We start from the raw sequence: 55,325 nt of genomic DNA on the forward strand, positions 1-55,325 counted from the left end.
TTCGTACGTGCCGGGGGCTGCGCCGGTGGCGGTGCCGCCGGGCGCGTCCTGGGTGACACCGGTCCAGCCGCGGCCGTAGAAGCCGATGCCGAGCAGCAGCTTGGACGCGGGGACGCCCTGGGCCTTCAGCTTGGCGATGGCGTCGGCGGAGTTGAAGCCGGCGATCGGGATGCCGGAGTACGAGTTCAGCGGGGAGTGCGGGGCGGTCGGGCCCTTCGCGTCCCAGGCGCCGAAGAAGTCGTACGTCATCACGTTGTACCAGTTGAGCGACTGCGCGGCACCGGCGTAGTCCGCGAGGTCGATCTTGCCGCCCTGGGAGCCGTCGGCCGTGATGGCGGCGGTGACCAGGTTGCTGCTGCCGAACTTGGTGCGCAGCGCCGAGGTGAGCTTCTTCAGCGCGTCCGGGCCGCTGGTGTCACAGGTCAGGCCGCAGGCGTTGGGGTACTCCCAGTCGATGTCGATGCCGTCGAAGACATCGGCCCAGCGCGGGTCCTCGACCAGCTTGTAGCAGGAGTCGGCGAACGCGGCCGGGTTCTTCGCGGCCTCACCGAAGCCGCCGGACCAGGTCCAGCCGCCGAAGGACCACAGCACCTTGATATGGGGGTACTTCGCCTTCAGCTTGCGCAGCTGGTTGAAGCTGCCGCGCAGCGGCTGGTCCCAGGTGTCGGCGACACCGTCCACGGACTTGTCCGCGGTGTACGCCATGTCGTAGTCGGCGTACGAGTCGCCGATGGTGCACTTGCCGCCCTGGACGTTGCCGAAGGCGTAGTTGATGTGCGTGATCTTCGCGGCCGAACCGGAGGTGTCCATGTTCTTGACGTGGTAGTTCCGGCCGTAGACGCCCCAGTCGGTGAAGTAGCCGAGGTTGACCTTGTCGCCGGTGCCCGGCTCGCCGGGGTCGGTGCCACCGCCGCCGGTGGTGTGGACCTTGACCGCGCCGCTGACCGGGCCGGTCTGGCCGGCGGTGTCCCGCGCCTGCACGCTGTACGAGTAGTCCGTGCCCGCGGTGAGGCCGGTGTTCGTGTACGTGGTGCCGGTGACCGTGGCGACGACCGCGCCGTCCCGCAGGACGTCGTAGTTCTTGACGCCCTTGTCGTCGGTGGCCGCGGTCCAGCTGAGCTTCACCGAGGTGTCGGTGATGCCGCTCGCGGTGGGGGTGCCCGGCGCCGACGGGGGATTGTCACCCGGGACGGTGGTGCCGCCGTCGCAGGAGGCGCCGTTCAGCGTGCAGTTGGTGGCGGCGCCGCTGCCGGAGCCGGTGCCGTTGAAGCCGAAGGAGACGCTGGCGCCGGGGGCGATGGTGCCGTTCCAGCCGAGGTTCTTGGCGGTCCAGTGGTTGCCCGTGTGGGTGACGGTGGCGTCCCAGGCGGAACCGACGCCGGTGCCGGTGGGGAAGTCCCACTCGATGGTCCAGGAGCTGAGGGACGTGGTGCCGGTGTTCTTCACCGTCCACTGGCCCTCGAATCCGGTGCCCCAGTCGGACTTCTTGAGGTACGTGGCCGTGGCGGAGGTCGCCGCCTCGGCGGGGGAGGCCATGCCGACCATGGCGGCAAGGGGCAGGAGCAGTGCGGTGAGGCCCGCGACGGCTCTGCTTCTGGTGGCTCGACCGGTCCCGAGTCTGAATCGGGTCCGGCGGGGGGTCTCAGTGCTCAACGGTGCTCCTCGGGTGAGGTCCGGACATACGGGGTGGTCCGTGAACTGCAACCCTGCGCCGCCCTGAGCCCGCTTTTGTCATGGCAGGCTCACCGCAGTGTGTTCGGTGAGATTAAGAAGGTCTGGACCAATCGTCAAGAGGTCCAGACCAAAGACCGTGGCCGTCCGCCGAATAAACGTCAGACGCCCAACTCCTGCGCCAGCACGGCCGCCTGGACCCGGCTGCGCAGCTCAAGCTTCCCCAGCAACCGGCTGACGTGCGTCTTCGCCGTCGCCTCGGCCATGGAGAGCCGGTCGGCGATCTCCGCGTTCGACAGCCCCTCGCCGAGGCACCCGAGCACCTCGCGCTCCCGCCGGGTCAGCGCCTCCAGAACCGAGGCGTCCGGAGCGTCCACCGTCCGTACGGAGGTGGCCCCCGCGAACTCCGCGATCAGCCGCCGCGTCACGGCCGGCGCGATCAGCCCCTCGCCGCGCGCCACCGTGCGCACCGCGTCGAGCAGCCCGGCCGCCTCGGTGTCCTTCAGCAGGAACCCGGAGGCCCCCGCCCGCAGCGCCCCGAACACGTACGCGTCCAGGTCGAACGTCGTCAGCACCAGGACGTCCGCCAGCCCCTCGCCGGTCACCTGCCGGGTGGCCGACACCCCGTCCAGGCGCGGCATCTGCACGTCCATCAGCACCACGTCCGGCCGCAGCTCGCGGGCCAGCCGCACCGCCTCCTCGCCGTCCCCCGCCTCCCCGACGACCTCGATGTCCGGCGCACTGCCCAGGATCAGCACAAGGCCCGCCCGTACCGCCGTCTGGTCCTCCGCGACCAGCACCCGGATCGTCATGGCTCCCCGTCTCCTTCCTCCACGGGCAGCTCCGCCCGTACCCGCCACGTCCCGTCCTCCGGGCCGGCCTCGAACTCCCCGCCGAGCAGCGCGACCCGTTCCCGCATCCCCACCAGACCGGCCCCCGACCCCGGCGCGCGCGGCCCCGGCCGCTCCCCGAGCACGCTGCTCACCTCCACCGTCAGCCGCCGCCCCGCCCGCCCCAGCCGCACCGTGACCGGGCCCGGCGCCGCGTGCTTGAGCGCGTTGGTCAGGGACTCCTGCACGATCCTGTACGCGGCCAGTTCGACCGGCGCAGGCAGGGGTACCCCGCCGTCCCTGGCGTCCTCCAGTACGCAGGCCAGCCCGCCCGCCGCCGCTGCGGCCCGGTGCTGCTCGATCAGCGCGTCCAGCGAGCCGAGCGTCGGCGAACTGCTGGGCTCCGGATCGGCCCCGCCGGTGCGCAGCAGCCCGATCAGGCGGCGCATTTCGGCCAGACCCTCGACGCTGTTCTCCCGGATCACCCCGAGGGCGGTGCGGGAGGTCTCGGGGTCGCCGATGGAGAGCGCGGCGGTGGAGTGGATCGCGATCGCTGACAGGTGGTTGGCGACCAGGTCGTGCAGTTCCCGCGCCATCCGGGCCCGCTCGGCGGTCACCGCCTGGGTGCGGTCCATCTCGGCGAGCAGGGCGGTCTGGTCGGCCCGCAGCCGGGCGGCCTCGGCGGCGTCCCGGTGGTTGCGGACGCTGACCCCGGTGAGGGCGGGCACGAAGACGACGAGGGCGCTGACGATGCCGATGAGCAGGGCATCGGGGCTGCGGAACCAGGCGAGCGAGCCGATGGTGACGACGAGGGAGATCAGGAAGGTGACCACCGGGATGCGGCGGGCGGCCGCCGGGGTCCCGTACAGCACCGCCGCGTACATGACGTCGGTGTACATCGCCACGGTGGCCAGATTGCCGTGGGTGCACTGGTCCGCGACGAGCGCGAGGGTGCCGATGGCCAGGGCGGTGCGCGGCGAGGTCCTGCGCAGCAGCTCCGCCGCCGACATCACGACGAGCGGGACCAGGGGGAGGCGGGTGTCCCCGAGGACGTCACCGGCCCGCATGTAGAGGTTGAGCAGCCACAGCACCAGTCCGCCGAGCAGCCCGGAGACCGCGATGAGCACGTCGTCGCGGTGGGGGCGGGGAAGGGCGGGAGTCGGCACTACATCGAAGTATGCAGCCGGCTCTCGTCACCTGGGCGGACGATCCGGGACCGCGCGGCGGTCAGGCTGGAAGGGAGCGAAAAGGAGCGGACCCGTGATCGTCACATTGATCGTCGCCTGCGAGATCGCCTTCTGGGTGCTGCTGGCCGCCGGCCTGGCGCTGCGCTACGGGGCGCGCAAGCCGCGCCTGGGCGCCGCCGTGCTGCTGTGCGAACCGGTGCTGGAGCTCGTCCTGCTCGCGGTGACCGCCGTGGACCTGAGGAACGGCGCCGAGCCGGACTGGAAGCACGGGCTCGCCGCGGTCTACATCGGCTTCACGGTGGGCCTCGGGCACTCCACCATCAAGTGGGCCGATGCCCGGGTCGCGCACCGGTTCGCCGGCGGCCCGCCCCCGGTGAAGCCGCCGAAGTACGGGAAGGCGCGGGCGGTGCACGAGTGGAGGACCGCCGGCCGGTGGTGCGCCGCCGCGGTGACGGCCCTGGTCCTGCTCCAGGCGGCGGCCTGGTACGTCGGGGGGAACGGGGACGTGAGTGCGCTGCGGTCCTGGCAGCGCACGATGCTGCTGGTGATCGGGATCAATCTGGTGATCGCGGCGAGCTACACGGTGTTCCCGAAGCGGGCGCCGGGCCCGGATGCCTAGCGCTCGCCGCCCGGCACCCACAGCACGTCGCCGACCTCCTTGTTCGCCACCCGGGCCAGGATGAACAGCAGGTCCGAGAGGCGGTTGAGGTAGGTCGCCGTCAGCGCGTTCATCACCTCGCCGTGCACCTCCATCGCCGCCCAGGTGGACCGCTCGGCACGCCGGACCACGGTGCACGCTTGGTGCAGCAGCGCGGCGCCCGGCGTACCGCCCGGGAGGATGAAGCTGCGGAGCTTCTCCACCTGCTCCAGGTAGTGGTCGCAGTCGGCCTCCAGCTTGTCGACGTACGACTGCTCCACCCGCAGCGGCGGGTACTTCGGGTTTTCCACCACCGGCGTCGACAGGTCCGCGCCCACGTCGAACAGGTCGTTCTGTACGCGGACGAGGACCTTCACGACGTCCTCGTCCAGCTGCCCGAGGGCGATCGCGGTGCCGATGACCGCGTTGGCCTCGTTGGTGTCGGCGTACGCGGAGATCCGCAGATCGGTCTTGGCGGTGCGGCTCATGTCACCGAGGGCGGTGGTGCCCTTGTCGCCGGTACGGGTGTAGATGCGCGTCAGATTGACCATGCGGTCAGCCTAGTTAGGCCCCGGCCTTCCGGAAGACACCTGTGCCCACTGTCACGGCCGCGGCGGCGAAGCCCAGGGCGACCAGGGCCCCGTACAGCATGTGCCCGGTGGCGTACGAGCCCGTGTACGCGTCCCGCACCGCGTCCACCAGGTAGCGGAACGGCGTGAAGTGCGAGAGGACGTCCAGCCACTTCGGGCCGAGCGTCATCGGCAGCATCAGGCCGGAGAGCAGCATGGCGGGCATGGTGAGCGCGTTGATGACGGGGCCGAACTCCTGAGGCGTGGAGACCCGCATGGCCAGTGCGTACGAGAGCGAGGCCAGCGAGACCGTCAGCAGGCCGACGAAGACGAAGCCGATCAGCACCCCGGGCAGCGGCGCGCGCAGTCCCATCAGTACGGCGACGAGCACCAGCAGGACCGCCTGGAACATGAAGAGCAGCGCGTCCCGCAGCACCCGGCCCAGCAGCAGCGCCGCCCGGCTCACCGGGGTCACCCGCATCCGCTCGACCACCCCGGTCGACTTGTCGATGATGAGGCCGAACCCGGCGAACGAGGCGCCGAACAGGCCGAGCTGGAGCAGCAGTCCGGGCACCAGGATCTGCCAGGAGTCGACGTCGTCCCGGCCGAGCGGCAGCTCGGTGAGCAGCGGCCCGAAGAAGAGCAGGTAGAGCAGGGGCATCAGGATGCCGAAGAGGATCTGGAACTTGGAGCGCAGGGTCTGGCGGGCGTAGCGCCCGAAGATCAGCGCGGTGTCGTGCAGCAGCATGGGTGTCCCGGGAGGTGTCAGACCGCGAGGGGAGCGGTGTCGGCGGCGGGGGCGCGTCCGGTGAGGGCCAGGAAGGCGTCCTGGAGCGTGGCGTCGGGGGAGCCCGCGTACCTGGTCCTGAGCGCGGCCGGGGTGCCCTCCGCCGCCACCAGGCCGCCGTCGACGACGACGAGCCGGTCGGCGAGCGCGTCCGCCTCGTCCAGGTAGTGCGTGGTGAGCACCACGGTGGTGCCGTGTGCGTCGCGGAGCCGGCGCACCAGGTCCCAGAGGTCGGCGCGGCTGCCCGGGTCGAGCCCGGTGGTCGGCTCGTCCAGGAAGAGCACGGCGGGGCGGTGGGTGAGCCCCATGGCGATGTCGAGGCGGCGGAGCTGACCGCCGGAGAGCGTCGCGGTCCGCCGGTCGAGCAGGTCCGACAGGCCGAGTTCCCCGGCGAGTTCAGCGGCCCGGGCGGCCGCCGCCGCCTTGCCGAGCCGGTACATCCGGCCCTGGGTGACCAGCTCCTCCCGCACGGTGGTGTGCGGGTCGACCCCGCCCGACTGGGCGACGTAACCGCACTGTGCGCGTACGCCCGCCGGGTCACCGACGAGGTCGCGGCCGGCGACGGTGGCCGCGCCGCCGGTGGGGGAGAGCAGCGTGGTGAGCATGCGCAGGGTGGTCGTCTTGCCCGCGCCGTTGGGGCCGAGCAGGCCGAGGATCTCGCCGGCCGCGACGGTCAGGTCGAGGCAGCGGACGGCCTCGACGGGGCCGGACTTGCTCATGAAGGTCCGGGCGAGCCCGGAGGTACTGATGACGGTCATGCGCCCACAAAAACAGAGTCACTGTAAAAATGCAATGACTCCAAATTTACAGAGACACCAGACGATCTACGATGGACGCATGGCTGAGGGACTCAGGGAGCGCAAGAAGCGGCAGACCAGGCAGCACCTCTCGGACGTGGCCACCGGCCTCTTCCTGGAGCGCGGCTTCGACGCGGTGACGATCGCCGAGATCGCCCACGCCGCCGACGTCTCGGTCAACACCGTGTACAACTACTTCCCCGCCAAGGAGGACCTGTTCCTCGACCGGAGCATGGGCGTCGTGGAGCGCCTCTCGCGGTACGTCAGGGGCCGCGACGAGGGCGAGTCCGCGGCCGACGCCGTGTTGCGGGAGCTGCGCATCCAGGTCGAGGGCGTGTCGCCGACCGTCGGGCTGATGGAGGGGTACGCGCGCTTCATGCGGGTGATCGAGGAGGCCGACAGCCTCAAGGCCCGCCTCTGGCACATCCAGCAGGAGGCGGCGCAGCACCTGGAGGCCACCCTCGTGGAGGTGAGCGGCGCCGGGGCGGGGGACCGGACGCCGGTTCTGGTGGCCGGTCAGCTCTCCTGGGTCCACGGCACCCTCATGGGGTACATCGGTCAGGAGATGGTGGCCGGCCGCAAGCCCGCCGAGGTGTCCCGGGACGCGCTCGTGCTGCTGGACGACATCGAGGACCTGCTGGGCGAAAAGGTGCTCAACTACGCCCGGCTCGCCGCCGAATGACGGCCCCCGGTGTGATGTCCGTCATTTGAGACGTGACGCGCATCTCTTCGCGGCCCCAGCGCCCGCCCCGGGTACTAACCTCCGCCGAAGGGCATGGACCAGAACCAGCGACACATACAGAGGGGTGCCAACGTGGCCAGGAAGCTCGCCGTCATCGGAGCCGGACTCATGGGGTCCGGCATCGCGCAGGTCTCCGCCCGGGCCGGCTGGGACGTCGTCCTGCGCGACGTCACCGACGAGGCCCTGACCCGCGGCCGTGACGGCATCAAGGGCTCCTTCGACAGGTTCGTCGCCAAGGGTAAGCTGGACGCGGCCGACGCCGAGGCCGCGCTCGGCCGGATCACCACGACCACCGACCTCGACGCCGTCGCCGACGCGGACATCGTGGTCGAGGCCGTCTTCGAGAAGCTGGAGGTGAAGCACGAGATCTTCCGGTCGCTCGACAAGATCGTCCGGGACGACACCGTGCTCGCCTCCAACACCTCCGCCATCCCGATCACCAAGATCGCGGCCGTGACGGAGCGCCCGGAGCGCGTGGTCGGCGTCCACTTCTTCTCGCCGGTTCCGATGATGCAGCTCTGCGAGCTCGTACGCGGCTACAAGACCAGCGACGAAACCCTCGCCACCGCGCGGGAGTTCGCCGAGTCCGTAGGCAAGACCTGCATCGTCGTCAACCGCGACGTGGCCGGCTTCGTCACCACCCGGCTGATCTCGGCGCTCGTGGTCGAGGCCGCCAAGCTGTACGAGTCGGGCGTCGCCACGGCCGAGGACATCGATGTCGCCTGCAAGCTCGGTTTCGGCCACGCGATGGGGCCGCTCGCGACCGCGGACCTCACCGGCGTCGACATCCTGCTGCACGCCACGAGCAACATCTACACCGAGTCGCAGGACGAGAAGTTCGCCGCCCCGGAGCTGATGCGCCGGATGGTCGATGCAGGTGACATCGGGCGCAAGAGCGGGCAGGGCTTCTACACCTACTGATCATTTTCGGTCCGGTCCGGCTGATCCGCTGTCAGCCAGGCCGGGTGCCGTTCGGGGGAACGCCGTCCGGAACCACCGGATCCACCAGCGTTCGCGGCCGTCCCGCATCACTCTGCGGAGTGAATTCGGTATCGGTTCGCTTACAGACGGCAACTACCCTGTCGCTGCCGCAGTCAGTTGGGGCAGAGACAGTTTCGGACAGACGGACCGGGCCACGGAGCATTCCAGGGGAGCGCATATGCACATCAGGGGCGACCACGCCGAGCTGGTCGTCGGGGGCCGCCTCGACGTCCGAAGCGCGGCGGACGCCCGTACGGTCCTGCACTCGGCCCTGGACGACGGCGTCGGCGATCTGGTGCTCGACCTGACCGAGCTGGATTCGTGGGACGCCACCGGTCTCGGCGTCATCATGGGCGCACACCGCAGGGCCGGGCGCGCCGGACGGCGCCTCGTGCTGCGCGGCGTGCCTCCGCAGATGCAACGCCTGCTGGTGGCCACCCGGCTGCACCGCATCCTCGCCATCGAGGGCGGGATCGCGGCGGAGTCCCTGCCCCGCGTCTGAGGATCGTACGGGGACTCCCCGTGCCCCCTCGGTGACCGTACGGCGAGAAGGCACACAATCCTCACGAGACCGTGATCTCGGGGCGGCGCGCCACCCCGGATGGTCGTGGATACTGTGCGAAGGTTTAGGGTTCGGCCGTCTGCCGATTGACGGGACCCGACCCGGCGGACACCGGACCGTGGGCGGCATCTGGACGTGCGAGGCCGGGAGGGACAACCGTGCTCGACGCGTCTTGGGGGCTTTGGCGATGGACCCGATACACCGGGGGCCGGAAGAGTTCGGCGACGGCAGCAAGGACTACGCCGAGGAGGCCGGCCGGCGCCGGCCTTCGCGCGATCCGCTGACCCCGGATTTCGGTCAGCAAACACCGCGGCAGGCCCGGATGGTCACCCTTGTCGCCGGTGACCTGACGCTCACCGTCAACCCGGTCGACGGCAGCGAGGTCGAGCCGTGCCCGCCCGGTGAGCGGCCCGCCGCCCCCGTCCGCCGCACCCCCGCCGAGCGCGCCGCCCGCGCCCGCGCCGCGGCGCCCCCCGTGCCGCCCGGCCCGCCCGTCCCCCAGTTGCCGCTGCTGCGGCGCGACGAGGAACGCGAACGGCTGACCCGCCTCCTGGCCCGCGGCCGCTCCGTCCGGCTCACCGGACCGGCGGGTTCCGGCCGTTCCGCCCTGCTCGACGCCGTCGCCGCCGACTGCGCGGACTTCGCGCCCGACGGGGTCGTCCGCCTCAGCGGTCACAAGCGCACCGCCACCGACCTGCTGTACGCGCTCTTCGACGCCGTCCACGACGCCCCCCTGCACCGGCCGGACCGGGCGCTCCTGCTGGAGACGCTGCGCTCCACCGGCGCCGTCGTTGTCCTGGACGACCTGGAACTCGGCGGCGCCGCCCTGGACGAACTGCTCGACGCCACCCCCGAGTGCGCCTTCCTGCTCGCCGCGACGCCCGAGATCGCCGCGCCGGGCGCCGACTCCGCCGTCGAAGAGGTCTTCCTCACCGGACTCGACCGCGCCACCTCCGTGGACCTGCTGTGCCGGGTGGTCGAACGGCAGCTCACCGAGGAGGAGGCCAACTGGGCCGGAGACCTCTGGTTCGAGTCCGAGGGCCTGCCCCTGCGCTTCGTCCAGGCCGGTGCGCTGCTGCGCCAGCGCGACCTGCTGCGCACCGACGCCACCGCGTACGACGAGTACGGCTATCTGGAGAACCGGCCCGCCGACGCGCCGCCCGCGCCCGGGGTGGCCGGGGAATCCGATGTGCCGCTGCCCAGCCTCGGCGAAGGCGCGGCGCCCGCGGCCCTGCTCGCCTCCCGGATGAGCGACGCCGCCCGCGACACGCTCCGGTTCGCGGTGGCCCTCGGCGGTGAGGTGCCGCACCAGGCCCATCTGCCCGCGCTCGTCGGGGACACCCACGCCGACGCCGCCCTCGGCGAGCTGGCCGGCTGCGGGCTGCTCTCGCCGTCCGGCTCCCGTTACCGGCTGGCCGCCGGGGTCCAGGCCCAGCTGACGGCCGCCGGTTACGAGGACGGCGCCGTCGACCGGGCCCGCACCGCCGCCCAGCACTACGCCTGGTGGACCGGGCACCCCTCGGTGACCCCCGAGCGGGCGACCGCCGAGGCCGACGCGATCATCGCCGCGATGGGCCGGCTCGTGCCGGGGGAGGGGGCCGGAGGGACGAGCGCCGCCGTGCTCCTCGCCCGCAGCGCGGCGCCCGCCTTCGCGGCCGGGCTGCACTGGGGGGCCTGGGAGCGGGCCCTGCGGATCGGCCAGGAGGCCGGCCGGCTCGCCGGTGAGGTCGCGGAAGAGGCGTACTTCCACCACGAGTTGGGCGTCCTCGCGCTCTGTACCGGTCACCCCGACCGGGCCAGGGCCGAGCTGGAGACCGCCATCAGCATGCGCGGGGCGCTCGCCGACAAGAGCGGTGCGGTGGCCGGGCGGCGCGCCCTCGCCCTGGTCGAGGACCGGGCCGGGGACGGGCCGGTGGCGGCGGAGGACGGGGCGTTCGCCGCGTCGCCGCCGCTGGGGGTGCCGGCCGTCGTCCCGGTCTCGATGACGAGCGCGTTCGCCGACACCGCCGTGGTGCCCCGCCAGGAGCCGGTGACGGTGCCGGTGCCCGCGCCTGCGGCGGGCGGCGGCAAGGGTGCGGCGCGGGGCGGGCCGCTGGCCCTCATCGGCGGCGCCCGGCGCAACCTGGTCGCCGCCGGTGCGGGGGTGCTGCTGGCCGGGGTCCTCGGCACGGTGGTGACGCTCGGCCTGACGTCGAGCAGCGACCCGCAGGGCGGGACCGGTACGTCGACCGAGCAGGAGGCGCCGGACGACGACGGCGTCTACGACGCGGATGTGGAGACCGGGGAGCCGGCGGACGGGCCGTCCACGACCGAGGCGCCTTCGGGGTCCGCGTCCTCGTCGGTCTCGGCGACGCCCTCCGCCACGGGGAGCAGGTCGGCGCCGGCCGGTGGGGTGTCGCCCTCGGCGACGTCCTCGTCGCCGGACGCGCCGTCGTCCCCCGGGTCGCCGTCGTCGCCCCGGGCGACGGAGTCGTCGCCGAAGCCGACGTCTTCGTCGCCGACGCCCACGAAGTCGGCGTCCTCACCTACGCCGACGGAGACCGGGACGGACTCGCCGAGCCCGGGGGAGACGGACACGGACGAGCCGGATCCGGACGAGCCGGGCACGAAGCCGGGTACCCCGGAGCAGGCGAGCGACAGCCCGTCGGGGGCGTAGCGCTCCTCGAAGGCGCCGGCCCCCGGGTCCCGTCCTCGATCGCCGGACGGGCTGGAAAGGGCCGACGGGCTCGAGCCGGCACGCGAGTGGGGCCCACCGGGCCTGCACGCTCAGAACAAGCGCAGCTTGTCGTCCTCGATGCCGCGCATCGCGTCGTAGTCCAGGACCACACAGCCGATGCCGCGGTCCGTGGCCAGGACGCGGGCCTGCGGCTTGATCTCCTGGGCGGCGAAGATGCCCTTGACCGGGGCCAGGTGCGGGTCCCGGTTGAGGAGTTCCAGGTAACGCGTCAGCTGTTCGACGCCGTCGATGTCGCCGCGCCGCTTCAGCTCGACGGCCACCGTCTGCCCGTCCGCGTCGCGGCACAGGATGTCGACCGGGCCGATGGCCGTGAAGTACTCGCGGCGGATCAGCGTGTAGCCCTCGCCCAGGGTCTCGATGCGGTCCGCGAGCAGTTCCTGGAGGTGCGCCTCGACGCCGTCCTTGATCAGCCCCGGATCGACGCCCAGTTCGTGGCTCGAGTCATGGAGGATTTCCTCCATTGTGATGATCAGTTTTTCGCCCGCCTTGTTCACCACGGTCCAGACGCCCTCGGTGTCGCCGCTGCCCTCCTTCAGGGTGCAGGGCGGCGACATCCAGTTGAGGGGTTTGTACGCCCTGTCGTCGGCGTGAATCGACACGCTCCCGTCCGCCTTCACCAGGATGAGGCGGGGAGCGGAGGGCAGGTGGGCGGTGAGCCGGCCCGCGTAATCCACGGAGCAGCGGGCGATGACGAGACGCATGGTCGGCAACGCTACTCGACAACGAGGGCCCGGCGCGATTCACCCATCCGTCACTCCCGTCCCTTCCGGAGTTGACGCTTTCTGTCTTGCCCCTCTTTGAACCCCTTCGTTATTGGCCGGTTGTGTTCCCAATCTCCTGGTGCGGCCTGGACTGCGCCCTTACCGTGGAAGCGGGAGGTCGCCGTGCGTGCACGCTGCGTCGTCGTCGGCGCCTTCTTCCCTGCCCGTAAGGCTCCGGTAATCCGCTGGGGCCGCGAGAGGAGAACCCATGTCGCTCGACGTCTCACCGGCTCTGTTGGAACAGGCCGAGCGAGGCGAGGTCGACGAAGCCGACTTCGTCGACTGCGTCCGGACCTCCCTGCCCTACGCATGGGAGATGATCAGCTCATTGGTGGCTCAGCTGAAGGTCGACGGCGGGGAGTTCGCCGACAACCAGACGCCGCCGCCCAATGAGCAGGCACGTGGTCAGCTGCTGCGCGCGCTCGCGAGTGATGCGATACGCGGAGCGCTGCAGCGGCACTTCGGGGTGCGTCTCGCATTCCAGAACTGCCACCGCGTCGCGGTGTTCCCGCTGGACGCCTCGGTCGACGACCGACTGGCCAAGTTCACCTCGGTGAGGGGCCAGTTGCTCAACCAGTCGCCCGAACTACGGGACTGCTGAACGCTTCAGCCGCCGTTCCGGGCCGCGGGAGGTGCAACTGGTCCGGGGCGGCGGCTCCGTACGCCCACCGCCGTACACCCCTTCGTCCGCGCGCGGGGGTCATTCGAGGAGTGGCCGTACCTCCGTGCCCAGCCGCGCTACGTTCTCCTCCGTGGCGACGAGATCTCCGGAACCCTCCACCAGGAGCGCGAAGCGGGTGATGCCCGTGCGCTCGGCGGTGACGGCGAGGCGCTCGGCCGCGAGCTCCGGCGTGCCGACGGGATGAAGGCCGCACAGCAGCTCCGCGTACCCGACGGGGTCCCGCATCACGCGGTGCCGGCCGTCCACCGTCACATGCGCGTCCAGCCCCTGCCGCAGCCAGCCCGGCATCGCCTTCACCAGCGTCTCGACGGCGTCCTCGGTGCGGTCGGCGATCTGGGCCACCCCGGCCGACACATGCCCCGCCCCGCGCACCTTCTCCGGCGCATGGCCGGCCGCCAGCGCGCGGGACCGCCAGAGCGCCACCATCTCCGCCTTGTCCTCGTCGCCGCAGTGCATGCCGAGCAGCATCGGCAGGCCCCGGTCGGCGGCGAGCTCCACGGTCCTGCGCGAGGTGCAGGCGACGACCACCTCGGGGCCGGCCCCCTCGGCACCGTCCGCACCGATCAGCTCGTCGGCCCGGGGGACGACCGCGACCTCGCGGAAGCCGTACCGCTCGCCCCGGCCCGCCACGCGCGGCTCGCGCAGCCAGTCGAGCAGGAGCCCCAGGGACTCCGGGAACCCCTTCTCGTACGCCTCCAGACCGCCGCCGAACACCTCCAGGTCCACCCACGGCCCGCCCCGGCCGACCCCGAGGCTGAACCGGCCGCCGCTGGTCAGATGGAGCAGCGCGGCCTGCTCGCCGAGTGCCACCGGGTGCTGTGTGGGCAGCACGCTCACCGCCGTACCGACGCGGATGCGGCGGGTCCGGCCGAGCAGCTGCGCGGCCAGGGTGACGGCGGACGGGCACACCCCGTACGGCACGAAGTGATGTTCGGCCAGCCAGACCGAGTCGAGCCCGGACTCCTCGGCGACCTCGGCGGACCGGATGGCGCGGTGCAGCGCTTCCCCCGGTCCCTGGCCCGGAAACTGGGCCGCCAGTACGAACGTTCCGACACGCATCGCCAATTGCCTCCTTGCGGCCGACGCGGCTCTCCCCTACTGGCAACAACGTCTGACACGTGCCAAAGGCACGGTCCGGCACGGAGTTGTTGCGATTTTCCGGTAACCCGTCGCGCCCCGGGCCCCGAACGGCGGGTACCCCGCCCGATGGGCTCTAGGCTGGAAGAGACCTGCCCAGCCCGTACCGTGAGGTGAAACGTGTCCCCGCGCCGCAACCGCCCCCGAGGCGGCGAGAGCCGCAACGACAGCGCGAGCGAGTCGGGCGACCGGTACGGCGGGGGAGGGCGTACGGAGGAGTGGCGGGGCGAGGAGTGGTCGGTGCGCCCGGTCAGCGGCGCGCGCGCGGCCGGCAAGTGCTACCGCTGCCCCGGCTGCGACCAGGAGATCCCGTCCGGCGTGCCGCATCTGGTGGCCTGGTCCGAGTACGGCGGGATCGACGACCGCAGGCACTGGCACAAAGCCTGCTGGAACGCGAAGGACCGCCGCACCACGAAGGTGCAGCGGTCCCGGAACGCGCCGCGCTACTGAGGGGGCGCGGCCTCAGACGTCGCGCTGGTTCATCGAGAGGTACGCCCCGCCCATGGCCACGGCCGTCACGACGAGGAGGATCCACAGCGGCTGCCAGCCGGAGGGGCCGCCGGACGACGTGACCGAGTTGTCGTAGAAGACGCTCAGCTGGTTGGGGATCGAGTACTCCAGCAGCTTCTCCTGGAGCGTCGACAGCGACGACGCGAACATGAAGATGGCCAGCACGAGCGGCAGCAGCACCACGCCGATCATGATCGTGATCGCCCCGGCCGAGTGCCGGATCAGCGCGCCGACCGCGAGGGCGAGCAGCCCCAGCGTCGCCACGTAGAGACTGACACCGACCGTGGCGCGCAGCCACTCCTCGCCGCTGGGCGAGGCCGCGTCCAGCATGGACGACTGGATCAGGGCGACCACCGACGTCATCACCGTGGTGAGGACGAAGGTGAGCAGGAAGAAGACGAGCGCCTTGGCGCCGAGCACCCGGCCCCGGCTCGGGCAGGCCGTCAGCGTCGTACGGATCATGCCCGTGCCGTACTCCGACGCGATCGTCATCACGCCGAGCGTGATCACACAGATCGTGCCGAGCAGCACCCCGAAGAAGCCGAGGCTCAGGACGGGGGTCTCGTTCATGCCCGCGTCGGACGCGGAGACGGCGACGGCCGCGAGCACCCCGATGACCAGCAGCAGCGCGGTCATGACGCCGAGCGTCCACATGGTCGAGCGCACGGACCGGATCTTGGTCCACTCCGAGGCGATGGCGTCCCCGAGCGTCGCGGGACGCAGCGGGATCGGCGAGGTGTAGTACCCCTGCGGCTGCTGGTACGCCTGCTGCGGCGCGGGCTGCTGCTGGTACGCCTGCGGCGTCGGCGGCGTGGTCATCGGGGGTCCTCGCTGGTCTCGCGCTTGGTCAGGTCTGCGGGGGCGGGGGCCTCGGCGGGCACCGCCGGGGCGGGAGCGGCGGCGGCCGGCGCGGGCGCCTGGGCCGGGGGCGTGGGCATGGGCGACTGGCCGGGCGCGACGGCCGCGTACGGGTTCTGTCCGGGCGGCGGCGGGGCGTACCAGCCCTGCTGCGGCACGTCCGGCACGGGCTGCTGCGGCGGCGGGGCGTACCCCGGCTGCTGCCCGTAGCCGGGATGCGGCGGCTGCTGCTGGAGGTGGGCCCGCTGGTCGACCGTCGAACGGTAGTCCACGGCGCCCTGCGTCATCCGCATGTACGCCTCTTCCAGCGACGCCTGGTGCGGCGAGAGCTCCCACAGCCGGACGTCCGACTCATGGGCCAGGTCGCTGATCCGGGGGAGCGCCAGACCGGTGACGCGCAGGGCGCCGTCCGGCTCCGACAGGACCTGGCCGCCCGCCTCGGTGAGTGTGGCGGTCAGCTTCTCCCGCTGTTCCGGCGTCTCGTCCGGGACGCGGACCCGGGCGAAGTCGGCCGAGTTGGCCGAGATGAAGTCCTTGACGCTCATGTCGGCCATCAGCTGGCCGCGCCCGATCACGATCAGGTGGTCGGCGGTGACGGCCATCTCGCTCATCAGGTGCGAGGAGACGAAGACCGTGCGGCCCTCGGACGCCAGCATCTTCATCAGATTGCGGACCCAGAGGATGCCCTCCGGGTCGAGGCCGTTGACCGGTTCGTCGAACAGCAGCACCTGCGGGTCGCCGAGCAGCGCCGCCGCGATGCCCAGGCGCTGCCCCATGCCCAGCGAGAACCCCTTGGAGCGCTTACGGGCCACGTCCTGGAGGCCGACGACGCCCAGCACCTCGTCCACCCGGGCCTCCGGGATGCCGGCCAGCTGGGCGAGCGAGAGCAGGTGGTTGCGGGCGCTGCGCCCGCCGTGCACCGCCTTGGCGTCGAGCAGGGCGCCCACCTGGCGGGGCGCGTTCGGCAGGTTCCGGAACTCGTGGCCGCCGATGGTGACCCGGCCGGCCGTCGGCCGGTCCAGGCCGAGGATCATGCGCATGGTGGTCGACTTGCCCGACCCGTTGGGACCGAGGAACCCGGTGACGGCACCCGGCCGCACCTGGAAGGAAAGGTTGTACACGGCCGTCTTCGCGCCATAGCGCTTGGTCAGGCCGACTGCCTCGATCATGCTCCAGCCCCATCGACTTATCTGTCGTCGGGGCACACGCCGTCCGGCCGCACGCCCCCGTATGAGTGAGGAGGATATCCACGCCTTGACGGTTCCGCCCAAGCCGTCACGGGGGTGAGTCCCCTCGCCGCTCCGGACGGGCTCTCAGGCGTCCCGCTTCTTGAGTACGAGGAAACCGCCGAGCACCGCGGCCGCCACCCAGCCCACCATGATCAGCAGCCCGGCCCACGGCCCGTACGGCGCCGGATCGCTGTCCATCGCGTTCGGCACCACCTGCATGATCTTCGAGCCGGCCTGGTCCGGGAAGTACTGGGCGACCTTCTTGGCGCCCGGCACCGCCGAGAGGATCTGCGAGACCAGGAAGAAGAACGGCATCAGGATGCCCAGCGACAGCATGGAGCTGCGCAGCATCGCCGCCACCCCCATGGAGAACAGCGCGATCAGCCCCATGTAGAGACCGCCGCCGACGACCGCGCGCAGCACGTTGTCCGCGCCGATGTCCGTACCGTGGTCGCCCAGCAGCGCCTGGCCGAGGAAGAACGTCACGAAGCTGGTGACCAGCCCGACCACCAGCGCGAGGACCCCGGCCACCAGCATCTTGCTGAACAGGAACGTCGCCCGTTGCGGCACGGCCGCCAGCGAGGTGCGGATCATGCCGGAGCTGTACTCCGTACCGACGACGAGCACCCCGAACACCACCATCGCCAGCTGGCCGAGGATCATCCCGGAGAAGCTGACGAACGTCGGGTCGAAGGTGAGCCGCTCCTCCGGCTTGAGGTCGTCGAACTGCGCGTCCATCACCGCGCACAGGGCCGCGCCCATCGCCACGGTGACCAGGAACGCCGAGATCAGCGTCCAGGTGGTGGAGGAGACCGTGCGGATCTTGGTCCATTCGGAGGTCAGGACCGCGGGGACCGAAGCCATCGTCACGCCCCCTCTCCGCCGCGGGGCCGCTGGACCCAGCCCTCGCCCCACTGCGGGCCCTCGGGCGGTGGTGCGCCGCCGGGCTCCGAGTGCGCGTGGTATTCGACCGAGCCCGCCGTCATCTGCATGAACGCCTCCTCCAGCGACGCCCGCTGGGCGCTCAGCTCGTGCAGCGTGATCGAGTGCCTGGCCGCCAGCTCGCCCAGGTCCTCGGTGGTGGCGCCGTCCACCTCCAGCGTGCCGCCCTCCGCCTCGACGGCGACGACACCCTCCTGGTGCAGCACGTCCCGCAGCCGCTCCTGCTGCGGGGAGCGCAGCCGGACGTAACTGCGCGAGTTCTCGTGGATGAAGTCGGCCATCGAGGTGTCCGCGAGCAGCCTGCCCTGGCCGATCACGATCAGATGGTCGGCGGTCAGCGCCATCTCGCTCATCAGGTGCGAGGAGACGAAGATCGTCCGGCCCTGCGCGGCGAGCGTCTTCATCAGATTCCGGATCCAGTGGATGCCCTCGGGGTCGAGCCCGTTGACCGGCTCGTCGAACATCAGGATCCGGGGATCACCCAGGAGCGCCGACGCGATGCCCAGGCGCTGGCCCATGCCGAGCGAGAAACCCTTGGACTTCTTCCTCGCCACCGCGGTCAGGCCCACGGTCTCCAGCACCTCGGCCACCCGCTGTTCGGGAATGCGGTTGCTCTGCGCCAGACAGAGCAGGTTGTTGTACGCGCTGCGCCCGCCGTGCATCGCCTTGGCGTCCAGGAGCGCCCCGATGTACTTCAGCGGTTCCTCGAGTTCGCGGTAGTGCTTGCCGTCGATCCGCACGGAACCGCTGGTCGGGTTGTCGAGACCGAGCATCATCCGCATCGTGGTGGACTTGCCCGCCCCGTTGGGGCCCAGAAAACCCGTCACCATTCCCGGTTTGATCACGCAGGACAACTGGTCGACGGCGACCTTGTTCCCGTACCTCTTCGTGAGGCCATCGAGCTCGATCATGCGTTCACGCTAGAACGGCCGCGTGCCCGGCGCCACCACAAGGGCGGAACCGGGCACGCGGGTACGGCGAGCGGAATCAGCGCGTCTGCTGGGCCGGGACGCCGCGCGAGGCGGGCTCCTCGTCGGCGGGGGTGCCGGCGGCGGCCACCGCGGCACCGGTCAGCGTCGCCAGCATCTCGCGGACGTTGGTCAGCTGCGCGTTGATCGAGTCGCGGCGGTTGGTGAGGGCCGCGAGCTCGCGCTCCGACTCGCTGCGGATGCGGTCGGCCTTCGCGTTGGCGTCCGCCACGATGTCCTCGGACTGGCGCTGCGCGGTCTCCACCGTCTGACGGGCCCGGCGCTCGGCGTCCGTGCGCAGCTTCTCGGCCTCCAGGCGAAGCTGCTCGGCGCGGTGCTCGATCTCGGCGAGGCGCTTCTCGGCCTTGGCCTGGCGGGACGCGAGGTCGCGCTCCGACTGGTCGCGGCGCTTGGCGAGGTTGGTCTCGAAGTCCGCGGCGGCCTGGGCCGCCTTGGCGCGGGTCTCCTCGAAGAGGGCGTCGGCCTCCTCCCGCTTCTGCGCCGCGTCCTTCTGCGCGTCGGCGCGCAGTGCGGTGGCCTCACCCTTGGCCTTGTCGACGATGCGGACGCCGTCGTCCTCGGCCTTGGCCTTGCGCTCGGCGGCGAACGTCTCGGCGTCGTTGCGCACCTGCTGGGCGGCGGACTCGGCGAGCTCGCGGTGCTGCTCGGCGGCGCGACGGGCCTCCTCGCGCAGGTCCTTCGCCTCCTCCTCGGCCAGGCGGAGGATCTTCTCCACACGCGCGCCGAGACCCGCGTACGACGGCTCCGCGTCGTTCACCTGGGCCTGGGCGTTCTGCGTTTCGAGGTGCAGCTCCTCGATGCGCTTTTCCAGCGATGTGATGCGGGAGAGAGCACTATCACGGTCGGCGACGAGCTTGGTAATGCGGTCATCCACCTGACCGCGGTCGTAACCACGCCGCACGAGTTCGAAGCCGAAGGGGGAGGAAGGGTCACTCATGGGGTTCCTGTCGAAGTGAGACCGGTGAGGTGATAGAGGGAATCCTAGGGGCCGAAACGGCGTGTCATCGAGTGGATGCCGGTTTGATCTGGAGAATGACACCCCTTTTGAGTGGCGAACACGCTCTACCCCTTGCCACTCGGACGATTGACGGTCCATGGGCAACCACGGGCGACGGCCCGTCGACTACCCATCGGACTGCTTGCCACTCGATCGAGTGCCCGCGGCGGCACCGGCTTTGACGCCGCCGGCCGGTGCGGAGCCCCCGCCCTTACCGCCCGCCGCAGGGGTCTCGAAAGACTCCAACGCCTCCAGCACGTCCTGGACACGGGAGATCTCCGTGTTGATGTCCTCGCGCCGGCGCACCAGGACCTCCAGCTCGCGCCGGCCCTCGTCCACCATCCGCTTGGCCTCGGCCTCGGCGTCCGCCCGCAGCTTCTCGGCCTCGCGCACCAGACTGGCCTTCTTCTGCTCGGCCTCCTTCAGCAGCGACTCGGCCCGCTTCACCGCGGCGATCCTGACCTTGCTCGCCTCCGAGTTGGCGTCCGCCAGCAGCTCCTTGGCCTTGGCGTCGGCCTCCTCGCGCTGCTCGGTGGCGGCCTTGATCAGCTTGTCGACGCGCTCGCCGACCGTCTTGACCTGCTCGGCCGTCTCCCGGCGCGCCCGGTCGTGCAGCTCCTGGACCTCGGTCTCCGCACGGGCCTTCAGATTCTCGGCCCGCTCCCGGATCTGCGTGGCGTCCCGGCGCGCGCCGACCAGCAGCTCGTCCGCGTCCGTCCGGGCCCGCTCCACCATCGCATTGCCCTCGACCGTCGCCTCGGAGGTGATCCGCACCGCCTCCTTGCGCGCCGCGCCGACCATCGCGTCGGCCTGCTCCTCCGCCTCCGTGGCGGCGCGCAGCGCCTCCTCCTGGGCCTTGGCGATGAGCTGGTCCGCCTGCTCCGCGGCGTCCGCCCGGCGCTTCGAAGCCGCCTCGCGCGCCTCGTCGAGCAGCCGGTCCGCCTCCTGCCGCGCCTCGGCCCGCATCTGCTCGGCGGCCGCCTCCGCGTCCGCCCGCAGCCGCTCCGCCTCCTCGCGGGTGCGCGCCGCGTGCTCCTGGGCGGAGCCCACGGTGGCCGAAGCCTCCGCCCGCATCCGCTCCGCGTCACCCGCGGCCTCGTCCACGGTCCGGGCCGCCTGGCGCTCCGCGTCCGTGCGCAGCCGCTCGGCCTCGGCGGTCGCCTCGGACACCAGCAGGTCGGCCTGGGCCGCCGCCTCGGTCCGCATCCGGTTGGCGTCCTCGCGGGCCTCCGCCCGGCTGCGCGCCGCGTCCTGCTCGGCGGACGCCAGCGCGTCCGACGCCTCGGTGCGCATCCGCTGGCTGTACTCGGCGGTGTCGGCCCGCAGCCGCTCGGACTCCGCGATCGCCTCGGAGACCGTGCGCTCCGCCATCGCCTTCGCGGCGTCCGTCTCCTCCTTGGCCACCTGGCGGATGCGCGAGGCGTCCTCGCCCGCCCGCTCCCGCTCGGCGTGCGCGTCGGCCCGCAGCCGGTCGGCCTCGTCCTGGGCCTCCGACTTCGTCCGCTCCGCGACGTGCTCCGCCGTCGAGCGCAACCCGGCGATCTCCGCCTCGGCCTGCTCCTGGAGCCCGCTGACCGCGTCCCGCACCTGCTGGGCGGTCTGCTCGGCCGCGGCCACCAGCTCGGCCGCCCGGGTCTCCGCCTCGCCGGTCAGGCGCTGCGCCTCGGCCTGCGCCTCCTCGACCCGCTTGCGCGCGGAGGCCAGCAGCTCCTCGCTCTGCTCACGGGCGCGCTCGCGCTCCTGGTTCGCCTCGGAGCGGGCCGCGTCCAGCGTCTCCTCGGCCTCGCGCCGCCGCCGGTTCGCCTCCTCCTGGGCGGCGGCCAGCGCCTCCGCGGCCTCCGTGCCCACCCGTTCGGCCGCCGCGGCGGCCTCCGACCGCATCCGGTCGGCGCTCTCCTGCGCCTCGGTCCGCAGCCGCTCCGCCTCGGTGGCGGCCTCGGTGCGCAGCCGTACGGCGACGGCCTCGCCCTCGGCACGGGACTGCGAGGCGTCCGCCGCGGCCTCGTCGCGCAGCCGCTGGGCCTCGGCCTCCACCTGCTCCTGGAGCGTCCGCAGCCGCTCGGCGGACTCCGCGCGCAGCCGCTCGGACTCCTCAGCGGCCTCGCGCCGGATGCGCTCCGCCTCCGTACGCGCCTCGCCGAGCGCCTGCTCGGCCGCGGCGACCCGGGCCCCGGCCTCGTCCTTCAGCCGGGTCAGCTCGTCGGCCGCCTCCGACTGCCGGGCCGCGACCGCGAGCTCCGTCTCCTCGCGCAGCGCCGACGCCGCCCGATCCGCCGCGGTCCGCGCCGCCTCCGCCTGCTCCTCGGCCTCCGTGCGCAGCCGCTCCGCCTCGGCGCGGGCCCGGTCGAGCGCCTCCTCCGCCTGCCGGCGCAGCACGGCGGCCCGCTCCGTGGCCTCGGTCCGGACCCGCTCGCCCTCGGCGGTCGCGGTACCGCGCAGCTCCTCCGCGTCGGCCTTGGCCTTCGCGAGCAGCTCCTCGGCGGTCTTCGCGCCCTCCTCGATCTGCTGGAGGGCCTCGCGGCGGGCCTCGCCCCGGATCCGCTCGCCCTCCGCGACCGCCTCGGCCCGCAGCTGCTCGGCCTCGCCGCGCAGCCGGCGCGCCTCCTCCTGGAGCTCGACCGTCTTGGCCCGGTACTCCTTGGTGTCGTCCTTGGCCGCGCCCTTGAGCTGGTCGGCCTGCTCGGCCGCCTCGCCGCGCAGCCGGTCCGCCTCGGCCTCGGCCTCGCGGCGGATGCGCTCGGCCTCCTCGCCCGCCGCCCGGGTGGCCGCCTTCGCGTCCTCGGACGCCTTGGTCAGGATCTCCTCGGCGGACCGGGCCGCCTTCGCGAGCTGGGCCGCCGCGTCCTCGGCGGCGGCGGTGCGCGCGGCCTCGGCCGCCTCCGCACGCAGCCGCTCGGCCTCGGCACGGGCGTCCGCGAGCGCCTGCTCGGCCTCCGCCTTGAGGGTCTCGGACTCCTTGGTCGCCTCGCCGACCAGCCGGGCGATCTCCGTCTTCGCGGTCCGGGTGCGCTGCTCGTTCTGCGACTCGGCGGACGCCAGCCGCTTGACCGCGGCCTCCTTGGCCTCGGCGAGGACCTTCTCGGCCTCCAGACGCGCCTCGCGCAGCCGGGTCTCGGCCTCCTGCATGCGCTGCTCGGCGGCCCGGTTCAGCTCGGTCGTCCGCTGCCGGGTCTGCTCGGTCTCCGCGGTCGTCGTCAGCCGCAGCTGCTCCGCGTGGCTGGTGGCCTCCTGCGCCTGGCCGGCGGCGGCGCTGAGCATCCGCTCGGCGTCCTTGCGGGCGCGCGACAGGATCGACTCGGCCTCGGCCCGGGCGGACTCCGCCTCGGAGCCGATGCGCTGACGGGTCTCCTCGGCCAGCCGGGCGGCCTCGGCCCGGGCGGCGGCGAGCGCCTGCTCGGCCTCGGCCCGGGACTCCTCCATCAGACGGCGGGCCTGCGACTCCGTCCGGGCCCGCAGCTGCTCGGCCCACGCGACGTTCTCGTTGACGTGGGACTCGACGGTCTGGCGGCGCTCCGCCAGCTCCTGGTCGAGCTGCTGGCGGCGCTGCACCGCCTCGTTGTGCAGCTCGGCCTGGAGGCGGGCCTGGTGCTCGGCGTGCTCCTGGAGGATGCGCTGCGTCTGGGCGCGGGCGTCGCGCAGCTCGCGCTCGGCGTCGCTGCGCAGCTGCTCGGCCTGGATCTGGGCGTTCCGGAGCAGCTGCTCCGCCTGGTAGCCGATGTCCGCGCTGTCGTAGGCGGGACGCATCGCCAGACTGCGCCGTGCCTCGTGCAGCTTGGCACGCAGGACCTCGACCTGGTAACCGAGGTCCTCGGCGTGCTGGACGGCCTTCTCACGGTCGGTCCTGAGCCGGTCCATCTCGGCCTCGAACCGCGAGAGATGGTCGTCTTCAGCTCGGTGGCTCTCCTGGCGTTCGTAGCCCCGCACTGCGCGGTCCCATCCTTCCCCGAGCTCTCAACGTTCGGGGAATGGTGACAGATCAACGGCTGGGAACGCGGCGCGCCCCCGACCCGGCCCCGGCCCGGAAGAGCCCACTCTACCGGGCGGGTATGGCTGCGGTCAGTGCTCCGTCTTCGCCGTGACCAGTTCGGTGAGGACGCCGTGGCAGTCCTTGGGGTGGAGGAAGGTGATCCTGGACCCCATCGAGCCCGTCCTGGGCTCGTCGTACAGCACCCGGACCCCCTTCTCGCGGATGTCCGCGGCGTCCGCGTCGACGTCCGCCGTACCGAAGGCGATGTGGTGCACGCCCTCGCCGTTCTTGGCCAGCCACTTGCCCACGGCCGAGTCCTCCCGGGTGGGCTCCAGGAGCTGGAGGTACGAGGCGCCGCCGTCGGACGTACCGTTGATCTTGAGCATGGCCTCGCGTACGCCCTGCTCCTCGTTGACCTCGGTGTGGAAGACCTCGAAGCCGTAGGTCGCGCGGTAGAACTCGACGGTCGCGTCAAGGTCGGTACAGGCGATTCCGATGTGGTCGATTCGCGTCAGCATGGGACCAGTGCAGCGCGCTCCGGATGGTTACGCAACGTGCGCGCCATCACACCCGCTGCCGGATGACGGGGGCGATACCGCTCAGTACATTCAAGTAAACCCTCGTTCACATCTACTCCAAGGGGCTGTGCCTCATGTCAGGAACGACCGGTACCACTTCCGTGATCGTCGCGGGCGCCCGGACGCCCATGGGCCGGCTCCTCGGCTCCCTGAAGAGCTTCTCGGCGGCCGACCTCGGCGGCTTCGCCATCAAGGCGGCGCTGGACCGGGCCGGCATCGGCGGCGACCAGGTCGAGTACGTGATCATGGGCCAGGTGCTCCAGGCCGGCGCGGGCCAGATCCCCGCCCGCCAGGCCGCGGTCAAGGCCGGAATCCCGATGAACGTGCCCGCGCTCACCGTCAACAAGGTGTGCCTCTCCGGGCTCGACGCCATCGCCCTGGCCGACCAGCTCATCCGCGCCGGTGAGTTCGACGTCGTCGTGGCCGGCGGCCAGGAGTCCATGACGAACGCCCCGCACCTGCTCCCGAAGTCCCGCGAGGGCCACAAGTACGGCGCGATCGAGATGCTGGACTCCATGGCGTACGACGGTCTGACCGACGCCTACGAGAACATCCCGATGGGCGAGTCCACCGAGAAGCACAACACCCGCCTCGGCCTCGACCGCGCCGCCCAGGACGAGATCGGCGCCCAGTCCCACCAGCGCGCCGCCGCCGCCCAGAAGAACGGCCTGTTCGAGGCCGAGATCACCCCGGTCGAGATCCCGCAGCGCAAGGGCGACCCGGTCCTCTTCGCCAAGGACGAGGGCATCCGCCCCGAGACCACCGTGGAGTCCCTGGGCAAGCTGCGCCCGGCCTTCGCCAAGGACGGCACGATCACCGCGGGCACCTCCTCGCAGATCTCCGACGGCGCCGCCGCGGTCGTCGTCATGAGCAAGGCCAAGGCCGAGGAGCTGGGCCTGGAGTGGATCGCCGAGCTCGGCGCCCACGGCAATGTGGCGGGCCCGGACAACTCGCTCCAGTCGCAGCCGTCCAACGCCATCCGGCACGCCCTGAAGAAGGAGGGCATCGGCGTGGAGGACCTCGACCTCATCGAGATCAACGAGGCGTTCGCGGCCGTCGCCGTCCAGTCCATGAAGGACCTCGGCGTCACCTCGGACAAGGTCAACGTCAACGGCGGTGCCATCGCGCTCGGCCACCCCATCGGCATGTCCGGCGCCCGCGTGGTGCTGCACCTGGCGCTGGAGCTCAAGCGGCGCGGCGGCGGCACCGGTGCGGCGGCGCTGTGCGGCGGCGGCGGCCAGGGCGACGCGCTGATCCTGCGCGTGCCGGGCAAGTAGAGCGGTACGGGAAGACCCGGTGAGCGGAACGGAGCGGTGATGGTGGACGTCCCCACCCTGGTGGAGCAGGCCCGCGCGGGCGGACCGCGGGCGGTGGCCCGGCTCATCTCCCTGGTGGAGGGTGCCTCGCCGCAACTGCGCGAGGTGATGGCGGCGCTGGCGCCGCTGGCGGGCGGCGCGTACGTGGTCGGCCTGACCGGTTCGCCCGGCGTCGGCAAGTCCACGTCGACGTCGGCGCTCGTCTCCGCGTACCGGAAGCAGGGCAAGCGGGTCGCCGTGCTCGCCGTCGACCCGTCCTCGCCGTTCTCCGGCGGGGCGCTGCTGGGCGACCGGGTACGGATGTCGGACCACGCCTCCGACCCGGGCGTCTACATCCGCTCCATGGCGACCCGCGGCCACCTCGGCGGCCTCGCCTGGGCGGCCCCGCAGGCGATCCGGGTCCTCGACGCGTCGGGGTTCGACGTGATCCTGGTGGAGACCGTGGGTGTCGGCCAGTCCGAGGTGGAGATCGCCTCGCAGGCCGACACCTCGGTCGTCCTCCTCGCCCCCGGCATGGGCGACGGCATCCAGGCCGCGAAGGCGGGGATCCTGGAGATCGGCGACGTGTACGTGGTGAACAAGGCGGACCGGGACGGCGCCGACGCCACCGCCCGCGAGCTCAACCACATGCTGGGCCTCGGGGAGTCCCGGGGCCCGGGCGACTGGCGGCCGCCGATCGTGAAGACGGTCGCCGCCCGGGGCGAGGGCGTCGACGAGGTGGTCGAGGCCCTGGAGAAGCACCGGGCGTGGATGGAGGAGCGCGGCGTCCTCGGCGAACGCAGGGCGGCCCGCGCCGCCCGCGAGGTCGAGGCGATCGCGGTCACCCGCCTCCGCGAACGCATCGGCACCCTGCACGGCGACCGCCGCCTGGACGCCCTGGCCGAACGCATCGTGGCGGGCCGCCTCGACCCGTACGCGGCGGCGGACGAACTGGTGGCGGGACTGACGGGCGAGGGCTGAGGCCCGGGCCCGTCACGGGGGCGCTGCCCCCGGGGCCCCGGTTTCGGGTGGGGGCGGGCAGGGGAACAGGCCCGCCGCAGGCGCACCGCCCCCGCCGCACCCCTACCGCTGACCCCGCAAATGCTCCGCCACCGGGGTCAACGCCGCCCGCAACTCCGCCAGCGCCTCCGGAGACAGCAGGTCCACGAAGTGGCGGCGCACGGACGCCACATGGTGCGGCGCCACCCGCCGCATCGTCTCCGCCCCCTCGTCCGTCAGCACCGCGTACAGCCCTCGCCGGTCCGACTCGCAGTTCTCCCGCCGGACCAGACCCGCGCTCTCCATGCGCGTGATCTGGTGCGAGAGCCGGCTCTTGGACTGCAGGGTCGCGCCCGCGAGGTCGCTCATCCGCATCCGGCGGTCGTCCGACTCCGAGAGGTTGACGAGGATCTCGTAGTCGTTCATGGTCAGGCCGAACGGCTGGAGGTCCTTCTCCAGCTGGTGGGTCAGCAGTCTGCTGACGTCCAGGTGGGTGCGCCAGGTGCACTGCTCGGCATCGCTCAGCCAGCGGGTGGCCGTCTCGGTCTCCATGTATGGATTCTACCTAAGAAGTTGAAAGCCGGACGAAGTCGGGGGGTGTGACACCCGGCACCGCGCACGCGGGCCGGGCCGGGCGCAGGCGTTCGATGTCACACTCCGCAGACTACCGTTCACAAATTGAAGCGACGCTGGAGGTCCCCCAGCTGACCGGGCGCCCGGGGTGTCTGCCCCGGCCCGGCGCCGCCGCCCGGCACCCCCGCCTGATGCGGCACCGCCCCCGTCGGCTGTTCGCCCATCAGCTCCTCGGAGGACTGGAGCAGCACCGTACCGGCGCCGACGAACTCGAACTGGTGCTCCTCGCCCGAGGCGCCGCCGATCCCGGTCAGCCCGCGCAGGCCGCCGAGGAAACCGGTCATGTAGCCGTGGTCGTAGTGGTGGCAGGGGGACGGGCAGTCCGCCCAGCCGACCAGGGCCTGCGGGTCCACCCGCAGCGGGGGCTCCATGAAGACCACCGGACCGTTGGACGCGGCGACGAACTTGCCCGTGCCGATCAGCGTCAGGAACCCGGGCACGATCGACTGCTTCAGCGCCAGCGACGGCTGGTACGCGAGCAGGTTGCCGGACCGGATGGTGAGGTTCCCGTCGTCCAGGTCGTAGGAGTTCACATCGAACGCCCGGTCCGCGAGCAGCATCTTGCCGCTGCCCTCGGCCACCACCCAGTCGCTCGCGTGCAGCGGGGAGTGGAAGCTCGACCGGACCAGCCGCTCGAAGCGGCCGTGCCCGATGCCGTCGAAGCCGATCTGCCCGTAGTAGGCGATCATCTTGCCCTTCTGGAGGAACCACTGGCTCCCCTTGAGCTCCACACAGAAGGTGTACGCGTTGACGTTGTCGTCCGCCGGCAGCGTCATCGGGTCGAAGACCACGGGCCCGTTCACCTTGATTCTCCCAGGATGCCCAGTCCTTCAGGGCGGGGGGGAACGGGGCCTTGAGGCGGAGCCGCGAAGCGGCGGAGTTCGCTGCACATAGGCTTTGACCTGCACTCTCTTTCGTTGTCAGTGGGGGCTGTTAGGTTGCGGATCATGGCGACGACAGCAACGGTCGAGCGGGGGTCCGGGCCTGCCCGGTACACCTACCGACTGCGCGTGCCGTCGGCCGCGCTCGCCCGCCTGGAGGCCGAGTGGGCGCGGTGTCGGTGGGTGTGGAACGAGTGCGTGGCCATGTCCCGCAAGGTCCATGCCGCGAACCGCGACGGCACCGAGAAGACGACGTGTGGTCCGGGCCGGCTCGACAAGTTGCTGACGGAGGCGCGGCAGTCGATGGCGTGGCTGCGGGAGGGTGCTTCGGTGCCGCAGCAGCAGACCATCCGTGACTTCGCCACGTCCCGTGCCAAGGCGGTCAAGGACATCAAGGCAAAGGTGCCGGTGCGGCGGCGGGCCGGGATGCCCCGAATGAAGCGCAAGCGGGATGCGCTGCCCACGCTGAACTACACCCAGCGCGGATTCCGCTTGAAGGACGGCCGTCTGCACCTCGCGGGCGGCATCGTCCTGACGGTCGTGTGGTCCCGCGAGCTGCCGTCCGTGCCTTCCTCGGTGCGGGTGTACCGGGACAGTCTGGGGCACTGGTACGCGTCGTTCGTCGTCAGCACCGAAGCCGAGCTGCTCCCGGCCACGGGGCGTGTGCTGGGTGTGGACTGGGGCGTGAAGGAGACCGCCACCACCACATCCGACGCCCACGACCTGCCCCACCCTGAACATGGGAAGAGCGCGGCGCGGAAGCTGGGCCGTTATCAGCGGATGATGGCCCGCCGCCGCCCCGCCAAGGGCAAGGTCGCCTCCAAGGGCTACCGCACCGCCCGGCAACAGGCCGCGAAGCTGCACAAGAAGGTGGCCCGGCAGCGGCAGGACACCGCCCGCAAGTGGGCCAAGGCGGTGGTCCGTGACCACGACGCGATCGCGGTCGAGGATTTCCGTCCGAAGTTCCTGGGGAAGACCAGCATGGCCCGCAAGGCCGCCGACGCCGCGATCGGCGCCACCAAGACGGCCCTGATCGAGATGGGGCGTAAACACGGCCGGGACGTCCGTCTCGTGCATCCCGCGCACACCACCATGGACTGCGCGTTGTGCGGTGCGAGAACCAAGCACGCACTTCCTCTTTCGGAACGTACCTATACCTGCACCGCGTGCGGAGCCGTGTCCCCGAGGGACAAGAACTCCGCGCGCGTGATGCTGGTCCGGGCTGGTCTCAACCCGGCTGGTGCTGATCGTGTAAGAGCCGGCGGGCCGCAGGTCCCCGGCCAACGTGAGCCAGGAATCCCCGCCCTTCTCTAGGGCCGGGAGGATGTCAAAGCTTCTCCTCCGACGCCTGGACGTACACCGCACCGTTGCCGCTCAGCTCCAGCTGGAAGCCCTCGCCCGAGCCGCGGCCCACCATCTCGCGCCAGCCGAGCGCGGTGGAGAGCTTGTTGCGCACGTCGCCGTGGTGGGCGACGTACGCCTGGGGATCGACGTGCACGTCGCGGCCCGGCGCGATCGGCAGCTCGATCACCCCGCCGTGCGCCATCACGGCCACCGCCCCGTGCCCCTGGAGCGTCGTGGTGAACAGGCCCTGCCCGGTCACCTGACCGCGCACCATGCCCATCACGCCGCCCTGCGAGCCCATGAACATCGTGCCCTGCTGGAGCGTGCCGTCGAAGGCGAGCAGCCGGTCCGCCTCCACGTAGAGGGTGTCCCCGGAGAGGTTGATCACGTGGATGTGGTGGCCGCCGTGGCCGAACATCACCGTGCCGTTGCCCTCGACCGTCATCAGCGGGGTCGCCTCGTTCGCCAGGCGGCGGCCGATCATCGACCTCATCCCGCCCTGGCCGCCCTGGATGTTCGGTGTGAACGCCACCTCGCCCCGGTACGCCAGCATCGCCCCGCGCTGGCTGAACATCTTCTGGCCGGGGACCACCGTCGCCTCGACCATCTTCGAGTTGATCTCACGGAACGGCATCAGACGTTCCCCCCGATCGTGTTCCGCTCGCTGGGCTGCACGTAGACCAGTCCGTCGCCCTCGAACCGGATCTGGAAGGACTCGCCGGAGCCCTCGCCGATCAGCGTCCGGAAGTTCACCCCGGACTGGAAGTGCTGCTGGAGGTTGCCCTGGTGGGCGATGTACGCGCCCGGGTCCACGAACAGCGGGTACTGGGGGGAGACCCGCAGCACCACGGCCGTGCCGTCCGACATGATCGCCGCCTGCCCGGTCCCCTCCACGGTGGTGGTGAACAGGCCGTTGCCCGTCGCCCCGCCGCGCAGGCCGGTGAACGTGGTGCCGGTGCGCAGCCCCGCGTCGGTGCAGAGCAGATTGCTCGCCTCGACGTACAGCTTGTCGCCGTGCAGCGTGACAAGGTTGATCTCGCTCGCCCGGTCCGCGAAGTAGCAGGTGCCCTGCCCGGTCACCTGCATGACCGCCATCGACTCACCGGTCAGCCTGCGGGTCACCATCCCGCGCAGTCCCTCACCGCCGCCCGTCATCTTCTTGAACGTCATCTGGCCCTCGTACGCGACCATCGAGCCGTTCTTCGCCTTGACGGCATCGCCTGCCAGATCGACGGCGAGCGTCTTGTTTCCCTCAAGCCGGAACATTGCCACCCGGCGAAAATAGCCGCAGCCGCCACCACCGGAACAGGGGCAGTCGGGCCATCGGGCCCCCGTGACCGCCTCTGATACGCATCCGGTACGGGACCCGGACACGACGAGGACGTACGCCCCGCGGAACACCGGGCGGGGACGGCGGGACCCGCCGCCGGACGTGCCCGCCCGCGATGTCACAATGGATGCCGCTTGTGCGTGCGTTCACAAGCCGTCACGCCCCTCCCACCGAAGGTGCCCCCGTGGACATCAAGACCGCTACCGCCCTGCACCGGCTGCGCCTCATCTCGATTCCCGAGGCGCTGTCCTTCCCGGCGCTGATCCTCTTCGGCTCGGTGCTGAGCCGGGTCTCCGACATCGACTTCCTGATGATGCCGCTGGGCATGCTGCACGGCGTGCTCTTCGTGATCTACGTCGTGCTGCTGCTCGACGTGTGGGCGAAGACCAAGTGGCCGCTGAAGCGCGTCGCGTTCTTCTTCCTGCTGTGCGTGCTGCCGTTCGGCGGCCTGTACGGGGACAAGGTGCTCAAGCGCTACGAGGCGGACAGCGTCATCGCCGCCCGGGCCCGCCGCGAAGGCACGGTCAGCGCATGATCGTCGCCTTCTCCGTCAGCCCGCTCGGGGTCGGCGAGGACGTCGGCGAGTACGTCGCCGACGCCGTCCGGGTCGTCCGCGAGTCGGGGCTGCCCAACCGCACCGACGCCATGTTCACCTCCATCGAGGGGGAGTGGGACGAGGTCATGGAGGTCGTCAAGCGCGCCGTGGCCGCCGTCGAGGCGCGGGCCGGGCGGGTCTCCCTGGTCCTGAAGGCGGACATCCGCCCCGGGGTCACCGACGGCCTGACCTCCAAGGTCGAGACGGTCGAGCGCTACCTCGCGGAGTGACCCCGCACCTCCGACGAGCCCCCGCCGGTCCCGGCGGGGGCTTCCGTCATTCCGGCACGGCGAGGGCGATCCCCAGCGGCGTCCGCTCGTACAGCACCTGGTGTCCGTAGCGCCGCGAGGTCAGCAGCCCCGCCGCCCGCAGCACCGACAGGTGCTCCGACACCGAGGACGGCGCCAGGCCCAGCCGGTGGGCGAGCGCACTCGTCCCCGAGGGCTCGTCCAGCGCGCACAGCACGTCCGCCCGCGCCCGCCCGAGCAGCCGCGCCAGCGCCACGGGGGTGCTCGCGCCCGGCTCCGTCCACAGGCGCCCGATGCCGCGCGCCGGATAGACGACGGCCGGGAGCCAGGGGTCCTCGAAGCCGCCGACCGTGGCCGGCCAGACGAACACGGACGGCATCAGCACCAGACCCTGGCCGCCCAGCACCCGGGAGTGCCGGCTCTTCGTGTCGGTGATGGTCAGCGTCGAGCCCGACCAGCTCAGCCGGGGGCTCAGCTCACCGAGCAACCGCTCGAAACCGACCGCCGCCAGCCGCCGCGAGTGGTACGCCACATCCGCCTCCAGGAGCGCGCGCAGCCGGGGCCAGTGCGGCGCGACCAGCACCTCCCAGGCCCGCTCCAGCAGGTCCGCCAGCTCCCGCAGGCTCCGCGCCGGGTCGGCCAGCAACGCCTGCCCGGCGGGCGAGCCCAGCGCCCCCGGCCGGCCCCGGAGCGAGGCGGCGATGTCTTGGCGGACCAGCTCCGGAGCGACCGCCCGCACCGCCGCGATCTCCTCCTCGAAGGAGGCCAGCGGCCCCACGGGCGGCGGCGAGAAGAAGTCCGGACAGTGCCCGCCGTCCGGCATCAGCAGCCACAGCCGCCCGAGTTCGAGCCCCGCCGCCGCGTCCCGGATCCGGCGCAGCCACGGCAGGTGGTAGCCCTGCTGCTCCGGGCGCGCCAGCACCCGTACCGCCGCCTGGGTCTCCCAGAGCGGGGAGACGGCGAAACGGCAGCGCAGCAGGTCGCTCCCGTCGAAATGCAACTGGGAGGACATCGGCGGACCCCGGGAAGATTCGGCTGGGGCCGAAAGTCTACGGCCCGGGCGCCCCGGTCCCGCAGGCTGCGTCCATGCCGAGAGACACCACCGATCCCCGGGCGGGCCACCACACCCCCGACAGCCCGGACCCCGCCGCCGCCGGACCGGCCCCTCTCCCGGCCGCGCCCCCGGAGCGCGCCGGCCCCCCTGACCCGAGCGGGCCGGCCGCGCCCCGGGGATACCGCGCGGTCTTCGCCGTACGCGAGTTCCGGGCGGTCTTCGCCGCCCACCTGCTCTCGCTGCTCGGCGTCGTCGTCAGCGAACTGGCGCTCACCGTCCTCGTCTACGACCTCACCTCCTCGCCCCTGCTCAGTGCCCTGACCTTCGCGCTCGGCATGCTGCCGTACCTCGTCGGCGGCACCCTGCTCGGCGGGATCGCCGACCGCTTCCCCGCCCGCCGGGTCCTGGTCACCTGCGACCTGGTCTGCGCGGTCTGCGTCGCCGTGATGGTGCTGCCGGGCACCCCGGTCGCCGGACTGCTGGCGCTGCGCTGCCTGGTCGCCGCCGTCTCGCCGGTCTTCACCGGGACGCGGATGGCCGCGCTCACCGACATCCTCGGCGAGGGCGAGCTGTTCGTGCTGGGGCGCTCACTGCTGCGGATCGTCTCGCAGGGGTCGCTGCTCGCCGGATTCGGCGTCGGCGGGGTGCTGCTGACCGTGCTCTCGCCGCGCGGTGCGATCACGATCACCGTCGGCACCTTCCTCTGCTCGGCGGCGCTGCTGCGCCTCGGCACCCGTGACCGGCCCGCCCGGGCCCGCGAAGGCGGCGGTGCCGGTCTGCTGGGGGAGTCCCTGTCCGGCGCCCGGCTGATCCTCGGCCACCGCCGCCTCCGGGCGCTGCTGCTGCTGTTCTGGCTGCCCCCGCTGTTCGTCGTCGCCCCGGAGGCGGTCGCCGCGCCGTACGCGGACGAGATCGGCGTCGGCCCGGCCGCGCTCGGGCTGCTGATGTGCGCCATGCCCGTCGGCCACATCGCCTCCGAGCTGTACGCGGGCACCGCGCTGCGCCCGCGCACCCGGGAGCGGATCGTGCTGCCGCTGGCCGCCGCCGGGCTGCTGCCCCTCGCGGTGTACGCGCTGACGCCGGGCGTCGCCGTGGCGGCCGTCGCGCTGGTGGTCACCGGGGCCTCGTCCGCGTACGTCATCGGCCTCGACCAGTGGTTCGTCGCGGAAGTCCCCGAGGAGCTGCGCGGGCGGGCCATGACGCTGCTCACCGCCGGACTCATGACGCTCCAGGGCGTCGGGATGGCGCTCACCGGGCTGGCCGCCGAGTTCTTCCCCGTCCACCTGGTGGTCGCCGGGGCGGCCGTCCTCGGCACGCTCTGCCTGCTCGCGCTCGTCGCCGAGGTCCGCGGAACCGCACCCGGGACCGAAGTGCGAGACGGGGAGGACCGGCAAGTTCCCCATGGGTAAGGTCGTGGCCGTGCCGAAGCCGCTCAGCCTTCCCTTCGATCCCATCGCCCGCGCCGACGAGCTCTGGCAGCAGCGCTGGGGCCCGGTCCCGTCCATGGGGGCGATCACCTCGATCATGCGGGCGCAGCAGATCCTGCTCGCCGAGGTCGACGCTGTCGTCAAGCCGTACGGACTGACCTTCGCGCGGTACGAGGCGCTGGTGCTGCTCACCTTCTCCAAGGCGGGCGAGCTGCCGATGTCCAAGATCGGCGAGCGGCTGATGGTCCACCCGACGTCCGTGACGAACACGGTGGACCGGCTGGTGCGCTCCGGCCTGGTCGACAAGCGCCCCAACCCGAACGACGGGCGGGGCACGCTGGCCTCCATCACGGACAAGGGCCGCGAGGTCGTGGAATCGGCCACCCGGGACCTGGTCGCGATGGAGTTCGGGCTCGGGGTGTACGACGCCGAGGAGTGCGCCGAGATCTTCGCGCTGCTGCGGCCCCTGCGGATCGCCGCGCAGGACTTCGAGGAGATCTGAGAGGGGCGGTTCCGGTGCCCGGCCCGCTGCAAGATCGCCCCGGACGTCCGGTTACGCTCGTTGGCATGAAACGCAGTGTGCTGACCCGATACCGGGTGATGGCTTACGTCACCGCCGTCATGTTGCTGATCCTCTGCGTGTGCATGATCTTCAAATACGGCTTCGACAAGGGTGAGGGCCTGACGCTCGTCGTCTCCCAGATCCACGGCGTGCTGTACATCATCTACCTGATCTTCGCCTTCGATCTGGGCTCCAAGGCGAAGTGGCCCGTGGGCAAGCTGCTCTGGGTGCTCATCTCGGGCACGATCCCGACGGCCGCGTTCTTCGTGGAGCGCAAGGTCGTCCGCGAGGTCGAGCCGCTGGTCGCGGACGCGTCGCCCGCGGCGCCCGCGGGCGTCTGAGCCGACCCTCCGAACCGCCCCGCGCGAAGCGCCGGGCGGTTTGTCATCGACATTTACTAGGACGTCCTAGTAAATTGATATGCATGGACGCTGACGCGATCGAGGAAGGCCGCCGCCGCTGGCAGGCCCGTTACGACAAGGCCCGCAAGCGTGACGCGGACTTCACCACGCTGTCCGGGGACCCGGTGGAGCCGGTGTACGGCCCCCGCCCCGGGGACGCGTACGAGGGCTTCGAGCGGATCGGCTGGCCCGGCGAGTACCCCTTCACCCGGGGTCTCCACCCGACCGGCTACCGGGGCCGCACCTGGACCATCCGCCAGTTCGCCGGCTTCGGCAACGCCGAGCAGACGAACGAGCGCTACAAGATGATCCTGGCCGCGGGAGGCGGCGGGCTCAGCGTGGCCTTCGACATGCCGACGCTGATGGGCCGCGACTCCGACGACCCCCGCGCGCTCGGCGAGGTCGGCCACTGCGGCGTCGCCATCGACTCCGCCGCGGACATGGAGGTCCTGTTCAAGGACATCCCGCTCGGTGACGTCACGACGTCGATGACGATCAGCGGCCCGGCCGTCCCGGTCTTCTGCATGTACCTGGTCGCCGCCGAACGCCAGGGCGTCGACCCCGCCGTCCTCAACGGCACGCTCCAGACCGACATCTTCAAGGAGTACATCGCGCAGAAGGAGTGGCTCTTCCAGCCCGAACCCCATCTGCGCCTCATCGGCGACCTGATGGAGCACTGCGCGAGCTCCATCCCCGCGTACAAGCCGCTCTCCGTCTCCGGCTACCACATCCGCGAGGCCGGGGCGACGGCCGCGCAGGAGCTGGCGTACACCCTCGCCGACGGCTTCGGCTACGTGGAGCTCGGCCTCTCCCGCGGTCTCGACGTCGACACCTTCGCGCCCGGCCTGTCCTTCTTCTTCGACGCGCACCTCGACTTCTTCGAGGAGATCGCCAAGTTCCGCGCCGCCCGCCGCATCTGGGCCCGCTGGATGAAGGAGACGTACGGCGCGAAGACCGACAAGGCGCAGTGGCTGCGCTTCCACACCCAGACCGCCGGGGTCTCCCTCACCGCGCAGCAGCCGTACAACAACGTCGTACGCACGGCTGTCGAGGCCCTGTCCGCCGTCCTCGGCGGCACCAACTCGCTGCACACCAACGCCCTGGACGAGACCCTGGCGCTCCCCTCCGAGCAGGCCGCCGAGATCGCGCTGCGCACCCAGCAGGTGCTGATGGAGGAGACCGGCGTCGCCAACGTGGCCGACCCGCTGGGCGGCTCCTGGTACGTGGAGCAGCTCACCGACCGCATCGAGGCCGACGCCGAGAAGATCTTCGAGCAGATCAAGGAGCGGGGCACCCGCGCCCACCCCGACGGGCAGCACCCGGTCGGCCCGATGACCTCCGGCATCCTGCGCGGCATCGAGGACGGCTGGTTCACCGGCGAGATCGCCGAGTCCGCTTTCCGCTACCAGCAGGCCCTGGAGAAGGGCGAGAAGAAGGTCGTCGGCGTCAACGTGGCGCACGGCTCGGTCACCGGAGACCTGGAGATCCTGCGCGTCAGCCACGAGGTCGAGCGCGAGCAGGTCCGCGTCCTCGCCGGCCGCAAGGAGGCCCGCGACGACGCCCGGGTCAGGAGCGCCCTGGACGCCATGCTGGCCGCCGCCCGCGACGGCTCCAACATGATCGCGCCGATGCTCGACGCGGTCCGCGCGGAGGCGACCCTCGGCGAGATCTGCGGCGTCCTGCGCGACGAGTGGGGCGTCTACACGGAGCCCGCCGGCTTCTGACGCACCGCCTGCCCGGCGGCCGCGCCCAGCCCCGCCAGCAGCAGCAATGTGAAGCGCCGGGCCCAGTCGGCATCGACGGGCTCGGCGCTCACCAGTGTCCGGTGCACCACCGCACCGGCGATCACATCGAAGATCAGGTCCGCGGTCAGGTCCGCCGTGGCGTCGTCCGGCTCGACGGGCAGCTCGCCGCGCTCCTGTGCGCGCCGCCGCCCCTGAAGCACGAGCCGCTTCTGCCGGTTGACGATCGAGTCGCGGATACGGGCCCGCAGCGCCTCGTCCCGCGTCGACTCGGCGACCACCGCCATCAGCGCGGTCCGGGTCTCCGGCCGGTCGAGCAGGGCGGCGAACTGGAGCACGACCGCCTCCACATCGGCGGCCAGGCTGCCCAGGTCCGGCATCTCCAGTTCGTCGAAGAGGACCGCGACCGCGTCCACGACCAGCTCGTTCTTGCCCGCCCAGCGCCGGTACAGGGTCGTCTTGGCGACCCCGGCCCGCGTCGCCACGTCACCCATGGTCAGCTTCGACCAGCCGAGGTCCACGAGCGAGGCTCTGGTCGCCTCCAGGATCGCCTCGTCGGCCTCGGCGCTGCGCGGGCGTCCCGATCGTGCGGGTTTGGGGTGGGGGCGGCTGAGCATGCCGAGACCATACCCGCCAGTAGGTAAATCCGACCGGCTCCGGAAGCCGTGAGACAGATCACCGAACACTCTTGTGCGTGAGGGGGCGCGGCCAGTTACGCTACGGGTCGTAGCGTAAGGCGACGGTCCGGACCGTCGTGAACGCCACGAACGAACGACAGCCACAGGCGCCGGGTGGGGACCGGGCGCCGAACCGGGTCTTTCAGGGGCCTTGGGGTGCCGTGTCGGCCCTGACCGACACGACACCCCCCACGGCCGTGTCTGTCCGTCCACCCCGCACACCGGCGGGGGGCGCGGACGGGCGCGGTTTCACGTATCGCTTTCCGGAACGGCGCACCGAAGGGGGAGGATGTACGCATGCAGCCCAGAAACATGTCCATGAGCGGCGTGGTCGACCTCGCCGCGGTGAAGGCGGCCGGAGAGGCCAAGGCGAAGGCGGAGCAGGCGCGCGCCGAGTCCGCACGGCAGGGCGGCCCCGCGGCCGTCCCCGCGTCCTCCCTCGTGATCGACGTCGACGAGGCCGGCTTCGAGAACGACGTCCTCCAGCGCTCCGCCGAAGTGCCCGTCGTCATCGACTTCTGGGCCGAGTGGTGCGAGCCGTGCAAGCAGCTCGGCCCGCTCCTGGAGCGCTTGGCCCATGAGTACAACGGCCGCTTCCTGCTGGCCAAGGTCGACGTCGACGCCAACCAGATGCTGATGCAGCAGTTCGGCATCCAGGGCATCCCGGCGGTCTTCGCGGTCGTCGCCGGACAGGCGCTGCCGCTCTTCCAGGGGGCGGCCCCCGAGGCCCAGATCCGGCAGACCCTGGACCAGCTGATCCAGGTCGGAGAGGAGCGCTTCGGCCTCACCGGCATCGCGGTCGACCCGTCGGCGGGCGAGCCGGCCCAGGCGGCGGCTCCGGTTCCGCCGGGCCCCTACGACTCCCTTCTGGAGGCGGCCGCGCGGGCGCTGGACGCCAACGACTTCGCGGGCGCGGTCCAGGCGTACAAGAACGTGCTGTCCGACGACCCGGCCAACACCGAGGCGAAGCTGGGCCTCGCCCAGGCCGAGCTGCTGGGCCGGGTCCAGGCGACGGACCCGCAGAAGGTGCGCACGGAGGCGGCGGAGAAGCCGGCCGACGCGGACGCGCAGATGGCGGCGGCCGACCTCGACCTCGTCGGCGGCCATGTGGAGGACGCCTTCGGCCGGCTGGTCGAGACCGTGCGCCGCACGTTCGGCGAGGACCGCGACCGGGTGCGGCTGCGGCTGCTCGACCTCTTCGAGGTCATCGGCCCGGAGGACCCGAGGGTCGCTGCGGCGCGCACCGCGCTCGCGCGCGTCCTGTTCTGATCCGGTCTGTCCGATCCGATTGTTCTGAACTGACAACACGGCCGCGGCGGCCTCACGGCGCCGCGGCCGTTTTCGCGAGCAGGCGATAAGAGCGGGCCCCGCTTTACCAAATCTTGATAAAAGCACGCCCTGTTACTCGCAGTAAATCGATCTTTGCGATCCGTCCCGTTTCGCTTACTCTTCCTCCCTTTCGTCCGTTGGTCCGGGGCCACCCTGTGTGGCCGCTCGGTGCCAGCAGGTCGTGGCCCGGTTATGAGGGCGTTACCAGTGAGTAACGAACCCCCTTGTGTCCCGGCCGGGAATGGACCACGATCGGCCACGCTCGGTCCAATAACGCCAGCCCGGCTGCCAGTCGGGAGCGGCGGCTCCGTTGGGTCCCCACCGGGCGGGCCGGCGGCAGTGGCGCCGGCTCCGGACAGGGGGGTTCCTGCCGTCCGGCAGGGCCTGTCCGATCAGGTCGCGTACACGCGTGACCAGTGGTTGTCGCTCGGGGGTGATCGCCGGTGATGCGGACGCGATACAGCCTCCGTATCCGGGCGCTCTCCTTTCCGAGGACGTAGCACTTCTCCCATCCCAGGTCGGGCAGGATGCCTGACCGGAGATGTACGTCCGAGAAGGAGGAAAAGTATGAGTTCCCAGGTTCGCGGTGGCACGAGATGGAAGCGTTTCGCTGTCGTCATGGTGCCGAGCGTCATAGCCACCGCCGCCGTCGGCGTCGGTCTGGCCCAGGGCGCGCTCGCCGCGTCCTTCAGCGTGTCGGGCCAGGAGTTCAAGGTCCGGGCCGACAAGCTCGAGGGCTACGACTTCGTTCAGTACGGCAGCGTGGCCACCGAGCAGGGAGCCGACCCCAAGGTTGCTGATGGCAAGGGCCACGCCGTGGCCGTGTCGGGCTTCAGCAAGGCCTACATCACGAACATGTGCCAGTCGGTCGTCACGCCGAAGCTGCCGTTCGGCCTCGGCACCGTCACCATGAGGCTGGAGGCAGGCGGCAAGGGGCACTCCCGTGTCTACGCCAAGGACCTCTACCTCGACGTGTCGGAGCTCGACGGCGACGCCCGATTCAAGGGCATCGACATCGGTGTGGCTGCCGGTTCGCTGAAGAAGGAGGGCAAGCCGGGGAGCATAGGCATCCAGCCGGGCACCCAGGCCGACCCCAACGGGTTCTCGCAGCGCGCCGATGAGGCCGTGCTGACGGACGTCCACCAGAAGGCGTGGGCCACGACGGCCGGCACCTTCAACCTCAGCGGTCTGAAGCTGCGCCTTCACAGAGGCTCCGGCGCCGGCGTGGAGTGCTACTAAGCACTCGCCCGGGCGGGCGGGGGCGCTTCGCGTACCCGCTCGCCCACCCCTCTCCTTCTCACAGCAGTACCGGTTCCAGGGAGCTGTTTTCCATGAGCCCCGAATCCCAAGGGCAGAACGAGCACTACCTCTCCGTCGCCCGGCGAGGCTTCCGCACCTGGCGGGGTGACCGGCCGTTCTGGGCCGGACTGTTCACCATGCTGGGCGGCTTGCCCATCATGTACTTCCCGTACGCGAACATGCACCTCGGCAACATGACGCTGGCGATGTCCACCACGGCCGGCGCCGGTTCGCTGATCATCGGTGTCCTGCTCGTCACGCTGGGCCTGACGATGTGGTTCCACAGCATCGTCCGCGTGTTCGCCGGTGTCGCGGCGATTCTGCTGGCCCTCATCTCCATACCCGTCGCCAACATCGGCGGTTTCATCATCGGCTTCATCTTCGCCCTGCTCGGCGGCGCGCTCTCCGTGTCGTGGGCCCCGGGTGAACCGCAGGCGGAGACGGAGCCCGTCCCCGCCGAGGGGGCCCCGGAGACCGTCCCGTTCGCGAAGGACGAGCAGTTCCCCGAGGGCGCGCTCCACGGTGCCTGTCTTCCCGAGCAGCCGCATGCCCCGTACGACACCACGGTCGAGGCCGAGGGCGGGAGGCACCGTGCGGGGTGACGACGAGCAGGTGAACGGCGCGGACGAGAGCGGGACCCGGGAACGCAGAGGCCCCCGCCACGCCGCCCCCAGGAAGTCACTGCTGACGAAGCTCCACATGCCCGCGGGCAAGAAGGCGTTCGCGCTCGCCGCGATGCCGACGGCGGTCTTCGTCGGGATGGGCCTCACGCCCCGGCTGGCGATGGCCGACGACACCGCGGACATCCCCTTCGCGCCCGGCCCCTGCGTCACGCGCTCCGACGAGCCGAGCGAGTCGGCCGACCCGACGCCCTCCGCGTCGAAGACGCCGTCCCCCTCCACGAGCGAGAGCGCGAAGCCGACGCCGGGGACGACCGACGAGGCGACCCCGAAGCCCACGGCCACGGGCTCGGCGGAGGACACCGCGAAGAGCACCGACACCGCGAAGAAGAGCACGGACGCCGCCCCGGCCGAGACCCCGGCCGCCACGCCGTCGCCCACGAAGACGACGAACCCGCTCGACCCGCTGGGCCTCGGCGACGCGCTCAAGGACCTCTTCGACGGCCCGGACAAGGAGACGGCGAGCCCGTCCCCGAGCCCCACCACGGCGTCCCCGAAGCCCTCCGCGTCCGCTACCGAGGACACGAAGGACGAGACCGCGGCGAAGAAGACCACCGACGCGGCGAAGGACACGGTCGACAAGACCACCGAGGCCATCCGCGACGCGGCCGGCAAGGCGGGCCGGACGGTCGAGGAGCTCGACGAGGACGTCAAGGGCACCGACGCCAAGAAGGACGACGACATCCCGGACGGCGCCAAGGAGCCGTTCCCGTGCCCGACCGCGGACCCGGAGGCCCTGGCCAACGCGAAGCTGGAGCCGGGCATCCCGAACCTGCCCACCGACCCGTGGATCCTGGAGAGCTCGCTGCTCACCCTGAACGGGCTCGACTACAAGGGCATCGTCGAGGTGAAGAAGGGCGACGGCACCACGAAGAAGGTGCTGAAGTTCACCGCGTCCTCGATCGACATCAAGGACCTGCACCAGCTGACGGTAGGCCCGATGCCGGGCACCACCGGCCACGTACAGGCGCGGAAGGGCTCCACCTCCACCATCCGCAACGGCACGGTGACGATGTACACGGAGGAGCTGAAGGGCAACCTCTTCGGCCTCATCCCGATCACCTTCAGCCCGGAGACCCCGCCCCCGCTGAACGTCCCGTTCGCGTTCTTCACCAAGGTGAAGGTCACCCAGGCCGGCCAGTTCGGCGGCACGCTGACCGTCCCGGGACTGCACAACTACTTCACCAAGGACGGCGCCTGACGCCTTTCGTTAGCATGGCAGCGGCCCGACACCTCACGGGGTGCGGGCCGCTGCCATGCTCGTCAACGTCCGCGGGGGACAAGTGAGTTCGATGTACGTGACACACCCGGGAGAAGCGCGTACCGAGGCGGGAGGCGGGCTCGGTGGCGGGGTTTATCACCCCCGGTTCTTCGCGCCGGACGGGGGCCACTTCAGGCGCATCCGCGCCGAGCACGCGTTCCAGTCGCTGACGGAGTCCACCAAGGCCGGTACGGCCCACCGCACCGGGATCTACCTCACGCCGGTCACCCGCGAAGGGGACGCGCTGCACTTCCGGCTGCTGCGGTGCTCCACGAACCTGTCCGGTCCGACCGAGAACTTCCGCTCCACGGACACGGAGATCGTCGACGCGCTGAACCGGGAGGCCGACACCCTCTTCCGAGGCCATGCGCCGCTGAACCACGTGCTGGCGCAGACGTACCACAACACCCGCGCCACCACGGAGCGCAAGCAGACCAAGGCGCGGATCTCGTCGCACGCCGACAAGACGAAGGACATGCCCCGCAACGGCATCATGGCCTTCTGCACCTTCTACGACCGGCTCGACGGGCTGAGCCCCATGGCCGACGACCCCTACGACTACGGCGTGGGGCGCGCCAGCGCGCTCACCCGGCTCCACTTCCGGCTCAAGGACCCGGCCGCCGAACGCGACGACCTGCCCGCGCAGTTCACGCTCACGCTCCACCCCGGGTCCGTCTTCTTCATGCCGCTGTCCACCAACCGCCTGTACACGCACGAGGTCCGGCCCTCCACGCTGAACGCCGAGTACCTGCCGACCCGCCTGGGGTACGTCGTGCGCTGTTCCAGCACCGAGGCCGTGCACCGGGACGGCCGTACGTACCTCAAGGGCGCCGGGGGACCGGTGGAGCTGGAGCAGCCCACCGAGGCGGGCATGGCGGAGCTGCGCGCGCTGTACGCCGAGGAGAACCGGTCCACGTCGTTCATCGACTACGGCGACCGGTTCCGCTTCAGCATGAACGCGGGGGACTACCGTGCTCCCCGGATCTGAGGACATCGTCCGGTGCGCGCTGCCGGCCGAGGCGGACGTCTTCGCGGAGCTGTGTGCGGCGACGCCCATGGAGGACGTCGGCAAGGGCCGGAAGGGCGCCGTGCTCACCAGGCCGGACGCGGACGGCGGTGTGCCGCTCGTACGGACGACCACGCGGTACGCGCGTCCCGCGCTGCGCTTCCGGGACGTGCACGAGCGGCTGGCACGGGAGGTGCGGGAGCGGGCAGGGCTCCCGGCCGCCTTCGACAACGCGCTGGCCGAGCGCTACACGAGCGCGTACACGACCATGGGCCGGCACTGCGACCAGGCGCTCGACCTGGCCGGTGACGCGTACATCGCCGTCTTCTCCTGCTATCGGGACCCGGAGGCGGACCCGCGCCGGAAGCTGGTCTTCGAGTCGAAGGAGGAGCCCGGCGCCGGGACGCTGGAGATCCCGCTCGTCCACAACGGGGTGGTCGCCTTCTCCGTGGCGGCGAACCGGCGGCTGAGGCACCGGATCGTCGCGGACCCGGCCGGCCGGTCCGGGGACAACGAGTGGCTGGGCGTGACCTTCCGGACGTCGAAGACCGTCCTGCGCTTCCGCGACGGGGTCCCGTACCTCCCGCAGGGCGTTCCGCTCACGCTCGCGGACGAGGAGCAGGGGCGCGCGTTCTACGGGCTGCGGCGTCGCGAGAACGCCGAGACCGACTTCGCGTACCCCGCGCTGACCTGCACCGTCAGCGCGAGCGATCTGGTGCCGCCGGTCTGAAAAGGGCGGTGCCCCCGGTTCGGAGGAACCGGGGGCACCGTGGTCATGCCGGGGCGTCAGCCCTGGTCCTGGCCGCCCACGTGGTGGACGCGGACCATGTTGGTGGTGCCGGGGACCCCGGGGGGCGAGCCGGCCGTGATGACCATCGTGTCGCCCTCGTTGTAGCGGCCGAGCTTCAGCAGCTCCGAGTCGACCAGGTCGACCATCGCGTCCGTGGTGTCCACGTGCGGGACGACGTGGGCCTCGACGCCCCAGCTGAGGGCCAGCTGGTTGCGGGTGGCCTCGTCCGTGGTGAACGCCAGGATCGGCTGGGCGGCGCGGTAGCGGGACAGACGGCGGGCGGTGTCACCGGACTTGGTGAAGGCGACCAGCGCCTCGCCGCCCAGGAAGTCCGCGATCTCGCAGGCCGCGCGGGCCACCGAACCGCCCTGGGTGCGGGGCTTCTTGCCCGGCACCAGCGGCTGGAGGCCCTTGGAGAGCAGCTCCTCCTCGGCGGCGACCACGATCTTCGACATGGTCTTGACGGTCTCGATCGGGTACGCGCCGACCGAGGACTCCGCGGAGAGCATGACCGCGTCCGCGCCGTCCAGGATCGCGTTGGCGACGTCGGACGCCTCGGCGCGGGTCGGACGGGAGTTGGTGATCATCGACTCCATCATCTGGGTCGCCACGATCACCGGCTTGGCGTTGCGCCGGCACAGCTCCACCAGGCGCTTCTGCACCATCGGGACCTTCTCCAGCGGGTATTCGACGGCGAGGTCGCCACGGGCGACCATCACACCGTCGAACGCCATGACGACGCCCTCCATGTGCTCGACGGCCTGCGGCTTCTCCACCTTTGCGATGACGGGGACCCGGCGGCCCTCCTCGTCCATCACCTTGTGGACGTCCTTGACGTCGTTGGCGTCGCGGACGAAGGAGAGCGCGACCATGTCGGCGCCCATCCGGAGCGCGAAGCGCAGGTCCTCGACGTCCTTCTCGGACAGGGCCGGGACGTTGACCGCGGCACCCGGCAGGTTGATCCCCTTGTGGTCGGAGATCACCCCGCCCTCGATGACGATGGTGTGGACCCGGGGGCCGTCCACGGAGACGACCTTGAGCTCGACGTTGCCGTCGTTGATCAGGATCGGGTCGCCCTTGGCGACGTCACCGGGCAGGCCCTTGTAGGTCGTGCCGCAGATCGACTTGTCCCCGGGGACGTCCTCGGCGGTGATGACGAACTCGTCCCCGCGGACCAGCTCGACCGGACCCTCGGCGAACTTCGCCAGGCGGATCTTCGGGCCCTGGAGGTCGGCGAGCACGCCGACCGCCCGCCCGGTCTCGGCGGCGGCCTTGCGGACCCGGTCGTAACGACCCTGGTGTTCCGCGTGGGAGCCGTGACTGAAGTTGAAACGGGCCACGCTCATGCCGGCCTCGATCAGAGCGACGAGCTGCTCGTGGGAGTCGACGGCGGGGCCGAGGGTGCAGACGATTTTGGAACGGCGCATGAGGCGGATCCTATCGGTTTGTTTCGCTGCGGAATATTCCGGCTGGTGGAAGATACAAAAGGGCGGAGGCCCGCTCAGTTGTCGACCAGTGCGAAGGTCTGGTTGGCGATCTCCAGCTCCTCGTCGGTCGGCACCACGGCGACCGCGACCCGTGCGTAATCCGGCGAGATCAGCCGCGGTACGCCGGACCGTACGGCGTTGAGATCCGCGTCCACCGCGAGGCCCAGCTCCTCCAGCCCGGCGATCGCAGCCTCGCGCACCGGAGCGGAGTTCTCGCCCACCCCCGCCGTGAACACCACGGCGTCCACCCGGCCGAGGACCGCCGAATAGGCGCCGATGTACTTCTTCAGCCGGTGGACGTAGATGTCGAAGGCGAGCGCGGCACGCTCGTCGCCCTCGTCCACCCGGCGCCGGATCTCCCGCATGTCGTTGTCACCGCACAGCCCCACCAGGCCGCTCTTCTTGTTGAGCAGGACGTCGATCTCGTCCGCCGACATCCCCGCCACCCGCTTGAGGTGGAAGGTGACGGCCGGATCGATGTCCCCGGAGCGGGTACCCATCACCAGCCCCTCCAAGGGGGTCAGCCCCATCGACGTCTCCACGCACCGGCCGCCCGCGACCGCCGAGGCGGACGCCCCGTTGCCCAGGTGCAGCACGATGACGTTGACGTCCGCCGGCTCCTTGCCCAGCAGCTCGGCCGCCTTGCGCGAGACGTAGGCGTGCGAGGTGCCGTGGAAACCGTAGCGGCGGATGCGGTGGGCGTCGGCCGTCTCCACGTCGATCGCGTACCGCGCCGCGTACTCCGGCATCGTCGTGTGGAACGCCGTGTCGAACACCGCCACCTGCGGCAGGTCCGGGCGCAGCGCCCGGGCGGTGCGGATGCCCGTGATGTTGGCCGGGTTGTGCAGCGGAGCCACGGGCACCAGGCGCTCGATCTCCTTGAGCACGTCGTCGGTGATCACGGTCGGCGCGGTGAACCGCAGCCCGCCGTGCACCACCCGGTGCCCGATCGCCGCGAGGCCGGGGGAGTCCAGGCCGAGCCCGTCGGCCGCCAGCTCCTCGGCCGCCGCCCTCAGCGCCTCGTCGTGGTCGGCGATGCGGCCCGCGCGCTCCCGGGGCCCGCCGCCGCCGGCCGGCGGGGTGTGGACGAGCCGGGAGGTCTCCTCGCCGATCCGCTCGACGAGCCCGGACGCCAGCCGGGAGCGGTCGTCCATGTCGAGCAGTTGGTACTTCACGGAGGACGAGCCGGAGTTGAGCACGAGCACCCGGCTCGGCTTCCCGGCCGCCGCCGCGTTGTCGGTGTTCGGGGTGGTCATGCGGGTCACTCCTCGCCCTGGGCCTGGATCGCGGTGATGGCCACGGTATTCACGATGTCCTGCACCAGTGCGCCCCGGGACAGGTCGTTGACCGGCTTGCGGAGCCCCTGGAGGACCGGCCCCACCGCCACCGCGCCCGCGGAGCGCTGCACGGCCTTGTACGTGTTGTTGCCGGTGTTCAGGTCCGGGAAGATCAGGACCGTCGCCTGCCCGGCCACCTCGGAGCCCGGCAGCTTCGTCGCGGCCACGCTCGGCTCGACCGCCGCGTCGTACTGGATGGGCCCCTCGATCCTCAGGTCCGGGCGGCTCGCGCGCACCCGGTCCGTCGCCTCGCGCACCTTGTCCACGTCGGCGCCGGTGCCCGAGGTCCCCGTCGAGTACGACAGCATCGCGATCCGGGGGTCCACGCCGAAGCGGGCGGCCGTGGCGGCGGACTGCACGGCGATGTCCGCGAGCTGCTCGGCGTCCGGGTCCGGATTGACCGCGCAGTCGCCGTACACCAGCACCTTGTCGGCGAGGCACATGAAGAACACCGAGGACACGATGGAGGCGTCCGGCTTGGTCCCCCCATCGCCCGCCGCCACCCTGCCTGACGAGCTCCGCTCGGCCCCCTTCGTTCTAATGATCTCGAAGGCCGGCCGGATGGTCGCCGCCGTGGAGTGCACCGCCCCCGAGACCATGCCGTCGGCCAGGCCCTCCTGGACCATCAGGGTGCCGAAGTAGTTGACGTCCGAGACCACGTCGTACGCCAGCTCGACCGTCACCCCGCGGTGCGCCCGCAGCTGTGCGTACCGCTCGGCGAACGACTGGCGCAGCTCCGAGGTCTGGGGGTCGATGAGCTGGGTCCCGGCCAGGTCGATGCCGAGGTCGGCGGCCTTCTTGCGGATGACGTCCTGGTCGCCGAGCAGCGTGAGGTCGCAGACGTCCCGGCGCATCAGCACGTCCGCCGCGCGCAGCACGCGCTCCTCGGTGCCCTCCGGCAGCACCACCCGGCGCCGGTCCGCGCGGGCCTGCTCCAGGAGCTCGTGCTCGAACATCATCGGCGTGACCCGGCCGCTGCGGGCGACCGAGACCCGGTCGAGGAGGGCGGCGGTGTCGACGTGCCGCTCGAAGAGGCCGAGCGCGGTCTCCGCCTTGCGCGGGGTCGCCGCGTTGAGCCTGCCCTCCAGGGCGAAGAGCTCCGCGGCGGTGGGGAAGGAGCCGCCGGCCACCGAGACGACCGGGGTCCCCGGGGCGAGCCGCGCGGCCAGCGTGAGTATCTCCTCGCCGGGCCGCTCGTCCAGGGTCAGCAGCACCCCGGCGATCGGCGGCGTACCGGCGCTGTGCGCGGCGAGCGAGCCGACCACCAGGTCCGCCCGGTCCCCGGGCGTCACCACCATGCACCCCGGGGTCAGTGCCTTCAGCAGGTTCGGCAGCATCGCGCCGCCGAAGACGAAGTCCAGCGCGTCCCGGGCGAGCCCCGAGTCGTCGCCGAGGAGCACCGTGCCGCCCAGGGCCGCGGTGATCTGGGCGACCGTCGGCGCCGCGAGGGCCGGCTCGTCCGGCAGCACCGAGCAGGGGACCGGCAGGGTCGCGGTGAGGCGTTCCGCGACGACGTCCCGGTCGGCGGGGGCCACCCGGTTCACGATCATCGCGAGCACGTCGCAGCCGAGCCCCGAGTAGGCCCGGTACGCGTTGCGGGTCTCGGCGCGCACCGACTCCGCGTTCTGGTCCTTGCCGCCGACGACCGCGATCACCGAGGCGCCGAACTCGTTGGCCAGCCGGGCGTTGAGCGCCAGCTCATCGGGGAGCTGGGTGCCGGCGTAGTCGGTGCCGAGGACGAGCACCACCTCGTAGTCGACGGCGACCCGGTGGAAGCGCTCGACCAGCCGGGAGACGAGTTCGTCGGTGCCCTGCTCGGCCTGGATCGCGGACGCCTCGTGGTAGTCCATCCCGTAGACCGTGCCCGGGTCCTGGGAGAGCCGGTAGCGGGCCCGCAGCAGCTCGAACAGCCGGTCGGGGTCGTCGTGCACCAGGGGGCGGAACACCCCGACCCGGTCCACCTGCCGGGTCAGCAGCTCCATGACGCCCAGGTCCACGACCTGGCGGCCGTCCCCCCGGTCGATCCCGGTCACGTACACGCTGCGCGTCACGCGTGCTCTCCCGTCGTCTCTGGTCCGGTATGGTGCCCGGTTCGAGTGGTAATCGCCCGTTTGACGATACCCGTGGGGGCGTAGGGGCCGCCCGCCGGACGACTGCCCGCGAGGGCGTCACCAGGCCGCCCCGAAGCAGCCGGGAGCGCGAGCCGCGCGCCCGGCGTGGGACACTCGTCGTGACTCACGGTACGGGGGAAGCGGTAGAAGCCCCCGTACCGGATGCCAAAACGGACGGGCCCAGCGAGCAGGAGACGGAACAGGATGCGCATCGGAGTTCTTACCGCAGGCGGCGACTGCCCCGGCCTGAACGCAGTGATCCGTTCGGTCGTCCACCGGGCCGTCGTCGGCCACGGCGACGAGGTCATCGGCTTCGAGGACGGCTTCAAGGGCCTCCTCGACGGCCACTTCAGGCCCCTCGACCTGAACGCGGTCAGCGGCATCCTCGCCCGCGGCGGCACCGTCCTCGGCTCGGCCCGCCTGGAGCGCGCCCGGCTGCGCGAGGCCGCCGAGAACTGCGCCGAGCTGAGCCGCCGTTACGGCATGGACGCGCTGATCCCGATCGGCGGCGAGGGCACGCTCACCGCGGCCCGGATGCTGGCGGACGCCGGCATGCCCGTCGTCGGCGTCCCGAAGACCATCGACAACGACATCTCCTCCACCGACCGCACGTTCGGCTTCGACACCGCCGTGGGCGTCGCGACCGAGGCCATAGACCGTCTGAAGACCACCGCCGAGTCCCACCAGCGCGTGATGGTGGTCGAGGTGATGGGCCGCCACGCGGGCTGGATCGCCCTGGAGTCCGGCATGGCCGGCGGCGCGCACGGCATCTGCCTCCCCGAGCGCAAGTTCGAGGTGGACGACCTGGTCAAGATGGTCGAGGAGCGCTTCGCGCGCGGCAAGAAGTTCGCCGTCATCTGCGTGGCCGAGGGCGCGCACCCGGCCGAGGGCTCCATGCCGTACGCCAAGGGCGAGATCGACCAGTTCGGACACGAGCGGTTCCAGGGCATCGGCAACCGCCTGGCCGTCGAGCTGGAGAAGCGGCTCGGCAAGGAGGCCCGCCCGGTCATCCTCGGCCACGTCCAGCGAGGCGGCACGCCGACCGCGTACGACCGCGTCCTCGCCACCCGCTTCGGCTGGCACGCCGTGGAGGCGGCCCACCGCGGCGACTTCGGCCGGATGACCGCGCTGCGCGGCAACGACATCGTGATGGTCCCGCTCGCCGAGGCGGTCACCCAGCTCAAGACGGTCCCGCTGGACCGGATGCACGAGGCCGAGTCGGTCTTCTGACCGGGGCGCCTTCCCCGTCGCACCGGGGGCCGCGGTCTTCCGGCCCGGGGCCCCCTCCCGTTACGCCGGAGGGCCGGCCGTGTCCCAGAACCGCGGCACGATCCCGGTGAGGAAGGCCCGGCCCTCCTCGCCGGTGTTGCCCGGCCGGTCCGTGCCCGCGCTGCTCCAGCTCAGCGTGGAGACCATCAGCGCCTGGTAGTCGCCGTGCAGCCGCTCCAGGACCTCCTGGAGGCGGCGCCGGTCCACCGGCACCAGCTTGCCCACCGGCCGGGTGTACGCCTGCCACCGCGTCGTCACCGCGCTGCGCAGCAGGCCCGCCAGCTCCTCCTCGCGCCCGGTCGCGGTCACGAAGTCCGCGGGCGTCAGGCCCAGCGCCTCACTCAGCGCGGCGGACTGGCGCTCGTTGCCCCGCCACCGCCCCGACTCCTCCATCCGCAGATACGCGGAGGTGGCCAACCCCACCCGGGCGGCCAGCTCGTCCGGCGACAGCTCCCGGGAGACCCGGTGCTCGCGCAGACTGCGCGCGGCCGTCAGCAGTTCGCCCGGGGCGCACCACAGCACCCCGGCCAGCGCGGTGAGTTCGTACTCCGAGGGGAGCGCGAGCCCGCGCTCCCAGGCGGCCACCGTCTCGGCGGTGATCCGCAGTCCGTACTGAGCGCCGAGGCCGTAGGCGACATGGCCGGGAGCCATACCCAGGGCCTCGCGGAGTCTTCGCGCGGCGGAAGCGTTGAAAGGCGGGGAGGTGTGCACGGGGACACCGTAAGGAGGCGGGGGCCCCGCTGACTACGGTGTGTTCACCCGAGAACACGCCTCGGAGGAAGGTCCTAGGGGCAAAAGCCGCACGGCGGGACCGGTCGCCCGGATCAGCGCCCCTCCGGCCGCCACCGGTAGTGCAGCTCGGGCCGCCCCACCTGTCCGTACAGCGGACTGCGCACCGCCCGCCCCACCGTCACCAGGTGCTCCAGATAGCGGCGTGCGGTGATCCGCGAGATCCCCAGCTCCAGACCCGCCGCCGAAGCGCTGATACCGTCCGGGGCCGCCCGCAGCGCCCCGGTCACCGCCTCCAGGGTCGGGCCGCTGAGGCCCTTGGGCAGCCGGGCCGGCTCCGGGGCGCGCAGCGCGGCGAGCGCCCGGTCCACCTCGTCCTGACCGCTCGCCTCACCGGCCGCCGCCCGGAAATCCGCGTACCGCACGAGCCGGTCCCGCAGGGTGGCGAAGGTGAACGGCTTCAGGACGTACTGCACGACACCCAGCGAGACGCCCTCCCGGACCACGGTCAGGTCGCGGGCGGAGGTCACCGCGATCACGTCCGCCGAGTGCCCGGCCGCCCGCAGCGAGCGCAGTAGCTGGAGCCCGTGCCCGTCGGGCAGATAGAGGTCGAGGAGCAGCAGGTCGACCGGGGTGCGCTCCAGCGCCCGTACGGCCTCGCCGCCCGAGTGCGCCACGGCGGCCACGGCGAAGCCGGGCACCCTGCCCACGTACAGCTGATGGGCGTCGGCCGCCACGGGGTCGTCCTCCACGACCAGGACCCGGATCACGAGACGCCCTCCTTCGCCGCGAGCGCCAGCGGGAGCCGCACGGTGAACTCCGCGCCCCCGTCCGGGCCCCGCTCCAGCGCCACCGTCCCGCCGCCCCGGTGTGCCGCCTGGCGGACCAGGGCCAGGCCGAGGCCGCGCCCCGCGCCGTGCGTCGACCAGCCGGCCCGGAACACCTCGGCCGCGTCCGCCGGGCCGACCCCGGCCCCGTTGTCCGCGACACGCAGTAGGAGTTCGCCCGCCTCGGCGAGCGCGGTGACCGTGACCCGCCCGCGCCGGGCGGGCACCCCCGCCTCCCGCGCGCCCGTCACCGCGTCCACCGCGTTGTCGATCAGGTTGCCGAGGATGGTCACCAGATCGCGGGCGGGCAGCGACGCGGGCAGGGCGCCGTCGTCGATGAGGCTGTCCTCCGCGAGCACCAGCTCCACGCCCCGCTCGTTCGCCTGGGCCGCCTTGCCGAGCAGCAGGGCCGCGAGCACCGGTTCGGCGACCGCGCCCACCACCCGGTCGGTGAGCGCCTGGGCCAGCTCCAGCTCGGCCGTGGCGAAGCCCACCGCCTCGTCCGCCCGGCCCAGCTCGATCAGCGAGACCACGGTGTGCAGCCGGTTCGCCGCCTCGTGCGCCTGGGAGCGCAGCGCCCGGGTGAAGCCGCGCTCCGAGTCCAGCTCCCCGGACAGCGCCTGGAGCTCGGTGCGGTCGCGCAGGGTCACCACGGTCCCGCGCCGTTCGCCGCCGACCACCGGGCGGGTGTTCACGACGATGACCCGGTCCGCGGTCAGGTGCACCTCGTCCACCCGCTCCTCGGAGGCGAGCAGCGCCCCGGTCAGCGGGGCCGGCAGATCGAGATCGGCGATCCTGCGGCCGACGATGCCGGGGGGCAGACCGAGGAGTTCCCGGCCCGCGTCGTTGACCAGGGCGATCCGGCGCTGACCGTCCAGCATCAGGAGCCCCTCGCGCACGGCGTGCAGGGTCGCCTCGTGGTAGTCGTGCATCCGGCTCAGCTCCGTCGCGTTCATCCCGTGCGTGTGCCGCCGCAGCCGGGCGTTGATCACGTACGTGCCGAGCCCGCCGAGCACCAGCGCCGCGCCGGCCGCCAGCGCCAGGGCGCCCAGCTGGGCCCGCACCTGCGAGGAGACCCGGTCCACGGTGATGCCCGCGCTGACCAGGCCGGTGATCCGGCCGCCGTCGCGGACCGGGGTGACGACCCGGATCGAGGGCCCGAGCGTGCCGGTGTACGTCTCCGAGAAGGTCTCCCCGCGCAGCGCCCGGGCGGTGTGCCCGAGGAAGGTCGCGCCGATCTGATCGGTGTGCGGGTGCGTCCAGCGGACCCGGGCCGGGCTCATGATCGTGACGAAGGCGACCCCGGTGTCCTTGCGCACCCGCTCCGCGTACGGCTGGAGCACGGCGGACGGGTCGTCGGTGCGGATCGCCTCCCGGACGGACGGCGATCCGGCCACCGAGAGGGCCACCGCCCGCGCCTGCCGGGCCGCCGTCTCCTCGGCCTGGCCGCGCCCGGAGACGTACGCGAAGAACGCGCACCCCGCCACGACGGCCGCCACCAGCACCACCTGCCACGCGAACAGCTGGCCGGCCAGGCTGCGCGGCCGGGTACGGGGGAAACGCATGCCCCTCAGTGTGCCTGGCCGAAAACCTAGGTGGGGCCGGCCACCGGGGGGCGGCCCCACCTGTGAACGAAACGCACGCAACGGTGACCGCCGTCACAGCGGGCGGGATAGTCGCCGGGACCCCCGGCACGGGGGTGGGACGACGACGACCCGAGGAGACCCCCGTGGCAGTGAGCGCCGCCGAAGCGGAACGCACCAAGCCGGACCGTACGAAGTATCTGTATCTCGCCGTGATCGTGGCCGTCGGCCTCGGCATCTTCGTGGGCTTCGTCGCCCCGGACGCCGCCGTGGAGCTCAAGCCCATCGGCACCGGGTTCGTGAACCTGATCAAGATGATGATCTCGCCCATCATCTTCTGCACGATCGTCCTGGGCGTCGGCTCGGTCCGCAAGGCCGCCAAGGTCGGGGCCGTCGGCGGCCTCGCCCTCGGCTACTTCCTGGTCATGTCCACGGTCGCCCTGGCCATCGGCCTGATCGTCGGCAACATCCTGGAACCCGGCTCCGGCCTCCACCTCACCGAGGCGGTCCGCGCCGCCGGGGAGAAGCAGGCCGAGGGGGCCGGCGAGTCCACCACGGACTTCCTGCTCGGCATCATCCCGACGACCCTGGTCTCCGCCTTCACCGAGGGCGAGGTCCTCCAGACCCTGCTGATCGCCCTGCTCGCGGGCTTCGCCCTCCAGGCCCTGGGCCCGGCGGGCGAGCCGGTGCTGCGCGGCATCGGGCACATCCAGCGCCTCGTCTTCCGCATCCTCGCCATGATCATGTGGGCGGCACCCATCGGCGCGTTCGGCGCGATGGCCGCGGTGGTCGGCGAGACCGGCGTGGACGCGCTCACGTCCCTCGCGGTCATCATGATCGGCTTCTACATCACCTGCGCGCTCTTCGTCTTCGTGGTGCTCGGCGCGATCCTGCGCCTGGTCGCGGGGCTCAACATCTTCACGCTGCTGAAGTACCTCGGCCGGGAGTTCCTGCTGATCCTGTCCACCTCCTCGTCGGAGTCGGCGCTGCCCCGGCTGATCGCGAAGATGGAGCACCTGGGCGTCAGCAAGCCCGTCGTCGGCATCACCGTGCCGACCGGCTACTCCTTCAACCTGGACGGCACCGCGATCTACCTCACGATGGCCTCGCTGTTCATCGCCAACGCGACGGGCGACCCGCTGAGCATCGGTGAGCAGATCTCCCTGCTGGTCTTCATGGTCATCGCCTCCAAGGGCGCGGCGGGCGTCACCGGCGCCGGCCTCGCCACCCTCGCCGGCGGCCTCCAGTCGCACCGCCCCGAACTGGTCGACGGCGTGGGCCTGATCGTCGGCATCGACCGCTTCATGAGCGAGGCCCGCGCCCTGACCAACTTCGCGGGCAACGCGGTCGCCACGGTCCTCGTCGGCACCTGGACCAAGGAGATCGACCGCGAACGGGTCGGCCAGGTGCTCTCCGGCGCGCTGCCCTTCGACGAGACGACGATGACGGACGACGCCCACACCGGTGAGCCGCACGTTCCCGAGGCCAGGGGCGGCGAGGACCGGTCCGCGCTCACCAAGGCCTGACGCAAGGCCATGGGCCGGTACGGGAGCCCCGTACCGGCCCCCACTGCTCACGGGCGGCGACCGCGCGCGGCGTACGGACCCGTCACGCGGTCACGCGCAGGTGGGTCGGCCAGCCGATCCGGTTCAGCAGCCTGAACATCTTCGCGATGTCCGTCGGGTTCAGCTTCACGCAGCCGTTGGACCTGTAGTCGCTCGCACCGTCCCAGCGGCGGGCCTCGGTCTTCCCCCGGCTGCCGTCACGGTTCATCTCGGAATGGATGAACATCTCCGTGCGGGTCGCGCGCTTCGTGGAGCACGGCATGTTCTCCAGCCACACCGCGTACCCCTTGATGAGCCTGCCGTTGTAGCGGGTGTCCTTCAGCTTGATCCTCCAGTTGCCGTTCGGGATCCAGCCCTTGCCGACGGCACAGTCGTTCGTGCCCTGGGAGCCGTAGCCCGATCCGGCCCGGAAGGCGGCGTGCAGCTTCCCGTTCCGGTAGACGAGCAGCCGTGAGTCGCCGGGCGCCTTCGGGTTCTTGTCGAACACCAGGGCCGTGGCCGGTGCGGCGGCCTCGGCGGTGGCGGCGGCCGAAGGCGGCGCCACCACGGTCGCCGCCAGGGCTGCCGTGATCAGGACGCCGTGGACGAGCGGCTTGAACGTCTTCATGCGGTCATCAGCTCCATCTGTGCGGTCGGCCGGTCGGCCGGGGTGTGGTCCGGGCGCGGGTCCGCGCCCGAATACGCGGGTGCGGGGCGCGGATCAGACGGTGGCCA

General features: G+C 71.8%; 53 protein-coding genes (2 of these 53 cut by a window edge). 24 read left to right on the forward strand and 29 right to left on the reverse strand.

Features of this window, described 5'->3' with window-relative positions:
* The 3 genes from ACLQ2N_RS01575 to ACLQ2N_RS01585 form a co-directional block, all read right to left on the reverse strand.
* Positions 1-1,653, reverse strand: partial view of a glycosyl hydrolase family 18 protein gene (locus ACLQ2N_RS01575; RefSeq protein ID WP_425808479.1) — the 5' portion only. Its footprint begins 237 nt before the window's first position; the window shows 1,653 of its 1,890 coding nt (coding positions 1-1,653); the start codon lies at positions 1,651-1,653; its stop codon lies beyond the left edge, outside the window.
* 179 nt (positions 1,654-1,832) lie between these two features.
* A complete protein-coding gene (locus ACLQ2N_RS01580) occupies positions 1,833-2,483 on the reverse strand; it encodes a response regulator (protein ID WP_425808480.1) in 651 nt (216 codons plus the stop codon).
* Complete coding sequence (locus ACLQ2N_RS01585; protein ID WP_425808481.1) at positions 2,480-3,667, reverse strand: sensor histidine kinase; 1,188 nt, start codon at positions 3,665-3,667, stop codon at positions 2,480-2,482. Before ACLQ2N_RS01585 ends, ACLQ2N_RS01580 begins: the two co-directional genes overlap by 4 nt.
* Positions 3,668-3,761: 94 nt before the next feature.
* Between ACLQ2N_RS01585 and ACLQ2N_RS01590 the strand changes: the two genes are divergently transcribed.
* Positions 3,762-4,307, forward strand: a complete 546-nt coding sequence (locus ACLQ2N_RS01590) for a hypothetical protein (RefSeq protein WP_425808482.1) — start codon at positions 3,762-3,764, stop codon at positions 4,305-4,307.
* Here ACLQ2N_RS01590 and ACLQ2N_RS01595 read toward each other — a convergent pair.
* The 3 genes from ACLQ2N_RS01595 to ACLQ2N_RS01605 are packed head-to-tail and all read right to left on the reverse strand — an operon-like array spanning position 4,304 to position 6,439.
* Positions 4,304-4,876, reverse strand: a complete 573-nt coding sequence (locus ACLQ2N_RS01595) for a cob(I)yrinic acid a,c-diamide adenosyltransferase (RefSeq protein ID WP_425808483.1) — start codon at positions 4,874-4,876, stop codon at positions 4,304-4,306. The genes ACLQ2N_RS01590 and ACLQ2N_RS01595 overlap by 4 nt on opposite strands.
* Positions 4,877-4,889: 13 nt before the next feature.
* Complete coding sequence (locus ACLQ2N_RS01600) at positions 4,890-5,642, reverse strand: ABC transporter permease (RefSeq protein WP_425808484.1); 753 nt, start codon at positions 5,640-5,642, stop codon at positions 4,890-4,892.
* A 17-nt stretch (positions 5,643-5,659) separates the two neighbouring features.
* Positions 5,660-6,439 (reverse strand): ABC transporter ATP-binding protein, encoded by a 780-nt coding sequence (locus ACLQ2N_RS01605; RefSeq protein WP_425808485.1) that lies wholly within the window; start codon positions 6,437-6,439, stop codon positions 5,660-5,662.
* Between the two features lie 79 nt (positions 6,440-6,518).
* Between ACLQ2N_RS01605 and ACLQ2N_RS01610 the strand changes: the two genes are divergently transcribed.
* The 4 genes from ACLQ2N_RS01610 (at position 6,519) to ACLQ2N_RS01625 (ending at position 11,419) form a co-directional block, all read left to right on the forward strand.
* Positions 6,519-7,160, forward strand: coding sequence for a TetR/AcrR family transcriptional regulator (locus ACLQ2N_RS01610; RefSeq protein ID WP_425808486.1), 642 nt, complete (start codon positions 6,519-6,521; stop codon positions 7,158-7,160).
* Between the two features lie 132 nt (positions 7,161-7,292).
* On the forward strand, positions 7,293-8,141 hold the full coding sequence (locus ACLQ2N_RS01615) for a 3-hydroxyacyl-CoA dehydrogenase family protein (RefSeq protein ID WP_425808487.1): 849 nt from the start codon (positions 7,293-7,295) through the stop codon (positions 8,139-8,141).
* Positions 8,142-8,379: 238 nt separating this feature from the next.
* Positions 8,380-8,703, forward strand: coding sequence for an STAS domain-containing protein (locus ACLQ2N_RS01620; protein WP_018102617.1), 324 nt, complete (start codon positions 8,380-8,382; stop codon positions 8,701-8,703).
* Positions 8,704-8,950: 247 nt separating this feature from the next.
* Positions 8,951-11,419 carry an ATP-binding protein gene (locus ACLQ2N_RS01625; protein WP_425808488.1) on the forward strand — a complete coding sequence of 823 codons (2,469 nt, stop codon included), beginning with the start codon at positions 8,951-8,953 and terminating at the stop codon, positions 11,417-11,419.
* Between the two features lie 110 nt (positions 11,420-11,529).
* Here ACLQ2N_RS01625 and nucS read toward each other — a convergent pair whose 3' ends face one another.
* Positions 11,530-12,201, reverse strand: a complete 672-nt coding sequence (gene nucS, locus ACLQ2N_RS01630; protein ID WP_018550058.1) for an endonuclease NucS — start codon at positions 12,199-12,201, stop codon at positions 11,530-11,532.
* 268 nt (positions 12,202-12,469) lie between these two features.
* Here nucS and ACLQ2N_RS01635 point away from each other — a divergent pair, with 268 nt between their 5' ends.
* The gene (locus tag ACLQ2N_RS01635) at positions 12,470-12,862 is read left to right on the forward strand and encodes an SCO5389 family protein (RefSeq protein ID WP_018102614.1); all 393 of its coding nucleotides are present in this window, start codon (positions 12,470-12,472) and stop codon (positions 12,860-12,862) included.
* A 99-nt stretch (positions 12,863-12,961) separates the two neighbouring features.
* Here the strand turns inward: ACLQ2N_RS01635 and ACLQ2N_RS01640 are convergent, their stop codons facing one another.
* Positions 12,962-14,002, reverse strand: coding sequence for an LLM class flavin-dependent oxidoreductase (locus ACLQ2N_RS01640; RefSeq protein WP_425808489.1), 1,041 nt, complete (start codon positions 14,000-14,002; stop codon positions 12,962-12,964).
* Positions 14,003-14,200: 198 nt separating this feature from the next.
* On the opposite strand from ACLQ2N_RS01640, the gene ACLQ2N_RS01645 reads away from it, so the two are divergent.
* Positions 14,201-14,530, forward strand: coding sequence for an ATP/GTP-binding protein (locus ACLQ2N_RS01645; RefSeq protein ID WP_425808490.1), 330 nt, complete (start codon positions 14,201-14,203; stop codon positions 14,528-14,530).
* A gap of 12 nt (positions 14,531-14,542) precedes the next feature.
* Here ACLQ2N_RS01645 and ACLQ2N_RS01650 read toward each other — a convergent pair whose 3' ends face one another.
* From ACLQ2N_RS01650 to mce, 7 genes are all read right to left on the reverse strand, one after another.
* Positions 14,543-15,409 carry an ABC transporter permease subunit gene (locus tag ACLQ2N_RS01650; RefSeq protein WP_425808491.1) on the reverse strand — a complete coding sequence of 289 codons (867 nt, stop codon included), beginning with the start codon at positions 15,407-15,409 and terminating at the stop codon, positions 14,543-14,545.
* On the reverse strand, positions 15,406-16,617 hold the full coding sequence (locus tag ACLQ2N_RS01655) for an ABC transporter ATP-binding protein (protein ID WP_425808492.1): 1,212 nt from the start codon (positions 16,615-16,617) through the stop codon (positions 15,406-15,408). Before ACLQ2N_RS01655 ends, ACLQ2N_RS01650 begins: the two co-directional genes overlap by 4 nt.
* 144 nt (positions 16,618-16,761) lie before the next feature.
* On the reverse strand, positions 16,762-17,541 hold the full coding sequence (locus ACLQ2N_RS01660) for an ABC transporter permease subunit (RefSeq protein ID WP_425808493.1): 780 nt from the start codon (positions 17,539-17,541) through the stop codon (positions 16,762-16,764).
* A gap of 2 nt (positions 17,542-17,543) precedes the next feature.
* The gene (locus ACLQ2N_RS01665) at positions 17,544-18,530 is read right to left on the reverse strand and encodes an ATP-binding cassette domain-containing protein (RefSeq protein WP_425808494.1); all 987 of its coding nucleotides are present in this window, start codon (positions 18,528-18,530) and stop codon (positions 17,544-17,546) included.
* A gap of 76 nt (positions 18,531-18,606) precedes the next feature.
* Positions 18,607-19,545, reverse strand: coding sequence for a cellulose-binding protein (locus tag ACLQ2N_RS01670; RefSeq protein WP_425808495.1), 939 nt, complete (start codon positions 19,543-19,545; stop codon positions 18,607-18,609).
* A 186-nt stretch (positions 19,546-19,731) separates the two neighbouring features.
* The gene (gene scy, locus ACLQ2N_RS01675; RefSeq protein ID WP_425808496.1) at positions 19,732-23,529 is read right to left on the reverse strand and encodes a polarized growth protein Scy; all 3,798 of its coding nucleotides are present in this window, start codon (positions 23,527-23,529) and stop codon (positions 19,732-19,734) included.
* A gap of 132 nt (positions 23,530-23,661) precedes the next feature.
* Positions 23,662-24,090, reverse strand: coding sequence for a methylmalonyl-CoA epimerase (mce, locus tag ACLQ2N_RS01680; protein WP_425808497.1), 429 nt, complete (start codon positions 24,088-24,090; stop codon positions 23,662-23,664).
* Between the two features lie 134 nt (positions 24,091-24,224).
* Here mce and ACLQ2N_RS01685 point away from each other — a divergent pair, with 134 nt between their 5' ends.
* Positions 24,225-25,427, forward strand: coding sequence for an acetyl-CoA C-acetyltransferase (locus tag ACLQ2N_RS01685; protein WP_425808498.1), 1,203 nt, complete (start codon positions 24,225-24,227; stop codon positions 25,425-25,427).
* Between the two features lie 39 nt (positions 25,428-25,466).
* A complete protein-coding gene (gene meaB / locus ACLQ2N_RS01690; RefSeq protein WP_425808499.1) occupies positions 25,467-26,426 on the forward strand; it encodes a methylmalonyl Co-A mutase-associated GTPase MeaB in 960 nt (319 codons plus the stop codon).
* Between the two features lie 102 nt (positions 26,427-26,528).
* Here the strand turns inward: meaB and ACLQ2N_RS01695 are convergent, their stop codons facing one another.
* Entirely contained in the window at positions 26,529-26,996 is a 468-nt protein-coding gene (locus ACLQ2N_RS01695; protein WP_425808500.1) for a MarR family winged helix-turn-helix transcriptional regulator, read from the reverse strand.
* Positions 26,997-27,115: 119 nt separating this feature from the next.
* Positions 27,116-27,880 (reverse strand): AIM24 family protein, encoded by a 765-nt coding sequence (locus ACLQ2N_RS01700; protein ID WP_425808501.1) that lies wholly within the window; start codon positions 27,878-27,880, stop codon positions 27,116-27,118.
* Between the two features lie 144 nt (positions 27,881-28,024).
* Between ACLQ2N_RS01700 and ACLQ2N_RS01705 the strand changes: the two genes are divergently transcribed.
* A complete protein-coding gene (locus ACLQ2N_RS01705; RefSeq protein WP_425808502.1) occupies positions 28,025-29,272 on the forward strand; it encodes an RNA-guided endonuclease InsQ/TnpB family protein in 1,248 nt (415 codons plus the stop codon).
* A gap of 13 nt (positions 29,273-29,285) precedes the next feature.
* Here the strand turns inward: ACLQ2N_RS01705 and ACLQ2N_RS01710 are convergent, their stop codons facing one another.
* Together ACLQ2N_RS01710 and ACLQ2N_RS01715 are read right to left on the reverse strand one after the other, a co-directional pair.
* Positions 29,286-29,936 carry an AIM24 family protein gene (locus ACLQ2N_RS01710; protein WP_425808503.1) on the reverse strand — a complete coding sequence of 217 codons (651 nt, stop codon included), beginning with the start codon at positions 29,934-29,936 and terminating at the stop codon, positions 29,286-29,288.
* Positions 29,936-30,568, reverse strand: coding sequence for an AIM24 family protein (locus ACLQ2N_RS01715; RefSeq protein WP_425808973.1), 633 nt, complete (start codon positions 30,566-30,568; stop codon positions 29,936-29,938). Before ACLQ2N_RS01715 ends, ACLQ2N_RS01710 begins: the two co-directional genes overlap by 1 nt.
* A 248-nt stretch (positions 30,569-30,816) precedes the next feature.
* Here ACLQ2N_RS01715 and ACLQ2N_RS01720 point away from each other — a divergent pair, with 248 nt between their 5' ends.
* Both ACLQ2N_RS01720 and ACLQ2N_RS01725 read left to right on the forward strand, forming a co-directional pair.
* Positions 30,817-31,167, forward strand: coding sequence for a DUF3817 domain-containing protein (locus ACLQ2N_RS01720; protein WP_018102592.1), 351 nt, complete (start codon positions 30,817-30,819; stop codon positions 31,165-31,167).
* Positions 31,164-31,457: an MTH1187 family thiamine-binding protein gene (locus ACLQ2N_RS01725; protein ID WP_365680649.1), complete on the forward strand. Its 294-nt coding sequence runs from the start codon at positions 31,164-31,166 to the stop codon at positions 31,455-31,457. Before ACLQ2N_RS01720 ends, ACLQ2N_RS01725 begins: the two co-directional genes overlap by 4 nt.
* A 46-nt stretch (positions 31,458-31,503) precedes the next feature.
* On the opposite strand, the gene ACLQ2N_RS01730 is transcribed toward ACLQ2N_RS01725, so the two are convergent.
* A complete protein-coding gene (locus ACLQ2N_RS01730; protein ID WP_425808504.1) occupies positions 31,504-32,487 on the reverse strand; it encodes a DUF5937 family protein in 984 nt (327 codons plus the stop codon).
* Between the two features lie 74 nt (positions 32,488-32,561).
* On the opposite strand from ACLQ2N_RS01730, the gene ACLQ2N_RS01735 reads away from it, so the two are divergent.
* The 4 genes from ACLQ2N_RS01735 (at position 32,562) to ACLQ2N_RS01750 (ending at position 36,643) form a co-directional block, all read left to right on the forward strand.
* Positions 32,562-33,938, forward strand: a complete 1,377-nt coding sequence (locus tag ACLQ2N_RS01735) for an MFS transporter (protein ID WP_425808505.1) — start codon at positions 32,562-32,564, stop codon at positions 33,936-33,938.
* Positions 33,939-33,948: 10 nt separating this feature from the next.
* The gene (locus ACLQ2N_RS01740) at positions 33,949-34,458 is read left to right on the forward strand and encodes a MarR family winged helix-turn-helix transcriptional regulator (protein WP_026171455.1); all 510 of its coding nucleotides are present in this window, start codon (positions 33,949-33,951) and stop codon (positions 34,456-34,458) included.
* A 65-nt stretch (positions 34,459-34,523) separates the two neighbouring features.
* Positions 34,524-34,859 carry a DUF3817 domain-containing protein gene (locus tag ACLQ2N_RS01745; RefSeq protein ID WP_425808506.1) on the forward strand — a complete coding sequence of 112 codons (336 nt, stop codon included), beginning with the start codon at positions 34,524-34,526 and terminating at the stop codon, positions 34,857-34,859.
* An 83-nt stretch (positions 34,860-34,942) separates the two neighbouring features.
* Positions 34,943-36,643 carry an acyl-CoA mutase large subunit family protein gene (locus ACLQ2N_RS01750; protein ID WP_425808507.1) on the forward strand — a complete coding sequence of 567 codons (1,701 nt, stop codon included), beginning with the start codon at positions 34,943-34,945 and terminating at the stop codon, positions 36,641-36,643.
* Here ACLQ2N_RS01750 and ACLQ2N_RS01755 read toward each other — a convergent pair.
* On the reverse strand, positions 36,619-37,278 hold the full coding sequence (locus ACLQ2N_RS01755) for a TetR/AcrR family transcriptional regulator (RefSeq protein ID WP_425808508.1): 660 nt from the start codon (positions 37,276-37,278) through the stop codon (positions 36,619-36,621). The genes ACLQ2N_RS01750 and ACLQ2N_RS01755 overlap by 25 nt on opposite strands.
* Positions 37,279-37,635: 357 nt before the next feature.
* Here ACLQ2N_RS01755 and ACLQ2N_RS01760 point away from each other — a divergent pair, with 357 nt between their 5' ends.
* The 6 genes from ACLQ2N_RS01760 to ACLQ2N_RS01785 all read left to right on the forward strand — a co-directional run bounded on the left by ACLQ2N_RS01760 (position 37,636) and on the right by ACLQ2N_RS01785 (position 43,643).
* Complete coding sequence (locus ACLQ2N_RS01760; protein WP_425808509.1) at positions 37,636-38,607, forward strand: tetratricopeptide repeat protein; 972 nt, start codon at positions 37,636-37,638, stop codon at positions 38,605-38,607.
* Between the two features lie 627 nt (positions 38,608-39,234).
* Positions 39,235-39,906: a DUF6230 family protein gene (locus ACLQ2N_RS01765; protein ID WP_425808510.1), complete on the forward strand. Its 672-nt coding sequence runs from the start codon at positions 39,235-39,237 to the stop codon at positions 39,904-39,906.
* Between the two features lie 92 nt (positions 39,907-39,998).
* Positions 39,999-40,568: a DUF6114 domain-containing protein gene (locus ACLQ2N_RS01770; RefSeq protein ID WP_425808511.1), complete on the forward strand. Its 570-nt coding sequence runs from the start codon at positions 39,999-40,001 to the stop codon at positions 40,566-40,568.
* Positions 40,558-41,847 (forward strand): hypothetical protein, encoded by a 1,290-nt coding sequence (locus ACLQ2N_RS01775; RefSeq protein ID WP_425808512.1) that lies wholly within the window; start codon positions 40,558-40,560, stop codon positions 41,845-41,847. Before ACLQ2N_RS01770 ends, ACLQ2N_RS01775 begins: the two co-directional genes overlap by 11 nt.
* A 91-nt stretch (positions 41,848-41,938) precedes the next feature.
* A complete protein-coding gene (locus tag ACLQ2N_RS01780; protein WP_425808513.1) occupies positions 41,939-42,895 on the forward strand; it encodes a hypothetical protein in 957 nt (318 codons plus the stop codon).
* Positions 42,879-43,643: a hypothetical protein gene (locus ACLQ2N_RS01785; RefSeq protein WP_425808514.1), complete on the forward strand. Its 765-nt coding sequence runs from the start codon at positions 42,879-42,881 to the stop codon at positions 43,641-43,643. Before ACLQ2N_RS01780 ends, ACLQ2N_RS01785 begins: the two co-directional genes overlap by 17 nt.
* Positions 43,644-43,699: 56 nt before the next feature.
* On the opposite strand, the gene pyk is transcribed toward ACLQ2N_RS01785, so the two are convergent.
* The 3 genes from pyk to pta all read right to left on the reverse strand — a co-directional run bounded on the left by pyk (position 43,700) and on the right by pta (position 48,578).
* The gene (gene pyk, locus ACLQ2N_RS01790; RefSeq protein ID WP_425808515.1) at positions 43,700-45,130 is read right to left on the reverse strand and encodes a pyruvate kinase; all 1,431 of its coding nucleotides are present in this window, start codon (positions 45,128-45,130) and stop codon (positions 43,700-43,702) included.
* Positions 45,131-45,204: 74 nt separating this feature from the next.
* Positions 45,205-46,446 (reverse strand): acetate kinase, encoded by a 1,242-nt coding sequence (locus tag ACLQ2N_RS01795; RefSeq protein WP_425808516.1) that lies wholly within the window; start codon positions 46,444-46,446, stop codon positions 45,205-45,207.
* 5 nt (positions 46,447-46,451) lie between these two features.
* Complete coding sequence (gene pta / locus ACLQ2N_RS01800) at positions 46,452-48,578, reverse strand: phosphate acetyltransferase (protein WP_425808517.1); 2,127 nt, start codon at positions 48,576-48,578, stop codon at positions 46,452-46,454.
* Positions 48,579-48,842: 264 nt separating this feature from the next.
* Here pta and ACLQ2N_RS01805 point away from each other — a divergent pair, with 264 nt between their 5' ends.
* A complete protein-coding gene (locus ACLQ2N_RS01805) occupies positions 48,843-49,868 on the forward strand; it encodes an ATP-dependent 6-phosphofructokinase (protein WP_425808518.1) in 1,026 nt (341 codons plus the stop codon).
* A gap of 60 nt (positions 49,869-49,928) precedes the next feature.
* Here ACLQ2N_RS01805 and ACLQ2N_RS01810 read toward each other — a convergent pair whose 3' ends face one another.
* From ACLQ2N_RS01810 to ACLQ2N_RS01820, 3 genes are all read right to left on the reverse strand, one after another.
* Positions 49,929-50,558, reverse strand: a complete 630-nt coding sequence (locus tag ACLQ2N_RS01810) for a helix-turn-helix domain-containing protein (protein WP_425808975.1) — start codon at positions 50,556-50,558, stop codon at positions 49,929-49,931.
* A 173-nt stretch (positions 50,559-50,731) separates the two neighbouring features.
* The gene (locus ACLQ2N_RS01815) at positions 50,732-51,406 is read right to left on the reverse strand and encodes a response regulator (protein ID WP_425808519.1); all 675 of its coding nucleotides are present in this window, start codon (positions 51,404-51,406) and stop codon (positions 50,732-50,734) included.
* Entirely contained in the window at positions 51,403-53,028 is a 1,626-nt protein-coding gene (locus ACLQ2N_RS01820) for a sensor histidine kinase (RefSeq protein WP_425808520.1), read from the reverse strand. Before ACLQ2N_RS01820 ends, ACLQ2N_RS01815 begins: the two co-directional genes overlap by 4 nt.
* A 170-nt stretch (positions 53,029-53,198) precedes the next feature.
* On the opposite strand from ACLQ2N_RS01820, the gene ACLQ2N_RS01825 reads away from it, so the two are divergent.
* Positions 53,199-54,572, forward strand: coding sequence for a cation:dicarboxylate symporter family transporter (locus tag ACLQ2N_RS01825; protein ID WP_425808977.1), 1,374 nt, complete (start codon positions 53,199-53,201; stop codon positions 54,570-54,572).
* An 82-nt stretch (positions 54,573-54,654) separates the two neighbouring features.
* Here the strand turns inward: ACLQ2N_RS01825 and ACLQ2N_RS01830 are convergent, their stop codons facing one another.
* Complete coding sequence (locus ACLQ2N_RS01830; RefSeq protein ID WP_425808521.1) at positions 54,655-55,218, reverse strand: L,D-transpeptidase; 564 nt, start codon at positions 55,216-55,218, stop codon at positions 54,655-54,657.
* Positions 55,219-55,311: 93 nt separating this feature from the next.
* On the reverse strand, positions 55,312-55,325 hold the final stretch of the coding sequence (locus ACLQ2N_RS01835) for a hypothetical protein (RefSeq protein WP_425808522.1). Its footprint extends 337 nt past the window's final position; only the last 14 of its 351 coding nucleotides appear in the window; its start codon lies beyond the right edge, outside the window; its stop codon occupies positions 55,312-55,314.

It is taken from the genome of Streptomyces sp. DT224, assembly GCF_049844595.1.
Lineage (GTDB): Bacteria > Actinomycetota > Actinomycetes > Streptomycetales > Streptomycetaceae > Streptomyces.

Bases quoted from the DNA above. Each gene is read 5' to 3' on its own strand.
- ACLQ2N_RS01595 (WP_425808483.1), bottom strand. From the start codon at position 4,876: ATGGTCAATCTGACGCGCATCTACACCCGTACCGGCGACAAGGGCACC.
- ACLQ2N_RS01695 (WP_425808500.1), bottom strand. From the start codon at position 26,996: ATGGAGACCGAGACGGCCACCCGCTGGCTGAGCGATGCCGAGCAGTGC.
- ACLQ2N_RS01830 (WP_425808521.1), bottom strand. From the start codon at position 55,218: ATGAAGACGTTCAAGCCGCTCGTCCACGGCGTCCTGATCACGGCAGCC.
- ACLQ2N_RS01620 (WP_018102617.1), top strand. From the start codon at position 8,380: ATGCACATCAGGGGCGACCACGCCGAGCTGGTCGTCGGGGGCCGCCTC.
- mce (WP_425808497.1), bottom strand. From the start codon at position 24,090: ATGCTGACGCGAATCGACCACATCGGAATCGCCTGTACCGACCTTGAC.
- ACLQ2N_RS01655 (WP_425808492.1), bottom strand. From the start codon at position 16,617: ATGATCGAGGCAGTCGGCCTGACCAAGCGCTATGGCGCGAAGACGGCC.
- ACLQ2N_RS01770 (WP_425808511.1), top strand. From the start codon at position 39,999: ATGAGCCCCGAATCCCAAGGGCAGAACGAGCACTACCTCTCCGTCGCC.
- ACLQ2N_RS01780 (WP_425808513.1), top strand. From the start codon at position 41,939: ATGTACGTGACACACCCGGGAGAAGCGCGTACCGAGGCGGGAGGCGGG.
- ACLQ2N_RS01670 (WP_425808495.1), bottom strand. From the start codon at position 19,545: ATGAGTGACCCTTCCTCCCCCTTCGGCTTCGAACTCGTGCGGCGTGGT.
- ACLQ2N_RS01760 (WP_425808509.1), top strand. From the start codon at position 37,636: ATGCAGCCCAGAAACATGTCCATGAGCGGCGTGGTCGACCTCGCCGCG.
- ACLQ2N_RS01660 (WP_425808493.1), bottom strand. From the start codon at position 17,541: ATGGCTTCGGTCCCCGCGGTCCTGACCTCCGAATGGACCAAGATCCGC.
- ACLQ2N_RS01805 (WP_425808518.1), top strand. From the start codon at position 48,843: ATGCGCATCGGAGTTCTTACCGCAGGCGGCGACTGCCCCGGCCTGAAC.
- ACLQ2N_RS01635 (WP_018102614.1), top strand. From the start codon at position 12,470: ATGTCGCTCGACGTCTCACCGGCTCTGTTGGAACAGGCCGAGCGAGGC.
- ACLQ2N_RS01640 (WP_425808489.1), bottom strand. From the start codon at position 14,002: ATGCGTGTCGGAACGTTCGTACTGGCGGCCCAGTTTCCGGGCCAGGGA.
- ACLQ2N_RS01600 (WP_425808484.1), bottom strand. From the start codon at position 5,642: ATGCTGCTGCACGACACCGCGCTGATCTTCGGGCGCTACGCCCGCCAG.
- ACLQ2N_RS01580 (WP_425808480.1), bottom strand. From the start codon at position 2,483: ATGACGATCCGGGTGCTGGTCGCGGAGGACCAGACGGCGGTACGGGCG.
- nucS (WP_018550058.1), bottom strand. From the start codon at position 12,201: ATGCGTCTCGTCATCGCCCGCTGCTCCGTGGATTACGCGGGCCGGCTC.
- meaB (WP_425808499.1), top strand. From the start codon at position 25,467: ATGGTGGACGTCCCCACCCTGGTGGAGCAGGCCCGCGCGGGCGGACCG.
- ACLQ2N_RS01730 (WP_425808504.1), bottom strand. From the start codon at position 32,487: ATGTCCTCCCAGTTGCATTTCGACGGGAGCGACCTGCTGCGCTGCCGT.
- ACLQ2N_RS01610 (WP_425808486.1), top strand. From the start codon at position 6,519: ATGGCTGAGGGACTCAGGGAGCGCAAGAAGCGGCAGACCAGGCAGCAC.
- ACLQ2N_RS01745 (WP_425808506.1), top strand. From the start codon at position 34,524: ATGAAACGCAGTGTGCTGACCCGATACCGGGTGATGGCTTACGTCACC.
- ACLQ2N_RS01725 (WP_365680649.1), top strand. From the start codon at position 31,164: ATGATCGTCGCCTTCTCCGTCAGCCCGCTCGGGGTCGGCGAGGACGTC.
- ACLQ2N_RS01605 (WP_425808485.1), bottom strand. From the start codon at position 6,439: ATGACCGTCATCAGTACCTCCGGGCTCGCCCGGACCTTCATGAGCAAG.
- ACLQ2N_RS01765 (WP_425808510.1), top strand. From the start codon at position 39,235: ATGAGTTCCCAGGTTCGCGGTGGCACGAGATGGAAGCGTTTCGCTGTC.
- ACLQ2N_RS01650 (WP_425808491.1), bottom strand. From the start codon at position 15,409: ATGACCACGCCGCCGACGCCGCAGGCGTACCAGCAGCAGCCCGCGCCG.
- ACLQ2N_RS01625 (WP_425808488.1), top strand. From the start codon at position 8,951: ATGGACCCGATACACCGGGGGCCGGAAGAGTTCGGCGACGGCAGCAAG.
- ACLQ2N_RS01705 (WP_425808502.1), top strand. From the start codon at position 28,025: ATGGCGACGACAGCAACGGTCGAGCGGGGGTCCGGGCCTGCCCGGTAC.
- ACLQ2N_RS01710 (WP_425808503.1), bottom strand. From the start codon at position 29,936: ATGCCGTTCCGTGAGATCAACTCGAAGATGGTCGAGGCGACGGTGGTC.
- ACLQ2N_RS01755 (WP_425808508.1), bottom strand. From the start codon at position 37,278: ATGCTCAGCCGCCCCCACCCCAAACCCGCACGATCGGGACGCCCGCGC.
- ACLQ2N_RS01820 (WP_425808520.1), bottom strand. From the start codon at position 53,028: ATGCGTTTCCCCCGTACCCGGCCGCGCAGCCTGGCCGGCCAGCTGTTC.
- pyk (WP_425808515.1), bottom strand. From the start codon at position 45,130: ATGCGCCGTTCCAAAATCGTCTGCACCCTCGGCCCCGCCGTCGACTCC.
- ACLQ2N_RS01795 (WP_425808516.1), bottom strand. From the start codon at position 46,446: ATGACCACCCCGAACACCGACAACGCGGCGGCGGCCGGGAAGCCGAGC.
- ACLQ2N_RS01685 (WP_425808498.1), top strand. From the start codon at position 24,225: ATGTCAGGAACGACCGGTACCACTTCCGTGATCGTCGCGGGCGCCCGG.
- ACLQ2N_RS01665 (WP_425808494.1), bottom strand. From the start codon at position 18,530: ATGATCGAGCTCGATGGCCTCACGAAGAGGTACGGGAACAAGGTCGCC.
- ACLQ2N_RS01750 (WP_425808507.1), top strand. From the start codon at position 34,943: ATGGACGCTGACGCGATCGAGGAAGGCCGCCGCCGCTGGCAGGCCCGT.
- ACLQ2N_RS01715 (WP_425808973.1), bottom strand. From the start codon at position 30,568: ATGTTCCGGCTTGAGGGAAACAAGACGCTCGCCGTCGATCTGGCAGGC.
- ACLQ2N_RS01735 (WP_425808505.1), top strand. From the start codon at position 32,562: ATGCCGAGAGACACCACCGATCCCCGGGCGGGCCACCACACCCCCGAC.
- ACLQ2N_RS01810 (WP_425808975.1), bottom strand. From the start codon at position 50,558: ATGGCTCCCGGCCATGTCGCCTACGGCCTCGGCGCTCAGTACGGACTG.